The organism is Massilia sp. TS11 (genome assembly GCF_022012445.1).
GTDB lineage: Bacteria > Pseudomonadota > Gammaproteobacteria > Burkholderiales > Burkholderiaceae_D > Telluria.
The window spans coordinates 280,609-338,279 of sequence record NZ_JAKLTS010000006.1 but is presented as its reverse complement, the minus strand read 5'-3'; the positions used below and the strand labels follow the sequence as shown (position 1 = coordinate 338,279).

Annotated in this window: 42 protein-coding genes (1 of these 42 running past the window's edge); 21 read left to right on the top strand and 21 right to left on the bottom strand. The window is 68.8% G+C overall.

Going from position 1 to position 57,671, the window contains the following annotated elements:
- The first annotated feature begins 22 nt into the window (after positions 1 to 22).
- The 6 genes from LZ005_RS12020 to LZ005_RS11995 all read left to right on the top strand — a co-directional run bounded on the left by LZ005_RS12020 (position 23) and on the right by LZ005_RS11995 (position 11,002).
- On the top strand, positions 23 to 1,186 hold the full coding sequence (locus LZ005_RS12020; RefSeq protein WP_237808307.1) for a TIGR04552 family protein: 1,164 nt from the start codon (positions 23 to 25) through the stop codon (positions 1,184 to 1,186).
- A gap of 65 nt (positions 1,187 to 1,251) precedes the next feature.
- Positions 1,252 to 2,832 (top strand): GGDEF domain-containing protein, encoded by a 1,581-nt coding sequence (locus LZ005_RS12015; RefSeq protein ID WP_237808306.1) that lies wholly within the window; start codon positions 1,252 to 1,254, stop codon positions 2,830 to 2,832.
- Positions 2,833 to 2,988: 156 nt separating this feature from the next.
- A complete protein-coding gene (locus LZ005_RS12010) occupies positions 2,989 to 4,146 on the top strand; it encodes a two-component system response regulator (RefSeq protein WP_237808305.1) in 1,158 nt (385 codons plus the stop codon).
- The gene (locus tag LZ005_RS12005) at positions 4,143 to 4,754 is read left to right on the top strand and encodes a histidine phosphatase family protein (protein WP_237808304.1); all 612 of its coding nucleotides are present in this window, start codon (positions 4,143 to 4,145) and stop codon (positions 4,752 to 4,754) included. The genes LZ005_RS12010 and LZ005_RS12005 overlap by 4 nt, the downstream gene beginning before the upstream one ends.
- A 6-nt stretch (positions 4,755 to 4,760) precedes the next feature.
- Complete coding sequence (locus tag LZ005_RS12000; RefSeq protein WP_237808303.1) at positions 4,761 to 9,713, top strand: PAS domain S-box protein; 4,953 nt, start codon at positions 4,761 to 4,763, stop codon at positions 9,711 to 9,713.
- 32 nt (positions 9,714 to 9,745) lie between these two features.
- Positions 9,746 to 11,002: a sodium/glutamate symporter gene (locus LZ005_RS11995; protein ID WP_237808302.1), complete on the top strand. Its 1,257-nt coding sequence runs from the start codon at positions 9,746 to 9,748 to the stop codon at positions 11,000 to 11,002.
- Here the strand turns inward: LZ005_RS11995 and LZ005_RS11990 are convergent.
- On the bottom strand, positions 10,986 to 11,516 hold the full coding sequence (locus LZ005_RS11990; RefSeq protein ID WP_237808301.1) for a DUF3833 domain-containing protein: 531 nt from the start codon (positions 11,514 to 11,516) through the stop codon (positions 10,986 to 10,988). The two genes, LZ005_RS11995 and LZ005_RS11990, sit on opposite strands and share 17 nt — an antisense overlap.
- The gene (locus tag LZ005_RS11985) at positions 11,513 to 12,724 is read right to left on the bottom strand and encodes an MFS transporter (RefSeq protein WP_237808300.1); all 1,212 of its coding nucleotides are present in this window, start codon (positions 12,722 to 12,724) and stop codon (positions 11,513 to 11,515) included. Before LZ005_RS11985 ends, LZ005_RS11990 begins: the two co-directional genes overlap by 4 nt.
- A gap of 135 nt (positions 12,725 to 12,859) precedes the next feature.
- Between LZ005_RS11985 and LZ005_RS11980 the strand changes: the two genes are divergently transcribed.
- Positions 12,860 to 13,477, top strand: coding sequence for an FABP family protein (locus LZ005_RS11980; protein ID WP_237808299.1), 618 nt, complete (start codon positions 12,860 to 12,862; stop codon positions 13,475 to 13,477).
- Between the two features lie 173 nt (positions 13,478 to 13,650).
- Here the strand turns inward: LZ005_RS11980 and LZ005_RS11975 are convergent, their stop codons facing one another.
- The 7 genes from LZ005_RS11975 to LZ005_RS11945 form a co-directional block, all read right to left on the bottom strand.
- Complete coding sequence (locus tag LZ005_RS11975) at positions 13,651 to 14,079, bottom strand: BLUF domain-containing protein (protein ID WP_237808298.1); 429 nt, start codon at positions 14,077 to 14,079, stop codon at positions 13,651 to 13,653.
- 17 nt (positions 14,080 to 14,096) lie between these two features.
- A complete protein-coding gene (folE, locus tag LZ005_RS11970; protein WP_237808297.1) occupies positions 14,097 to 14,795 on the bottom strand; it encodes a GTP cyclohydrolase I in 699 nt (232 codons plus the stop codon).
- Between the two features lie 66 nt (positions 14,796 to 14,861).
- Positions 14,862 to 16,394, bottom strand: a complete 1,533-nt coding sequence (locus LZ005_RS11965) for a cryptochrome/photolyase family protein (RefSeq protein ID WP_237808296.1) — start codon at positions 16,392 to 16,394, stop codon at positions 14,862 to 14,864.
- Complete coding sequence (locus tag LZ005_RS11960) at positions 16,391 to 17,623, bottom strand: DASH family cryptochrome (protein WP_237808295.1); 1,233 nt, start codon at positions 17,621 to 17,623, stop codon at positions 16,391 to 16,393. The genes LZ005_RS11965 and LZ005_RS11960 overlap by 4 nt, the downstream gene beginning before the upstream one ends.
- Positions 17,620 to 17,760 (bottom strand): DUF2256 domain-containing protein, encoded by a 141-nt coding sequence (locus LZ005_RS11955; RefSeq protein WP_373889327.1) that lies wholly within the window; start codon positions 17,758 to 17,760, stop codon positions 17,620 to 17,622. Before LZ005_RS11955 ends, LZ005_RS11960 begins: the two co-directional genes overlap by 4 nt.
- Positions 17,761 to 17,836: 76 nt before the next feature.
- Entirely contained in the window at positions 17,837 to 18,580 is a 744-nt protein-coding gene (locus LZ005_RS11950; RefSeq protein WP_237808293.1) for an ABC transporter substrate-binding protein, read from the bottom strand.
- A 95-nt stretch (positions 18,581 to 18,675) separates the two neighbouring features.
- Positions 18,676 to 19,491, bottom strand: coding sequence for an alpha/beta hydrolase (locus LZ005_RS11945; protein ID WP_237808292.1), 816 nt, complete (start codon positions 19,489 to 19,491; stop codon positions 18,676 to 18,678).
- Between the two features lie 62 nt (positions 19,492 to 19,553).
- Here LZ005_RS11945 and LZ005_RS11940 point away from each other — a divergent pair, with 62 nt between their 5' ends.
- The 4 genes from LZ005_RS11940 (at position 19,554) to LZ005_RS11925 (ending at position 23,054) form a co-directional block, all read left to right on the top strand.
- On the top strand, positions 19,554 to 20,843 hold the full coding sequence (locus LZ005_RS11940) for a M20/M25/M40 family metallo-hydrolase (RefSeq protein WP_237808291.1): 1,290 nt from the start codon (positions 19,554 to 19,556) through the stop codon (positions 20,841 to 20,843).
- 78 nt (positions 20,844 to 20,921) lie between these two features.
- Entirely contained in the window at positions 20,922 to 21,503 is a 582-nt protein-coding gene (locus LZ005_RS11935) for an RNA polymerase sigma factor (RefSeq protein WP_237808290.1), read from the top strand.
- 9 nt (positions 21,504 to 21,512) lie between these two features.
- Complete coding sequence (locus LZ005_RS11930; protein ID WP_237808289.1) at positions 21,513 to 22,004, top strand: hypothetical protein; 492 nt, start codon at positions 21,513 to 21,515, stop codon at positions 22,002 to 22,004.
- Positions 22,005 to 22,028: 24 nt separating this feature from the next.
- The gene (locus LZ005_RS11925; protein ID WP_237808288.1) at positions 22,029 to 23,054 is read left to right on the top strand and encodes a hypothetical protein; all 1,026 of its coding nucleotides are present in this window, start codon (positions 22,029 to 22,031) and stop codon (positions 23,052 to 23,054) included.
- 169 nt (positions 23,055 to 23,223) lie between these two features.
- On the opposite strand, the gene LZ005_RS11920 is transcribed toward LZ005_RS11925, so the two are convergent.
- Positions 23,224 to 23,703 (bottom strand): DUF3016 domain-containing protein, encoded by a 480-nt coding sequence (locus LZ005_RS11920; protein WP_237808287.1) that lies wholly within the window; start codon positions 23,701 to 23,703, stop codon positions 23,224 to 23,226.
- A gap of 228 nt (positions 23,704 to 23,931) precedes the next feature.
- Here LZ005_RS11920 and LZ005_RS11915 point away from each other — a divergent pair, with 228 nt between their 5' ends.
- Entirely contained in the window at positions 23,932 to 25,431 is a 1,500-nt protein-coding gene (locus tag LZ005_RS11915; RefSeq protein WP_237808286.1) for an HD domain-containing phosphohydrolase, read from the top strand.
- A 12-nt stretch (positions 25,432 to 25,443) separates the two neighbouring features.
- Complete coding sequence (locus tag LZ005_RS11910) at positions 25,444 to 26,952, top strand: HD domain-containing phosphohydrolase (protein WP_237808285.1); 1,509 nt, start codon at positions 25,444 to 25,446, stop codon at positions 26,950 to 26,952.
- Here the strand turns inward: LZ005_RS11910 and LZ005_RS11905 are convergent, their stop codons facing one another.
- Positions 26,953 to 28,914, bottom strand: coding sequence for a GAF domain-containing sensor histidine kinase (locus LZ005_RS11905; RefSeq protein ID WP_237808284.1), 1,962 nt, complete (start codon positions 28,912 to 28,914; stop codon positions 26,953 to 26,955). It lies immediately after the preceding gene.
- A 141-nt stretch (positions 28,915 to 29,055) separates the two neighbouring features.
- Between LZ005_RS11905 and LZ005_RS11900 the strand changes: the two genes are divergently transcribed.
- The gene (locus LZ005_RS11900) at positions 29,056 to 29,910 is read left to right on the top strand and encodes a pyridoxamine 5'-phosphate oxidase family protein (protein WP_237808283.1); all 855 of its coding nucleotides are present in this window, start codon (positions 29,056 to 29,058) and stop codon (positions 29,908 to 29,910) included.
- A 537-nt stretch (positions 29,911 to 30,447) separates the two neighbouring features.
- On the top strand, positions 30,448 to 30,819 hold the full coding sequence (locus LZ005_RS11895; RefSeq protein WP_237808282.1) for a hypothetical protein: 372 nt from the start codon (positions 30,448 to 30,450) through the stop codon (positions 30,817 to 30,819).
- Positions 30,820 to 30,871: 52 nt separating this feature from the next.
- Here LZ005_RS11895 and LZ005_RS11890 read toward each other — a convergent pair whose 3' ends face one another.
- From LZ005_RS11890 to queC, 3 genes are all read right to left on the bottom strand, one after another.
- Positions 30,872 to 33,862 (bottom strand): CHASE domain-containing protein, encoded by a 2,991-nt coding sequence (locus LZ005_RS11890; RefSeq protein WP_237808281.1) that lies wholly within the window; start codon positions 33,860 to 33,862, stop codon positions 30,872 to 30,874.
- A 71-nt stretch (positions 33,863 to 33,933) separates the two neighbouring features.
- On the bottom strand, positions 33,934 to 34,680 hold the full coding sequence (locus tag LZ005_RS11885) for a metallophosphoesterase (RefSeq protein ID WP_237808280.1): 747 nt from the start codon (positions 34,678 to 34,680) through the stop codon (positions 33,934 to 33,936).
- 3 nt (positions 34,681 to 34,683) lie between these two features.
- On the bottom strand, positions 34,684 to 35,391 hold the full coding sequence (queC, locus tag LZ005_RS11880; protein ID WP_237808279.1) for a 7-cyano-7-deazaguanine synthase QueC: 708 nt from the start codon (positions 35,389 to 35,391) through the stop codon (positions 34,684 to 34,686).
- Positions 35,392 to 35,466: 75 nt separating this feature from the next.
- On the opposite strand from queC, the gene LZ005_RS11875 reads away from it, so the two are divergent.
- Together LZ005_RS11875 and LZ005_RS11870 are read left to right on the top strand one after the other, a co-directional pair.
- Positions 35,467 to 37,191, top strand: coding sequence for an autotransporter assembly complex family protein (locus tag LZ005_RS11875; RefSeq protein WP_237808278.1), 1,725 nt, complete (start codon positions 35,467 to 35,469; stop codon positions 37,189 to 37,191).
- The gene (locus LZ005_RS11870; protein ID WP_237808277.1) at positions 37,191 to 41,474 is read left to right on the top strand and encodes a translocation/assembly module TamB domain-containing protein; all 4,284 of its coding nucleotides are present in this window, start codon (positions 37,191 to 37,193) and stop codon (positions 41,472 to 41,474) included. Before LZ005_RS11875 ends, LZ005_RS11870 begins: the two co-directional genes overlap by 1 nt.
- A 189-nt stretch (positions 41,475 to 41,663) precedes the next feature.
- Here LZ005_RS11870 and LZ005_RS11865 read toward each other — a convergent pair whose 3' ends face one another.
- Positions 41,664 to 44,045, bottom strand: coding sequence for a prolyl oligopeptidase family serine peptidase (locus LZ005_RS11865; protein WP_237808276.1), 2,382 nt, complete (start codon positions 44,043 to 44,045; stop codon positions 41,664 to 41,666).
- Between the two features lie 135 nt (positions 44,046 to 44,180).
- Here LZ005_RS11865 and LZ005_RS11860 point away from each other — a divergent pair, with 135 nt between their 5' ends.
- Positions 44,181 to 44,693 (top strand): hypothetical protein, encoded by a 513-nt coding sequence (locus LZ005_RS11860; RefSeq protein ID WP_237808275.1) that lies wholly within the window; start codon positions 44,181 to 44,183, stop codon positions 44,691 to 44,693.
- A 1-nt stretch (position 44,694) separates the two neighbouring features.
- Here the strand turns inward: LZ005_RS11860 and LZ005_RS11855 are convergent, their stop codons facing one another.
- From LZ005_RS11855 to LZ005_RS11835, 5 genes are all read right to left on the bottom strand, one after another.
- Entirely contained in the window at positions 44,695 to 47,511 is a 2,817-nt protein-coding gene (locus LZ005_RS11855; RefSeq protein ID WP_237808274.1) for an ATP-binding protein, read from the bottom strand.
- Positions 47,498 to 48,187, bottom strand: coding sequence for a hypothetical protein (locus LZ005_RS11850; protein ID WP_237808273.1), 690 nt, complete (start codon positions 48,185 to 48,187; stop codon positions 47,498 to 47,500). Before LZ005_RS11850 ends, LZ005_RS11855 begins: the two co-directional genes overlap by 14 nt.
- Positions 48,180 to 49,487, bottom strand: a complete 1,308-nt coding sequence (locus LZ005_RS11845) for a hypothetical protein (protein WP_373889325.1) — start codon at positions 49,485 to 49,487, stop codon at positions 48,180 to 48,182. The genes LZ005_RS11850 and LZ005_RS11845 overlap by 8 nt, the downstream gene beginning before the upstream one ends.
- A 113-nt stretch (positions 49,488 to 49,600) precedes the next feature.
- Positions 49,601 to 50,332 (bottom strand): DUF3108 domain-containing protein, encoded by a 732-nt coding sequence (locus LZ005_RS11840; protein ID WP_237808271.1) that lies wholly within the window; start codon positions 50,330 to 50,332, stop codon positions 49,601 to 49,603.
- Complete coding sequence (locus LZ005_RS11835) at positions 50,329 to 51,429, bottom strand: DUF3108 domain-containing protein (protein ID WP_269106666.1); 1,101 nt, start codon at positions 51,427 to 51,429, stop codon at positions 50,329 to 50,331. The genes LZ005_RS11840 and LZ005_RS11835 overlap by 4 nt, the downstream gene beginning before the upstream one ends.
- An 81-nt stretch (positions 51,430 to 51,510) precedes the next feature.
- On the opposite strand from LZ005_RS11835, the gene LZ005_RS11830 reads away from it, so the two are divergent.
- Positions 51,511 to 52,281 (top strand): PhaM family polyhydroxyalkanoate granule multifunctional regulatory protein, encoded by a 771-nt coding sequence (locus LZ005_RS11830; RefSeq protein WP_237808270.1) that lies wholly within the window; start codon positions 51,511 to 51,513, stop codon positions 52,279 to 52,281.
- A 33-nt stretch (positions 52,282 to 52,314) separates the two neighbouring features.
- Here the strand turns inward: LZ005_RS11830 and LZ005_RS11825 are convergent, their stop codons facing one another.
- The gene (locus LZ005_RS11825; RefSeq protein WP_237808269.1) at positions 52,315 to 53,271 is read right to left on the bottom strand and encodes an AraC family transcriptional regulator; all 957 of its coding nucleotides are present in this window, start codon (positions 53,269 to 53,271) and stop codon (positions 52,315 to 52,317) included.
- Between the two features lie 324 nt (positions 53,272 to 53,595).
- Here LZ005_RS11825 and LZ005_RS11820 point away from each other — a divergent pair, with 324 nt between their 5' ends.
- Together LZ005_RS11820 and LZ005_RS11815 are read left to right on the top strand one after the other, a co-directional pair.
- On the top strand, positions 53,596 to 54,783 hold the full coding sequence (locus LZ005_RS11820; RefSeq protein WP_237808268.1) for an efflux RND transporter periplasmic adaptor subunit: 1,188 nt from the start codon (positions 53,596 to 53,598) through the stop codon (positions 54,781 to 54,783).
- Positions 54,784 to 54,797: 14 nt separating this feature from the next.
- Positions 54,798 to 57,671, top strand: partial view of an efflux RND transporter permease subunit gene (locus tag LZ005_RS11815; RefSeq protein WP_237808267.1) — the 5' portion only. 330 nt of this gene lie beyond the right edge of the window; the window shows 2,874 of its 3,204 coding nt (coding positions 1–2,874); the start codon lies at positions 54,798 to 54,800; its stop codon lies off the right edge, out of view.

Sequence of the window (57,671 nt, the reverse complement as noted above, 5' to 3'; positions counted from 1 at the left end):
ACCGCCCGACCCAGGCCCCGCCATGACGCACCTGCATGCCACGCTTGCCAGCAAGCGCAAGTTCTCGATCAACTGGACCTACCTGTCCGCGATCACGCAAGGCCGGTCGGCCATCGACCTCGAATCGCTGGCCCTGCGCAATCTGCACGACGCCCACCAATTCGTGCGCGAATACGGCTACGACCTGGCGCAGCCGGCCGGACGCGCGATCGTCGCCCGCGTGCACGCCGAGGCCGTGGCCTTCATCGGCGCCCATTTTCTGACGCCGCAACAGGCGGCGGCCATGCCGGCCGCGGTGGCGGCCGCGCCCGACCCGGCCCAGCTGCTCGTGTACGCCTCCCAGCACGGCCTGCACGGGGCCAGCCTGCGCGACTGGTCGTGCGCCGTGCTGAAGGTCATGCACGCGATCTTCTATCTCGAAAACAATCTGAAGCTGCGCCACTTCAACACCATCCGCGCCCAGGTGTTCGCCACCCTCGACAGCGTGATCCGGCATGAGGACGGGGCCAGCTATCTGAGCGATGGCGATCTGTGCCTGCCGCTGCTGCATTTCGACCGCAAGCACAACAAGGGGCGCGAGAGCATCCTGCTCAAGCTGCTGCACAAGGCCTCGTATGTGGCGGCGAATATCCACGACCACCTGGGCGTGCGCCTGATCTTCCACACGCGCTTCGAGTGCCTGCTCGCGCTCGAAGCTCTGCAGCGCGCGCACCTGCTGTCGATCACCAATCTGGATGCGGCGCGCACGCGCAACACCCTGCTCGACCTGGCCGCCGCCAAGCAGGTGTTCGTCCAGCACCGCGCCCAGCTCGAACGGGCGCACGGCTATCCGGCCGCCCTGCTGCGCCAGATGGACGCCGAGCTGGCCCGGATCGCGCACCCGCAGACCCAGGCCGACAATGCCCACAGCGGCGAAGGCTTCAACAGCCTGCAGGTCACGGTGCGCAAGATGATCCACCTGCCGCCCGAGCCGGGCCAGCCGGCCAGCTACGAACAGGGCTTCTACTTCGAATACGAGATCCAGCTGATGGACCAGGCGGCGTATGAGCGCAGCCAGCATGGGCCGGCCAGCCACGCGGCCTACAAGCAGCGCCAGCTGGCGGCGGCGCGCCGGCGCGTGCTCGGGGCGCGCCTGTGCGCGGCGCTCGAGCCGGCCGCGGCCGGCCTGACCGAGCATTCCTTCTAGGGAAAATCTGTTGTTCTTTTCACACATCCCGTAGAATGGGCTGTCCGCCCTGCCGGAGGAATACCGTGCTGCGCCTGCTTCTGCTGCTGTGCCTGAGCTGTCTGCTGCGCCCCGCCCTGGGGCAGGAGGCCGTGCGCCTGCAGCTCAAATGGCAGCACGCCTTCCAGTTCGCCGGCTACTACGCGGCGGCTCAGCTCGGCTATTACCGCGAGGCCGGCCTCGCGGTCGAGATCGTCCCGGGCGGCAGCGGCATCGACAGCGTGCGCGAAGTGGTCGAGGGGCGCGCCGAATATGGCGTGGGCAACAGCAGCCTGCTGCTGTCGCGCCAGGCCGGCCTGCCGGTGGTGGCGCTGGCCGTGATCTTCCAGCACTCGCCGGCCGTGCTCCTGACCACGCCGGCGGCGGTGGCCGGCGGCGTCGGCAGCCTGAGCGGCAAACGCATCATGGTCGAGCCGCACACCGAGGAACTGCTGGCCTATCTGCGCCAGGAGGGTCTGCATCCGGGCAGCTTCACCCAGGTGCCGCACAGCCTCAAGGTGGACGAGCTGATGAGCGGCAAGGTGGCCGCGATCACGGCCTACAGCACCAATGAGCCCTGGCTGCTGGAACAGGCCGGCTTTTCGTATGTGGCCCTGAGTCCGCTCAGCCGCGGCATCGACTTCTACGGCGACAACCTGTTCACCACCGAAGACGAGATCGCGCGCCATCCGGGCCGGGTGCGCGCCTTCCGCGCCGCCAGCCTGCGCGGCTGGCAGTATGCGATGGCCCATCCGGACGAAGTGGTGACGCTGATGCAGCGCCACTACCGGCTGCCGCACCCGCGCGCCTTCTACCTGCACGAAGCCCAGACCATGCGCGAACTGCTGCGCACCGACCTGATCGAAATCGGCTACATGAACCCGGTACGCTGGCTGCACATCGCCGACACCTATGCCGACCTGGGCCTGCTGCCGCGCGGCGTGGCCGTGCAGCCCCTGCTGTACCGGCCCGATCCCGTGCACGACTACAGCGGCGCGCTCGGCGCGCTGGCGGTGGCGGCCGGCGTCGCCGTGCTCAGCCTGTATGTGCTGCGCATCAACCGCCGCCTGCGGCGCGCGCTGGCGGCCAGCCAGGCGGCCGAGGACGCGCTGCGCCACCTGGCCCAGCACGACAATCTGACCGGCCTGCCGAACCGCGCCCTGTTCGCCGACCGGCTCGAACAGGCGCTGGCGGCGGCCGTGCGCGAGCAGCGCGGCCTGGCCCTGCTGTTTCTCGACCTCGATGGCTTCAAGCCCGTCAACGACGCGCTCGGCCATGCGGCCGGCGACCTGCTGCTGCAGGAAGTGGCGCGCCGCCTGCTCGACACGGTGCGCGGCTCGGACACGGTGGCGCGCCTGGGCGGCGACGAATTCGTGCTGCTGTTGCGCAGCGTCGACACGGCCGACAGCGCGCTGGCGGTCGCGGCCAAGATCGGCGACAGCCTGCGCCAGCCCTACCTGCTGGACGGCCAGCCGGCCGCCGTCTCGGCCTCGATCGGGATCGCCCTGCACCCGGCGCACGGGGCCACGGCCGCCGATCTGATGCGCCACGCCGACATCGCCATGTATGTGGCCAAGCAGCACGGGCGCGACCGCGTCGAGCTCTACCGCCCGGCCGCCCCTGTGTAAATCGGTGAGATTTGGGCGCGCCCGAAGGCTTATCATTTCGCTCACGGGAATAGTTATTCTGCAATTACCCTCGAACAACAATAAGTTCCAATCGGAAAGTAATTGAACTAGAATATGCATATGTGGCCGCCACCGGCGGCGGCCAGGAGAGTGCCCATGTCCGACCCTGCCAGCGCGCCCGCGCCCCGGCCGACGATCCTGATCGTCGACGATACTCCGCAAAATCTGGCGGTGCTGGGCGCGCTATTGGAGGAGCATTACCAGGTGCGCGCCGTGAATTCGGGCGAACGGGCGCTGCGCGCGGCGCGCAGTGCGCCGCGCCCCGACCTGATCCTGCTGGACGTGATGATGCCGCTGATGGACGGCTACGAAGTGCTGCAGCGCCTGCGCGCCGACGCCGGCACGCGCGATATCCCGGTGATCTTCGTGACCGCCATGGACAGCACCGAGAACGAGGAGCACGGCCTGCAGCTGGGCGCGGTCGACTACATCACCAAGCCGGTCAAGGCGCCGATCGTGCTGGCGCGCGTGGCCACCCACCTCGAACTGAAGCGCGCGCGCGACATCCTGCACGACCAGAACGCCTGGCTCGAGACCGAGGTCCAGCGCCGCATGCACGAAAACCTGCTGGTGCAGGACCTGTCGCTGCGCGCCCTGGCCTGTCTGGCCGAAGCGCGCGACAACGAGACCGGCCACCACATCGTGCGCACCCGCACCTATGTCGAACTGCTGGCCCACGCGCTGCGCGCCCACCCGCGCTTTAGCGCCGCCCTGGCCGGCGCCCGTCTCGAGATGGTGGTCAAGGCCGCCCCGCTGCACGACATCGGCAAGGTCGGCATCCCCGACGCCATCCTGCTCAAGCCGGGCCGCCTGAACGACGAGGAGATGCGCATCATGCGCCGCCATCCGCTGATCGGGGCGGAGGCGATCGACAAGGCCATCGCCCAGGCGCGCGCGGCCGACGCCGAATCGGGCGAGCTCGATGACGAGGCCTTCGCCTGCCTGCTGGTGGCGCGCGAGATCGCCCTCGGCCACCACGAGAAGTGGGACGGCAGCGGCTATCCGGCCGGCCTGGCCGGCGACGCGATTCCGGTGGCGGCGCGCCTGATGGCCCTGGCCGACGTGTTCGACGCCCTGATGAGCCGGCGCGTCTACAAGCCGGCCATGGGCCTGGACGAGACCTGCGCCATCATCGAACAGGGGCGCGGGCGCCATTTCGACCCGGCCGTGGTGGACGCCTTCCTGGCCTGCCGCGAACAATTCGCCGACATCGCCGTCCGTTTCGCCGATCCCCACCCGGAGCTGAGCGCATGAAGATCTGGTCCGCCCTGCTGCTGGCAGCCTGGCTGCTGCCGGCCCGCGCCGAGCCCCTGCAGGAACGCCTGGCCGGCCCCGAATTGCTGCAGCAGCTGCGCGCCGGCGGCCTGGTGCTGTACCTGCGCCACGGCCTGACCGACAACAGCCGCGCCGACCGCACCCCGCGCGTCGACCTCAACGACTGCGGCACCCAGCGCGTGCTGAATGCGGCCGGACGCCAGATGGCGGCCGAGATCGGCGCCGCCCTGCGCAGCGCGCGCGTGCCGGTCGGCGAGATCATCGCCGGCCCGCTGTGCCGCACGCGCGACACCGCCAACCTGGCCTTTCCCGGCGCCGCCGTGCGGGTCGAGCCGCTGCTGATGTACACGGCCAATCTGACGGCCGCCGAGAAGCAGCCGATCCTGCGCGCCACGCGCGCCCTGCTGACCCAGCCGGTGGCGCCCGGGACCAACCGCGTGCTGGTCGCCCACGGTCCGAACATGATGGACCTGACCGGCTACTTCCCGACCGAGGGCACGCTGGTCGTGTTCCAGCCCGATGGCGGCGCCGCCCTGCGCTATCTGGGCAGCGTGCCGCCGACCCTGTGGCCGCAGCTGCTGCGCTGAGCACCGATGCCACGCCGCGGCCTGCTGAAACTGGTCCTGATCCCGGTCGCCGGCGCCACCGTGCTGGCCGCCGCCCTGAACCTGGGCCTGTCCTACCGCATGCACCAGCAGCTGCAGCAGGCGCGCGCCCAGCAGGCCGCCGACATCGCCAATGTCCAGGCCAGCGCGCGCTTCAACGCCGACCTGGCCGACCTCCAGCAGCAGGTCATGCGCCGCCTCGAGGAGGCCGCCGCCGGCAAGCTGACCCAGGCCGACGTCTACCGCCAGCATAGCCGCGTGGTGGAGCGCCTGGCCGCGCTCGAGGCCCTGCTGCCGCGTATCGACAGCAGCCCCGAGATGCGCAAGCAGCTGGCTGAAGCGCGGCGCGACTTCGGCGCCTACCGCGACCTGCTGATGGCCCTGACCGACCGCGCCACCTTCGATCCGTCCGGCGCCATGGGCGACGCGGTGCGCGTGGTCGACGCCTACCTCGAACTGAGCGAGCACGCGCACGCGCTCTCACGCCTGACGGCGGCCGAGGCGGCGCGCCGCGGCGACGAGCAGCTGAATCTGATGGACTACCACGCCATCCGCATGAGCCTGATCGGCGGGGCCGTCGGCGCCCTGCTGCTGCTGCTGTGGGTGTTCACCACGCGCTGGCTGGCGCGCCGCCTCGATGTCCTGAGCGGCACCCTGACCGCCCTGGCCGGCGGGAACACAGCGCCGGCCCTGCTGGCGCGCGTCGAGACCCTGGCCGCCGATGCGCGCAGCGTGCTGCACGAAATGGCGCGCGCCACCCTGGCCTTCCGCGCCAGCCTGCTGGCGCGCCAGCGCGCCCAGTTCGATCTGGGCGAACGCATGAAGGAGCTGTCCTGCCTGTACGACGTGTTCCAGCTGACCGAGCAGGACGAGCGCGATGAAGCGGCCCTGCTGCAGGCCGTGGCGGCGCGGCTCGGCGCGGCCATGCAGTTCCCGGCCCAGGCCGCGGCCTGTCTGCAGCTCGATGAAGCCCTGTTCGGCGACGCCCGCGTGCTGGCCCAGTCGCGCCGCCTCGAGGCCAGCTTCGACGCGCCCGGGGTGGCGCTGCGCGTCAGCGTCGCCTACCTGGGCGCGCTGCCGCCCGACGCCGAGCACTTCCTGCTGCCCGAGGAGAACGACCTGGTGCAGGCGGTCACGCTGCGCCTGGGCTCGACCCTGCAGCGGCGCCAGGCCCAGGCCCAGGACGGCGAGCGCCAGCAGCTGCTGCGCCTGACGGTGGAGAACTCGCCGTATGCGATCGAACTGATCGACATCGACAGCCTGCGCTACATCGAAGTCAATGCGGCCGCCTGCCGCCTGCTCGGCTACGACCGCGCCGAGCTGATGGGGCTGACCCTGACCGAGGTCCAGGGCAGCATGACGCCCGAGCAGACCCGCGCGCGCGTCGAGCAGGTGGCGGCCGCCGGCAGCGCCAGCTTCGACAACCGGCGCCGCCGCCGCGACGGCAGCCTGATCGAGACCCACGCCTACGTCCAGTCGACCGAGCGCGCCGGGCGCCGCCTGCTGGTGGTGATCTGGATCGACATCACGGCCCAGAAGGCAGCCGAGGCCCAGGTGCGCATGCTGTCGATGGCGGTCGAACAGAGTCCGACCAGCGTGCACATCACCGACCTGGCCGGCAGCACCGTCTACGTCAACGAAGCCTTCGAGCGCGCCACCGGCTACACGCGCGCCGAGTTCATGGGCCAGAATCCGCGCCGCCTGAAGTCGGGCAAGACCGCGCGCGAGGTGTATCAGGCCATGTGGGCCGCGCTGACCAGCGGGCGCCACTGGTCGGGCGAACTGACCAACCGCACCAAGGACGGGCGCGAATGGATCGAGGCGGCCCTGATCGTGCCGCTGCGCGACGCCGACGGCATGGTGCGCCATTACGTCGCCCTCAAGGAGGACATCACCGAGCGCAAACGCATGACGGCCGAGCTGCAGGCGCACCGCGTCCACCTCGAGCAGCTGGTGGCCAGCCGCACGGCCGATCTGGCCCAGGCGATGGCCGAGCAGCAGGCCGTGTTCGACGCCGCCGGCGCCGGCATCGTGCTGCTGCAGGACACGCGCATCGTGCGCTGCAATCGCCGCATCGACGAGATGTTCGGCAGCGCGCCCGGGGCCCAGCTCGGCCAGTCGCCGCGCCACTGGTATGCCAGCGAGGCCGAGTACGCGGCCCAGCTGGGCGACGGGGCCAGCCAGCCGCGCGAGCAGCACATGGTGCGCGCCGACGGCAGCCGCTTCTGGGTGCGCCTGTCGGGCCGCCTGCTCGATCCCGGCGCGCCCGAGCGCGGCATGGTGCTGGTGCTGGAAGATATCAGCGACGAACACGAGGCGGCCCAGGCGCTGCGCCGCGCCACCCAGGAGCAGCAGGCCATCTTCGATACGGCCAGTTCCGGCATGGCCCTGATCATCGAGCGCGAACTGGTGCGCTGCAACCGCCGCCTGCACGATCTGATCGGCTGGCCCGAGGGCAGCCTGGTCGGCCAGCACACGCGCGTCTGGTATGCCGACGACGCCGCCGACGCCGAGGGCAATCTGCCCTACGCGGCGATCTGGCGCGGCGAGACCCATTGCCGCGAGCAGGAGCTGGTGCGGCGCGACGGCAGCCGCTTCTGGGCGCGCCTGACCGGACGCGCGGTCGATCCGGCCGACCGCGCCAAGGGCACGGTGTGGGTGATCGACGATATCAGCGAGGAGCGCGCCGCCGTCGACGCCCTGCGCCGCGCCCAGCAGCTGGCGGAAGAAGCGGCCCAGGCCAAGGCCGACTTCCTGGCCAATATGAGCCATGAGATCCGCACGCCGATGAACGCGATTCTCGGCATGACCCATCTGGTGCTGAAGACCGAGCTGACGGCGCGCCAGCGCGACTACCTGGGCAAGATCCAGGGCGCCGGCGCCCACCTGCTCGGGGTGATCAACGACATCCTCGATTTCTCCAAGATCGAGGCCGGCAAGCTCAATGTCGAGAGCATCGAATTCGAACTCGACAAGGTGCTCGACAACGTGACCGGCCTGATCGCCGAGCGCGCCGCCGCCAAGGGCCTCGAGCTGATCATCCAGATCGAGCCGGACGTGCCGCGCTATCTGGTCGGCGATCCGCTGCGCATCGGCCAGGTGCTGATCAACTACGCCAACAATGCGCTCAAGTTCACCGAGCGCGGCGAGATCAGCCTGCAGGTACGCGTGCAAAGCCGCGACGGCGGCGAGCTGCTGCTGCACTTCGCCGTCAGCGACAGCGGCATCGGCATCGCGCCCGAACATATCGGCCTGCTGTTCCACAGCTTCCAGCAGGCCGACAGTTCAACCACGCGGCGCTTCGGCGGCACCGGCCTGGGGCTGGCCATTTCCAAGCACCTGGCCGAGCTGATGGGCGGCGAGGTCGGGGTCGAGAGCACGCCCGGCGCCGGCTCGCGCTTCTGGTTCACGGCGCGCGTACGCGCGGCCGCCCAGCCGCCCGCGCACCGCCTGCTGGCGCCGGCCCTGCGCGGCCAGCGCGTGCTGGTGGTCGACGATAACGACAGCGCGCGTGAAGTCATCGGCGACATGCTGCGCGCGATGGGCTTCCAGGTGCAGGCCGTGGCCAGCGGCGCGGCCGCGCTCGAGGCCCTGCGCCAGGCCGAGGCCGACGGCCAGGCGTTCGCGCTCGCCCTGCTCGACTGGCAGATGCCGGCCATGGACGGCGTCGCCCTGGCCGAAGCGATCGGCCGGCTCGGCCTGGCGGCCAAGCCGCATCTGCTGATGATCACCGCGCACGGCCGCGAAGACCTGAGCCGCCCGGCCGCCGAAGCCGGCATCGAAGGGGTGCTGCTCAAGCCCCTGTCGCCCTCGATCCTGTTCGACAATGTGCTGCAGTGCCTGGGCGAAGGCGAAGCCGATGCCGCGCCCAGCGTCAGCGCGGCGCCGGCCAAGAGCGGCGCGGCCGGCGTGCTGCGCGGCGCGCGCGTGCTGCTGGTCGAGGACAATGACCTGAACCAGGAAGTGGCGCGCGCCCTGCTCGACGACCTGGGCATCGAAACGGCGCTGGCGAACAACGGCGCCGAAGCGCTCGAGCGCCTCGCCGCCGGCAGCTACGACTGCGTGCTGATGGACATGCAGATGCCGGTGATGGACGGCCTCGAAGCGACCCGCCGCCTGCGCGCCGACGGCCGCTGGAACGCGCTGCCGGTGATCGCGATGACGGCCAATGCCATGGCCAGCGACCGCGCGCGCTGCCTGGCGGCCGGCATGAACGACCATATCGCCAAGCCGATCGATCCCGACCTGCTGGCCAACACCCTGCTGCGCTGGGTCGCGCCGCGCGCGGGCAGCGCCAGCGAGGGTGCCGGCGCCGGCAGCGCCGAGGCTGCGCCCGATCTGCGCGCCCTAGCCGCCGTGCCCGGCCTCGATCCTGCCCTCGGCCTGCGCCAGGCGCTCGGCCGCCCGGCCCTGTATCTGACCCTGCTGCGCAAATTCGTGGCCGGCCAAAGCCCGGTGGTGGCGCAGCTGCCGCAGGCCGTGGCCGCCGCCGACAGCGCCAGCGCGCGCCTGCTGGCGCACACGCTCAAGGGCGTGGCCGCCCAGATCGGCGCCAGCGCCCTTAGCGCGCAGGCGGCCGCGCTCCAGCATGCGCTCGACGCCGGCACGGTCACGCCACAGGCCGCGGCCGAACTGGCCGGCGCGCTGGCCACGCTGCTGGAGGCGCTGCGCGCGGCGCTGCCGGCCGCCACCCAGAGCGCCAGCGCCAGCGCCGATCCGGCCCAGGTGCAAGCCGTGTGCCGCCGGCTGGCCGAGCAGCTGGGCGCGGACGACTTCCACAGCGGCCAGCTGCTGGCCGAGCAGCAGGGACTGCTGCAGGGCGCCCTCGGGCCCGACTACCGCGCGCTGGCCCAGGCCATCGAAGACTTCGACTTCCCCGGCGCCCTGGCCGCCCTGAGAAGCGGCTGCGCGCGCGCCGGGGTGGCGCTGGACCCGGTTTGACAAGCGGCGCGGGGGCCGGAATACTGGCGCCCATGCCTACCACTGCCCTCTCCCCCTGGTTCCTGCTCGCGCTGGCCGTCCCCCTGCTGCTGCTCGGCCAGGCCGTGCTGCGCCGCCTGCCCCTGCTGGCCCGCTACAGCATCCCCGTGCCGGTCGTCGGCGGCCTGCTGTTTGCTTTGCTCTGCCTGCTGCTGAAGCTGGGCGGGCTGCCGCTGGCCTTCGCCACCAAGGTCGACGCGCCGCTCTGGACCTGGCTGGTCACGCCCCAGGCCGAATGGCAGCAGCACCCGGCCAAGAACCTCAATCTGCCGCTGCTGATCGGCTTCTTCACCTGCGTCGGCCTGGGCGCGCCCTTGCGCCTGCTGGCGCGCGGCGGGCGCATGCTCCTGATCCTGCTGCTGGCCACCACGCTGCTGGCGGTGCTGCAGAACGCGGCCGGGGTGGCCGTGGCGCGCCTGCTCGGCGTGTCCGACCTGCTCGGCCTGGCCTGCGGTTCGCTGACCCTGGTCGGCGGGCATGGCACGGCGCTCGGTTTCGCCGGCCGTTTCGAACAGGCCGGCCTGGCTGCCGCCGCCACCATCGGCGCCTCGGCCGCCACCTTCGGCCTGGTGGCCGGCGCCCTGCTGTCCGGTCCCCTCGGGGCCTGGCTGCTGCGCGGGCGCAGCGCGGCCGCCGCCGGACCGGCGCGCGTGCCCGACTTCCTCAGCGACCTGGGCGCCCTGCTCGGCGACGGCCGCCGCGCCCTGCTGCATCTGCTGCTAGTGGCCGTCTGCATCAAGCTCGGGGCCGAAGTCAGCGCCCTGCTCGACCGCGCCGGCGCCGCCCTGCCAGCCTATATGGGCGCGCTGGTGCTGGGGTTCACGCTGCGCGCCGTGCACGACGCGCTCGGCCTGCGCTGGCTCGACGGCGCCGTGATCGGCCGCCTGGCCGCCGTGCTGCTGCCGCTGTTCCTGGTGGTGACCCTGGCCGCGCTGAATCTGGCCGACCTGGCCAGCGTGGCCGGCCCGATGCTGCTGATCCTGGCGGCGAATACCGTGCTGACGCTGGCCTTCGTGGTGCTGCTGGTCTGGCCGCTGCTCGGACGCGACCACGAGGCCGGAGTCGCCAGCGCCGGCTTCTGCGGCTACGCGATCGGCTCCACCGCCACCGCGGTGGCGGCGATGGACGCGCTGACGCGCGAGAACGGCCCGGCCCCGCAGGCCAGCACCATCGTGCCGCCGACCGGCGGCTTCCTGATCGACCTGACCAATGCGCCGGTGATCAGCGCCTTCCTCAAGGCCCTCGTTTGACGAAGGCGAGGGTCACCTCGCCGACGTCCAGGCCCCACTTGCGCAGGGTCGAGCGGTTCAGCATGACCTTCTCGTCCATCTGAAACATCCAGTCGTCGACGTCGAGGTTCCAGACCTTGCCGTCGACCGGCACCGCCAGCACATAGCGCCAGTGGAAGGCATTCCCGGCCACCTCGCCGATGGCCTCGCCGACCACATCCTCGGCGCGCCCGCTGACGCGCCCATCGGGCAGCATCTGCAGGGTCCAGGTGCGCTGCGAGCGGCTGCCATCGGCCCATTCGAAGCTCTCCTCGAGCACCCCGCGCGGGCCGTCCCAGCGCGCCGCAATCACCGCATGAAAGCGCTTGGTGACCAGGCCCGAACGGTCCTGCACCATGCCCCAGGCATCGAGCGTGCCGTTCAGATAGCGGGCCGGCGAAAACAGCGGGGTCTCGGCGCGGTAGCGCTCGACGCTGACGGCGCTGCAGCCGCCCAGCAGAACGGCCAGGGCGGCCGTGACGAGAATCCGTTTCATGCTTGCTCCTCCAATTCATGGCGCCAGCGGCCCAGCAGCCACCAGGCACCGGCTTTCAGACAGACCGGCAGCAGGCCATAGGCCAGCGCCAGCGGCAGACGCCCGCCGCCAGCGCCAGGCGTGTAGCCGAGCAGCGCCAGCAAGGGCAGACCGAGGCCGGCGGCCACGGCCAGATTCAGTTTGACCAGGCATTGCCACAGACCGCTGCAGGCGCCCGGCTGGCCCAGACGCACCCCGAGCCCGGCCACCAGGCTGGCCGGCAAGGCCAGATCGGCGCCCAGCGCCAGGCCGCTGAGCAAGCACAGGGCGGCGAAGGCCAGCACCTGGCCCGGCCCCAGCGCGGCGGCGCCGGCAAAGCCGCAGAAGGCCAGCAGCATGGCGGCGCGCCAGGCGCGCACCCGGCCCCAGCGCGCGGCCAGGCGCAGCCACAACGGCAGACCGAGCGCACCGGCCAGAAAGTAGGCGAGCAGCAGCGCGCCCGACCAGCGCGCGGCCTGCAGCACATCGGCCACGAAAAACAGAAACAGCGTGGCCGGCAGCGCCCCCGCCACCCCATTGAGCAGGCCGACCAGCAGCAGGCGGCGCAGGGCGCGCGCGCCCCACACGGCGCGCAGACCCGGCCACAGCGGCGCGGCGCAAGGCGGCGCCGGCGCCACCGCGCGCAGGCTCAGCGGCGCAGTCAGCAGCAGCAGCACGGGCAGCAGCCAGGCCATGCGCGCCAGTCCCTGCGCCAGGTCGGCCGCCAGCACACTGGGCAAGGCCGCGGCCAGCAGCACGCCGATCAGGCCCAGCCCCTCGCGCGCGCCGGCCAGGCGGTTCAACAGCGCCGCGTCCTGCGCGGGCGCGGCCAGCGACAGGTAGGCGATATTCGCCGCCGCCAGGCCCCCATAGCACAGCAAGAGCGCGCCGATCAGCCAGGCCAGAGCGCCCGCGGCGGGCGGATGGAACAGCGCCACGTAGCCGGCCGCCAGCGGCACCAGGGCCAGCGCCGCCATGCGCGCGCGCGGCACGCGGTCGGCCAGGGCGCCGAGCAGCGGGTCGAGCAGCACATCGCCGATACGGGTGGCGAACAGCACCGCGCCCAGCGTCGCCAGCGACAGGCCCTGGGCCGCATACAGCGGCGGCACATGCACGTAGACCGGCAGCGCGGCGAAGGCCAGCGGCAGGGCGAGCAGGCCATAGGCCAGAGGGCGGGCTTGTTTTGTCATGGACAAATTGGCAAATTGAGCCGCATTGTGCCACGAATTTTCATTTTGTTCAGGACAAACGAGAAAACACGCCTGAGTTTGGGCAAATGCCAGCAATCCCGCTATGATGTTCGCTCCAAAGCAAGAGGCGCGACCATGCACGACTACCCCGACGATATTTACACCGAACCGGCGGCCGATACCAACACCCTGGCCCAGCTGGGACCATTGGCGCCGCTGGCCGGCGTGTGGGAAGGCCAGCGCGGCCTGGATGTGAAACCCAAGGCCGACGGCCCGCGCAAGCAGGCCTATGTCGAGCGCATCGAGATGCAGCCGATCGACCCCGTCACCAACGGCCCCCAACTGTTCTACGGACTGCGCTACACGATCTTCATCACCAAGCCGAACCAGACCAAGACCTACCACGAGCAGAACGGCTACTTCCTGTGGGAGCCGCTGGCCGGGGTGGTGATCCAGACCCTGTCGATCCCGCGCGGGATGACGGCCATGGCCAGCGGCGAGGTGGCGCCCGACGCGCGCCAGTTCACGCTGGTGGCGCGCGGGCCGGCGATCGCCTCCAACCCCTTCCTGCAGCAGAATTTCAACACCACCGAATACCGCATCACGATCAGCATCCACGAGGACGGCAGCTGGAGCTACGAGAGCGACACCGTGATGGACATCCGCGGCCAGGCGGAGCCCTTCCACCACACCGACCGCAACACCCTGAGCCGGGTCGGCGCCGCCGAGCCGAACCCGCTCGCCCGTTCCTGAACGCGCCCGCCCAAGAATTCCCGCCAAACACACCTTTTGCCAGCCAAACAAATCGGGGTCAGGCCCCATTTATCCGTGCGGATAAATGGGGTCTGACCCCGATTTGTTTGGCTGGAAAGGATGGCGGTAAAAAAAGGCGGGCACGCGGCCCGCCTGGATGCGCTCGGCTTGCGTCAGGAACGGCCGATGATGGCTGCGGTGGCCATCAGCTCGTCCATCAGGGCCAGCGAATTTTTGCCCGACATCGCGTGCGGGTTCAGCACCGGCAGGTCGGAGTAGCGCAGCAGCGTGGCCACATTCAGCTTGGCCAGATTGGCCTGGCCCATGGTCCAGCCGGAGTAGCGGCGTTCGTTGATTTCTTCGTAGTGCAGCAGCACCACGTCGGTGTGGCGCGTGTCGCGCAGGATTTTGGCGTACAGGGCGTTGACGGCCTCGCGCCCGCCCTCGAGCACCTGCATGAACACATGGTCGCTATGGCACAGGATACCCGTGATGCCATGCGAGGGATTGTGCGCATGCGATTGCTGCAGGATGGAGGCGACGACACTGGCCGGATTGGCTTCGGCGGCCAGACGGCTGGCATACAGGAGGCGGACGAGCATGGCGGTTTCCTTCGGGCTTAGCGTTTAATCAGGGACAGGAATTCACGGCGCAGCGACGGGTCCTTGAGGAAGGAGCCGTGCATCACACTATTGATCATCTTCGAATCCATGTCCTTGACGCCGCGCCATTGCATGCAGAAGTGGTCGGCCTCCATCACCACGGCCAGGCCGTCCGGCTGCATGCGCTCCTGCAGATAGTCGGCCAGCTGCACCACCGCCTCCTCCTGGATCTGCGGGCGGCTCATCACCCAGCTGGCGATGCGCGCATACTTCGACAGGCCGATCAGGTTCGAGTGCTCATTCGGCATGACCCCGATCCAGACCTTGCCGATCACCGGGCACAGATGGTGGGAACAGGCCGAGCGCACGGTGATCGGGCCGATGATCATCAGCTCATTCAAGCCGGAGACATTCGGGAACTCGGTCACCGGCGGCGCCGGCGCATAGCGGCCGTTGAAGACTTCGTTGATGAACATTTTGGCCACGCGGCGGCCGGTGTCGATGCTGTTATGGTCGTTCTGGGTGTCGATCACCAGGCTTTCGAGCACGCCCTGCATCTTGACCGTGACTTCATCGAGCAGCTGTTCGAGCTCGCCCGGCTCGATGTAGGCGGCGATATTGTCGTTCGCGTGGAAGCGCACCTTGGCGGCCATCAGCCGCTCACGAATGCGCTGCGAGACCGGCACGGGGGCGATCGGCTTGAGTTCAGTGGGCATGGGCAGGTCCAGGTTCTTTCGGTAAAGCCGGATCATATCGGAGTTTTCCCAAGCCTGCCGAAGGCCCTACAAGTCGTCCAGTTTTTCGCGCCACAGGGCGGCCTGCTGGCGCAGCGCGGCCAGGGCCTCCGGGTCCATCTTGCGCAGCTGCGGATAGACCATGCCGATGCGCGGGTTGTCGCCCAGCTGGTCCTGATGGCGCGCGAAGAAGTCCCAGTACAGGGCATTGAAGGGACAGGCCCCGTGCCCGGTCTTGCGCTTTTTGTCATAGCGGCAGCCCTGGCAGTAGTCGCTCATGCGGTCGATATAGGCGGCGCTCGAGACATACGGCTTGGTGGCCAGCAGGCCGCCATCGGCGAACTGGCTCATGCCCAGCGTATTGGGCAGCTCGACCCACTCGAAGGCGTCGATGTACACGCCCAGGTACCAGCGGTGCACGGCCTGCGGATCGAGGCCGGCCAGCAGCGCGAAATTCCCGATCACCATCAGGCGCTGGATATGGTGGGCGTGCGCCTCCTCGAGCGAATCGCCGATCGCCTGGGCCAGACAGCGCATCCCGGTCTGGCCGGTCCAGAACCAGCGCGGCAGCGGCAGCGCATGGCGCAGCACATTGTGTTCGGCGTAGGCCGGCATGCGCGCCCAGTACACGCCGCGCACATACTCGCGCCAGCCGAGGATCTGGCGGATGAAGCCCTCCACCGCCGCCACCGGCGCCTGGCCGGCCTCCCAGGCCGCCTGCGCCGCCTGCACCACTTCGCGTGGGTCGAGCAGCTTGACGTTGAGGGCGAACGAGAGCTGGGAATGGAACAGACGCCGCGCGCGGCTGCTCATCGCATCCTGAAAATCGCCGAAGTGCGGCAGCGCGCGGGCGATGAAATGCGCGAGCTGCTGCAGGGCCTCGGCGCGGCTGGCCGGCCAGCGCAGCGCGCCCGCCTGCGGATTGCCGAAGCTTTGCACGCCGGCCGCCGTGATCTCCTCCCACAGGGCGCCGCGGTCATGGCAGGGGCGCCGGTCGGGCGGTTCGGGCGGATCGCCCTTCCACGGCTTGCGGTTGTCGTGGTCGTAGTTCCACTTGCCGCCCACCGGCTGGCCGTCGGCTTCCATCAGCACCTGGTGGCGCACCCGCAGCGTGCGGTAGAAGTGCTCCATCAGCCAGCGCTGACGCCCGGCGAAGATGCCTGCCGCCTCGTCCGGCGCGGTGTAGAAATGCTCGCTGCCCACCATGCGCACGCGCACGCCGGGCGGGCGCCAAGCGGCCAGTTGCTGCTCCAGGCGCCATTCATCGGGCATCTGGTATTCGCATTCGCTGGCGCCAAAGCGGGCCAGGGCCGCTTCCAGATTGGCCGTCAGGCTCTGGGTATTGTCGGCGTCGCCGATGCGCAGGTAGTGCACGCGGTGGCCGGTCGCTTCCAGTTCGGCGGCGAACTGGCGCATGGCGGCGAAGATCGCCAGGATCTTCTGGGCATGGTGCAGCACATAGTCGGTCTCCTGGCGCACTTCCATCATCAGGTAGACGACGTCCGCGTGGCGGTGCTGGAACCAGCTGTGGCGCAGCGACAGCTGGTCGCCCAGGATCAGACGCAGGGTGCGCGCGCTCATGCCCGCCCCCAGTTGCGCCGGTAGGCGCCGTCGCGGTCGTATTCGCGCGCCTGCTTGTCGGGATCGAAGCGGCGGCCGCCGCGCGGGTCGGTGCCGCGCCCGGCGATGTACAGCCAGTTGCCCTGATTGCTGTAGACGTCGTAATCGACGAGCTGGCGCTCGAACCAGGCCGCGCCCTGGCGCCAGTCGCCGCCAAGTTCGTAGATCAGATAGCTGGCCACGATCTGGCGCATGCGGTTCGACAGAAAGCCGGTGGCGGCCAGCTCGCGCATGCCGGCGTCGACCAGGTCCTGCCCGGTCTCGCCGGCGCACCAGCGCGCAAAGCCCGCTGCATCGTGGGCCGGTGGCGGCGCCGCGCCCAGCCCGCGCCCGCGGTACAGGGCGCGCCCGTGCTGCAGATGCAGAAAGCGGAAGTAGTCGCGCCACAGCAGCTCGAACCACAGCCAATAGCTGCTGTCGCTGGCGCCGTGCGCGGCTTCGAAGCGACGCAGTTCGGCCAGCACCCGGCGCGCCGAGATGGCGCCGAGCGCCAGCCAGGGCGAGAGCTTGCTCGACATGTCGATCCCGCTCAATGCATTGCGCGTGGCCTTGTAGGTGTGCGGCAGGCCGCGCGCCAGGTAGTGCGCCCAGTGCGCCAGCGCCGCCTGTTCACTGCCCTGCCAGGCCGGTAGCGCATACGGGAACGCGGCGCGCCCATCGTGCAGCGCGCGCACGTGCGGCGCCACGCTGGTCGGCAGCGGCGCCGGCAGCGGCGGCAGGCGCACTGGCGCGGGCAAGGGCGCGGGCGGTTGCAGCCCGCATCCTTCGACCTGCTGGCGAAAGGCGGTAAACACCTTGGGCAGCTCGGCCACGGCAAACGGCAGGCTGGCCGGATCGAGCAGCGAGGACTGCCAGCAGGTCTCGACGGCGCAGCCGGCCGCGCGCAGGGCCGCCACCTCGTCCTGTTCTTCGGGCGCGGCGATCTCCTCGCAGACGATGGCATCGGCGTCCAGCGCCAGCAGGGCCGCCGGCGCGGGCCCCTGCAGTTCGATCAGATCACTGCCGAGCGCGCGCAAGGCGGCACGCAGGCCATCGAGGGCGCTGCGCTCGAAAGCGGCGCGGTGCGGGCCGACGCCCGGCGCATGGCAGTAGACGGGCAGCAGGCGGCTGGCGCGCTGCGCCGCCAGCTGCAGCGCCGGATTATCGTGCAGGCGCAGATCGCGCCGGAACCAGTAGACCAGGGTGCTCATACGCGTTTCCCCTGGCGCCGGCAGCGCTCGGAACAATATTGGACTTCATGCCAGCAGCGCTCCCACTTCTTGCGCCAGCTGAAAGGCAGGCCGCAACTGGCGCAGATCTTCTGAGGCAGCTCGGATTTCTTACGCATCTTCATGACCGTCTCCGTCGCGGCGGGAGGCGCGACCGAAAGCGGGCATCTTAGCCGAACTGCGCGCAGTCTGCTGTCAGTAGTAGCTGCGCAGGATTTTCTGCCACTGCGGATCGTGCAGAATGGGGCCGAGGGCGGCATTCAGGTCCTGCATGACGAAGCCGTACTCCTTCGGCACCAGGATCAGGCGGTCGAATTCGTCATGCGGCTTCTTCGACACGAAGAACTCCTTGCGCCACTCGGGCCGGTGGCGCAGCAGATAGTCGTAGGTGCGGCGCGTGACGACGGTGGCGTCGATGCGCTTCAGGCGCAGCTTGTCGAGACTGACCTCCTCGCTGATCGCCTCATCGCGCTTGATGCGCCCGGCGCGTACCAGTTCATCGATGCCGAAGTAGTAGTAGCCCATCGACAGGCCGACGCTCTTGCCGACCAGGGACTCCGGCCCCGCATACGGCAGCGGGCTGCCGCTGTTCGACACCACCACGTCCTCGTCGTGCACGAATGGCGGCGACCACAGATAGCGCGTGCGGCTCTCGTCCTTGAACCAGGCCGGATGCACGCCCACCACCAGGCCATTCAGGCGCCCCGTTTCAAGGTCGTGCTCGAGACGGCGGCGCGGCAGATAGACGGTCTTGAAGCTGTGCGCGCTGACGCGCTCATTCAGATAGGCGGCCAGATCGAAATACAAGCCGGTCTGCTTGTCGCGGTCGACGATGTAGGGCGGCTTGAGATGGTAGGCGTAGAGGATGATTTCATCGGCCGCGGCCAGTCCCGGCCAGGCCAGCAGGCCACACAGCAGAAGGGAGAACAGGCGTGCCATTTCAGCCTCACGGGTCAGCGTCTTGACAGCCAGACTAGCACCATCGGCAGGCCCGGACAAGCCGCGCCGGCGCCTGCACCAGCGCGGTGCACGGTTCAGGGTTTGAGGCTGGCGATAAAGGCGTCGACGGCGGCCGTGTAATCGCCGGGCGTGCCCAGCTTGTCATTGATCTGGCCGTGGTTCAGCGGCTGCGGCAGCACCTCGGCGCGCCCGCCCAGAGCCTGGGCGCGGGCCGCGAAGGCGCGCGCCGCCGGACAGCTGTCGGCGCGCTCGCTCGAACACACCAGCAGCAGCGGATGGGTGGGCGCCTTGAGCTGGGCCTGCGGCGACAGCGCCTGCCACTGGGCCGGGTCGGTCCCGAAGGCCGGGTCGTACAGCGGCAGGTGGCGGCGCTTCATGATCTCCTCGACGTCGTAGGCGGCCGAATCGAGCGCAATCGTGGCCTGCCAGGGCTGCACGCCGAAGCGCGCGCCGATCCCCGGTGCGCTGGCCAGCAGGGCCGCCAGATGGGCGCCAGCCGAATGCCCGACCAGCAGCACGCGCGCCGGATTGACGCCCCAGCCGGCCGCCTTGGCCTGCACCGCAGCCAGCACGCGGGCGATGTCTTCGGCCTGGGTGGCCACATCGGCCTGCGGCAGCATGCGGTAATTGGTGGAGACGAAGACGTCGCCGCGCGCCGTAAAGTGGGCCGACTTGTTATCGAGCGTGCGGCCCATGCGCTTGTCGCCGATACGCCAGGCGCCGCCGTGCACCATCAGGATGATGTGCGCATCCTTGGCCGGCGCCGCCGGCAGGTAGACGTCATACCGCTGGCGCGCATCCGGCCCATAGGCCTGGTCGCGCAGCACCTGCAGTTCCGCACCTTGCGCCAGAGCGGCCAGGAACAGACTCGCCACGATCAGCATCCGCATCGCACATCCTCCTTTACAGCGGATGATACACACAGGCGCGATTCGGTGTACATTAAGCGGCTATGAAAAAGACCCTTCTCGCCCTGCTGGCGGCCACCTGCCTCCAGCCGGCCTTCGCGGCCGACCTTTCGCCCACCGAGCAGGCCATCGTGGCCGCTGTCAAAGCCAACAACGCCCAGGGTCTGGCGCTGCTGGAAAAATCGGTGAACATCAATAGCGGCACCATGAACCACGCCGGCGTACGCGCCGTGGGCGCCCTGTTCCGCCAGGAGTTCGACGCCCTCGGCTTCCAGACCCGCTGGTCCGAGATGCCGGCGGCGATGCAGCGCGCCGGCCACCTGATCGCCGAGCGCGAAGGCAAGCAGGGCAAGCGCCTGCTGCTGATCGGCCACCTCGACACCGTGTTCGAGAAGGACAGCCCGGTGCAGCTGTGGGAGCGCCACGGCGACCGCGTGCGCGGCCAGGGTGTATCCGACATGAAGGGCGGCGACGTCATCATCATCCAGGCCCTGAAGGCGCTCAAGCAGGCCGGGGCCCTGGACAACACCACCATCCGCGTCGTGTTTACCGGCGACGAAGAAGACGCCGGCTCGCCCAAGGAGATCGCCCGCAAGGACCTGATCGACGCGGCCCGCCGCAGCGATCTGGCGCTGGCCTTCGAAGGCACCTCGCGCAATGCCGACGGCAAGGACACGGCCACCATCGGGCGCCGCTCGTCCTCGTCCTGGGTGCTCGAAGTGAAGGGCAAGCAGGGCCACTCCTCGGCGATTTTCCGCGGCGGCTATGGCGCCATCTATGAAGCGGCGCGCATCCTCGACGCCTTCCGGCGCGAAGTGCCCGAGCCGGACCTGACCTTCAGCCCCGGCCTGATCCTGGGCGGCACCGAGGTCACCGAACAGCCGGAGCTGGCCAAGGGCAGCGCCTTCGGCAAGACCAATGTCATCCCCAACAGCGTGGTCGTACATGGCGACATGCGCTATCTCGACTACGCCCAGCGCGACCGCGCGCGTGCCAAAATGAGCGCGATCGCGGCCCAGAACCTGGCCGGCACCTCGGCCACGATCCGCTTCCACGACTCCTACCCGCCGATGTCGCCGACCGAAGGCAACCGCAAGCTGCTGGCCCAGTATTCGCAGGCCAGCATCGACGCCGGCCTGGGCGAAATCGTGGCCGTGCCGCCCGGCCTGCGCGGCGCCGGCGACGTCGCCTTCGTGGCGCCGCTGATCGACAGCCTCGATGGCATGGGGGCGGCCGGCAATGGCGCCCACTCGCCCAACGAAGACCTGGACATCCCCTCGATCGAACGCTCGACCATCCGCACCGCCCTGATGATCTACCGCCTGACCCGCTAGGGCCGGCCGTCAGCGTCGTAAAAAAAGCTGGAACTTTTCGCGCCCGGCGCGGGAATAGCTGCAAACACGACGCTGACGATGCCCGATTTGACCGACACCCCCGACCACGAGCTGGTGCGCCAGATGCGCGCCGGGACAGCGGCCGCCTTTCAGGCCCTGTACCGGCGCCACCAGGGGCCGCTGTTCCGCTTCGCCCTGCTGCGCTGCGGGGCCGAGGCCACGGCCGCCGACGTGGTGCAGGACACCTTCATGGCCCTGCTCACGGGGAGCATCCAGTTCGATCCGCTCAAAGGCGCGCTCGGCCCCTTCCTGTTCGGGGTGGCGCGCAACCTGATCCTCAAGCACGAGGCGGCGCGCCAGCGCTATGCCCGACTGCCGGGCGAGGATGAGGACGACGAGCCGGACCTCGCCAGCGACGCCGCTGAGCCGCTCGACCAGCTGCTCGGCCAGGAGACCGCCGACGCCGTGCGCCGGGCGCTGGGCCAACTGGCCCCGCACTACCGCGACGTCCTGATCTTGTACGAATTGCACGAACTGTCCTACCTGGAGATTGCGCAGATCTGCCAGGTAGACCTAGGCACCGTGCGGTCGCGCCTGTCGCGGGCACGCAGCCAGCTGGCCAAACGCCTGCTGGCCCACCGCAGCGGCGCGCCCGCCTGAGGAGGAAACATGGAACACGACACCGACGATGCACTGCGCAGTGCCCTCGCCCCGGCACTGGGGCGCCTGCGCGGCGAACTGGCCACGCGCCAGACCCCGCCCGGGGTGGAGAAGGAGCTGCTGCAGGCCTTCGCCCGCCTGCAGCCGGCGCGCCCCTGGTATCAGCGCCTGTCGCCGCTGCAGTGGGGGCTGGCCGGCGGCGCCTCCAGCCTGGTGGCGATGGCGGCCGTGCTGGTGGTGGCGCTGCAGGTGCCGAGCGCACCGCGCGCCCCGGGCCACGGCGCCAGCGTGGTGCGCGATGGCGGCAGCGTCTTCATCGCCCTCGATTCGCTCGAGCGCATCGAGCAGGAAAGCGCCACCCATACGGTGCAGGCCGAACTGACCGGCGCCGATCTGGCCTCGATGGGTGTGCCCGTCAATCCGGAAGCGGCCGGCGACACCGTGCGCGCCGAACTGCTGGTCGGCAGTGAAGGCCAGCCGCTGGCCCTGCGATTTTTGTAATCCCCTTTCAATATGAGGACAAGCATGAACACCCGAAGCATTCTGCTGGCCGCCCTGACGGCTGCCTGTGCCGCCCCCGCCCTGGCCGACGAGGCCAACGAGCCGGTGCGCGTCGAAAAACGCGAATTCGCCTTCGCCGTCAACGGCGCGGCGCCGATGCGCTTCAATCTGGACGGCGCCGAGATCGGCCTGATGCGCAGCGCCAAGTCGATCAAGAACGCGCCCTACACGGCCGAGATCATCACGGAAAACGTGCAGGTGCTGGCCGACGGCAATCAGATCGTCAACAAGAACAGCCAGCTCAGCTACCGCGACAGCCAGGGCCGTCTGCGCCAGGAAGTGCGCGACGCCAAGGGCGAAGTCAGCGTCATCACCATCCACGATGCCGACGGCGTGATCTGGACCCTGAACCCGCGCAGCAAGACCGCCACCAAGCTGGCCGTGCGCGAATTCGGGCGCGGTGTGGCCGAGATGGCCAAGGCGCGCGTCGAGGCCCTGCGCAAGGACGGCAAGACCATCACGGTCGAAAGCGGCAATGGCGGCGAGCAGGTGATCGTCAAGCGGGTCGAGCGCGCCGACGGCGACAATGCCCAGAAGATCCAGGAAAACGTACAGATCCGCGTGGCCCAGCAATTCCGCGACGGCAAAGCGCCGACCGGCGAAGACTGGGGCAGCCACATCGCCACCATCATGGGCAGCGCGTTCGGCGACGCCAAATGGTCGCGCAAGACCAGCAGCAAGGACCTGGGCAGCAAGGAGATCGACGGCGTGAAGGCCGAGGGCAAGCTGCGCAGCTACGAGATTCCGGCCGGCGAAGTCGGCAACAAGAACGCCATCGTGGTCAGCGACGAAACCTGGTTCAGCCCGGAACTGCAGATCACCGTCTACAGCAAGCACAGCGATCCGCGTTCGGGCGACCGCATCTACCGCGTGGCCAGCCTCAAGCGTGAAGAGCCCAAGGCCGAGCTGTTCAACGTGCCGGCCGACTACAAAGTGAGCGACGCGCTGGCGCGCGTGCGCCAGATCGAGAAAGTGGAAAAGAAGAACTGAAGCACCGAACCAGTTAAGCGACGCGGGCTGAACAGCTCGTTGGACCCGGCCCGCCACACGGCGCCGGGTCTTTTTTTCACCCGCGCCACCACCAGCTTGCCCAGCAGATAAATCGGGGTCAGACCCCATTTATCCGCCGAGAAAAATGGGGTCTGACCCCATTTTTCGTTTATTTCAGCTGGGGCAGGATTTCGTGCTTGAACCAGTCGTCGAGCATTTGCTTCTCGTAACGCATGGCGTCGTCGCGCGGGTAGGTGTTCAGGTGGTCCATGTAGGTCATGTCGACCGCCGTGCTGGCTTTCTCGGCCAGCACGGTGGCGCCGCGCGTCAGCTTGTATTTGAGCTCGATGCGCGGCCAGTCGGCCATGCCGCGCATGATGCGCAGGTCGCGCCCGGCACGCATATTCGGCTCCAGGCGCCCGGCCAGATCGACGTCGGTGACCTCGATCGCCAGGTCAACCCCGGCCGGCAGGCGCGCGCCCAGCTTTTCGAAATGGCGCTGCAGGTCCTTGAGCGTGTCGGCACGCTCGTCCTCGGCGCGCGGCACGTCCAGATATTTATCGGGAGCCGTGAAACTCACGCTCACGGCGGCCTGGGCGGCGGCGGCCATGGCCAGCAGGCTGGCCGCCAAGATGGCTTGGGCTTTCATTCCGGACTCCTGATGCTGTCGATTGCATCATCATACGCCCGCCTTGGCGGCGAATTCGTGTTGAATGTTTATCGAATTGTTACCAAGTGTTTAGCATGAGACAGGCAGATGTTTAACACTGTTGTGATCGGCAACGGCTCAGTCTACAATCAAAACGTTCTGCGCCAAAACTTCGCGCACAGTCTGTAGTCTTGTTCCTCGGGAACCCATCCAACACGGAAGCCATCCATGTCCTTTTTGTCCGCAGCCCAACCGAAGCTGCCCCCCTGGCGGGTGCTACTGGTCGATGATGAACCCGATATCCACGACATCACCAAGCTCACGCTCTCGCGTTTTCGTCTCGACGGCCGTCCGCTGAGCTTTCTGCACGCCTATAGCGGCGACGAGGCCAAGGCCGTGCTCGCGCGCGAGAAGGACATCGCCCTGGTGTTCCTCGACGTGGTGATGGAACGCGAAGACAGCGGCCTGGAAGTGGCGCGCTGGATGCGCCAGGACCTGGACAACCAGTTCACCCGCATCGTGCTGCGCACCGGCCAGCCCGGCCAGGCGCCGGAGGAACGCGTGATCGTCGATTACGACATCAACGATTACAAGGAAAAGACCGAGCTCGACCGCACGAAGCTGTTCACCACCACCTTCGCCGCCCTGCGCGCCTACCGCGACATCATGAAGGTCGAGGAAGCGCGCAAAGTGCAGGCCAGCTACCGCGAAGGCCTGGAGCGCGTGATCGCCGCCTCGACCCATATCTTCCAGCAGCGCAATCTGAAGGATTTCGCCAATGGCCTGCTGCAGCAGGTCGTGGCCCTGCTGCGCCTGGAACAGTCGATCCTGCTGCGCCTGCGCGGCGCCTCCGTCATTACGGGCGAGCAGGACTATGAAGTGCTGGCCCAGATCGGCGAAGCCTTCGATTTCGATCCCGGCCTGATGGCCCAGCTCGACGAAGCGCGCAGCAACCGCATCTCGCAGCTGCACGGCGACACCTTTGTCGGCTACTTCCCGAATAACAGCGGCAAATCGACGCTGCTGGTGCTCAAGGGCGTGGAGGCGATTTCCGAGCTCGATTCCCAGCTGCTGGAAATCTTCTGCTCGGGCGTGGCCGTGGCCTTCGACAATATCCTGCTCAACCAGGAGATCACGGACACCCAGGCCGAACTGATCATGCGTCTGGGCGACGTGGTCGAATCGCGCTCGAACGAGGCCGGCAACCACGTGCGCCGCATGGCCGAAATCTGCCACATGCTGGGCGTGGCCGCCGGCATGCCGGACGAGGAAACGGCCGTGCTGCGCCATGCGGCCCCGATGCACGACATCGGCAAGATCGCCACGCCGGACGCGGTGCTGCTCAAGCCGGGCAAGCTCGACGCGGCCGAATGGGAGATCATGAAGCGCCACCCCGAGGTCGGCCTGTCGATCCTAGATGGCTCGCAGCGTCCGATCCTCAAGGCGGCCGCCGCCATCGCCCACCAGCACCACGAAAAATTCGACGGCAGCGGCTATCCGCAGGGCCTCAAGGGCGAACAGATCCATCCGTTCGCGCGCATCGTCGCCGTGGCCGATGTGTTCGACGCCCTCATGCACAAGCGCTGCTACAAGGAAGCCTGGCCGCTCGAGGAAGTCATCACCCATCTGCGCGAAGTGGCAGGCAAGCATCTCGATCCGCGCTATGTCGAGCTGCTGATCGCCAACGTCGACAAGGCGGTCGATATCGACCGCCGTTTCCCGGACTAAGACAGGAGGGGCATGCAGCCAGAACCACGCCCCAATACCCTGCTCGAGGCGTTTCACGACAGCCATGTCGGCATGGGCCTGCTCGGCCTCGACGGCCGCTGGCTGCACACCAATCCGACCTTGTGCGCGATGCTCGGCCGTCGCGTGGAAGAACTGATCGGCCAGCCCTTCCACGGCATCATCCTCCCCGACGAACTGCCCGAGGTGCAGGCCCACCTGGCCGACCTGGTCAGCGGCGCGCGCGCCTACTATCACATGGAACGGCGCTACCGGCGCCGCGACGCCAGCATCGGCTGGGCCCAGCTGACCACGTCCGTGGTGCGCGACGAGCAGGGCCAGCCCGCTTCGCTGCTGGTGCAGGCGCTCGACATCAGCGAACAGAAACGCAGCCAGCGCGCGCTGCGCACGCTCAGCGCCGTCAACAGCGTGCTGGTGCACGCCAGCGACGAAGCCCAGCTGCTGCAGGCCGTCTGCCGCACCGTGGTGGAGGACGGCGGCTACCTGATGGCCTGGGTCGGCCACCCGCTCGAGGACACCGAGCAGCGCGTGGTGCCGCTCGCCCATTACGGCGACGCCGACGGCTACTTGGGCAGCGTGCGCGTGTCCTGGGGCGACAATCCGTTCGGGAATGGCCCGACCGGGCGCGCCGTCCGCCTCGGCCGGGTCGAGATCAACCAGGACTATCTGCGCAACCCGAATATGGCGCCCTGGCGCGAGCAGGCCGAAAAGCACGGCTACCGCGCCAGCGTGGCCCTGCCGCTACCGGTCGGCGCCGCCCTGCCCGACACCCTGACCCTGTACGCGGCCGAAGCGGACGCCTTCGACAGCGAGGAGGTCAAGCTGCTGCAGATGCTGACCGAAGACCTGGGCTTCGGGCTGGCGGCGCTGCGCACGCGCGCCGAACGCGACCGCATGATCGAGGAAGAGCAGCGCCACGGTGAGGCCCTGCGCGCCAGCCTGGTTGACTCGCTGCGCGCGATTGCGGCCATGGTCGAAATGCGCGACCCCTACACGGCCGGGCACGAAGCGCGCGTGGCCCAGCTGGCGGTGGCGATCGGGCGCGAACTCGGGCTGGACGCCCAGCGCCTGCAGGGCCTGGAGCTGGCCGCCATCGTGCACGACGTCGGCAAGATCCGGGTGCCGGCCGAAATTCTGAATAAACCGGGCCGGCTCGATCCGATCGAATACGAGATGCTCAAGCGCCACCCCGAGAGCGGCTACGCGATCCTGAAGGACATCGCCTATCCGTGGCCGATCGCACGCATGGTGCACGAACACCACGAGCGCCTCGATGGCAGCGGCTATCCGCAGGGGCTGCGCGGCGAGGCGATCCTGCTCGAATCGAGAATCCTGGCCGTGGCCGACGTGGTCGAGGCGATGTGTTCGCACCGGCCCTACCGCGCCGGTCTGGGCAGCGCCGCCGCGCTCGATGAAATCCGCCGCCACCGCGGCCAGTGGTTCGACGCCGACGTGGTCGACGCCTGCCTGCGCCTGTTCGCGTCGGGCCGCTACAGCCTGTAATCAGGCCGCTTCGGGTTCGCTGCTGCGCAGGCTGGCGGGAAAGCGCAGCTGATAGTGCAGGCCGGCGCCCGGCGCGCTGTTGACCTTGACCGAACCGCCCAGGGCGCCGGTCGCCAGGTTATACAGAATGTGGGCGCCCAGCCCGCTGCCGCCGGTGCCGCGCTTGGTGGTGAAGAAGGGATCGAACAGCTTGGACAGGGTATCGGCGTCCATGCCCACGCCGTCGTCGCGGTAGCTGAAGTCCACCATGCCGTCGTCGCCGCGCGCCACCTCGATCACGATATTCCCCGCGCGCTCGTTCTCGAAACCGTGCACCAGCGAGTTCATGACCATATTGGTGACGATCTGCGAGACGGCGCCCGCATACGACTCCATCTTGATATCGGCCGGGCAGCTGACGCTGACCTTGACCGGACGGCCCTTGAGTTTGGGCTGGAGCGAGAGCAGCACCTCGTCCAGATAGCTTTTCAGATTGAAGTGGCGGATGTCGCCCGAGGACTGGTCGACCGCCACCTGCTTGAACGAGCGCACCAGGGCCGCCGCACGCTGGGTATTGGTGGTCATGATGCGCAGCGACTGGTCGATCACATCGAAGAAGCCCTGCAGGCTGTCCTCCGTCATGGCGCCATTGGCCAGGTCCTCGCGCGCCAGCTTCAGTTCCTGCACCAGATGGCTGGTGGCCGTGACGCAGATGCCGAGCGGCGTATTGATTTCGTGCGCGACCCCGGCCACCAGACGCCCGAGCGAAGCGAGCTTCTCCTGGCGCACCAGTTCCGACTGCGCTTCCTGCAGCGCCGTCAGGGCCGAATTCAGGGCCGCATTCTGCTTCTCCAGCCGGTCCTTGGCCTTGCGGATGGCGCGGTCGGCCTGCATGCGCGCGATCGCCACCGCCACGTGGCTGGCCATGAAGGCCAGCAGATCGAGGTCGGCCTGGGTAAACAGCGTCGACGGGTCATAGCTCTGGACGATGATCACCCCATACGGCTGGTCGTGCACCAGCATCGGCGCGCCCATCCAGCTGGCGATGTCGGTGTTCCCGAGCGGCTCCGTGATCTGGCCCGATTCGACCAGCGCGCGGTAGCTGGGGCCATCGTGCAGGCAGGCCTGCTTGCGCGCCAGGACGTAGGAGCTCATGCCGATCCCGTAGCGGAAGCGCTTGACCGGGGCCTCGGCATCCTTCTCGTCGACGAAGTAGGGGATGCTGATCTCCTTGGTCTCCGGGTGGTACAGGGCGATCAGGAAGTTACGCGCGACGATCAGCTCCGAGATGATCTTGTGCAGACTGGCCGACAGGGCCTCCGCCTCGACCGCGCTGGCCGACAGGTTGGCGATTTCATACAGCGCGTGCTGGATGGTTTCGGCGCGGCGCCGCTCGGCCACCTCGACTTCGAGCGCGCGCGTGCGCTCGTGCACGGCCTGCTCCAGCCGCTCGACCGACTGCAGGCCCTGGATCGCATTGGCCACATCGACCGCGATCAGCTTGAACAGCTCCTGGTCTTCCTGGCTGTAGGTGTGGTCGGCGTCATAGCTCTGAATGACCATCGCCCCCATCACATAGCCGGTGTGATCGAGCAGCGGGCAGCCCATCCAGTGTTCGGCCGTGGTGCCGATGCCCCAGCCTTTGCCATCGGCGCTGTGGGCGACCGATTCATCGGCCGTCATCACCAGGGTCTGGCCATGCGCCAGCACCCAGGCCGTGGGCGACTCCTCGGGCGAGGCCAGTTTGACCAGCACGTCCGGGTCCGGGGCCGGGTCGACCTCATCGACGAAGTAGACGAAGCGCACCTTGCGGTCCTCCTTGTCGCGCAGGGCGACGAAGAAGTTGGCCGTGTACATGATCTTGCCGAGGGCCAGATGGACCGCCTGCACAAACTCGCGGATGTCGCGGCAGCTGGCCGACTGCTGACCGATTTCGATCAGCATCGACTGCACGGCTTCCAAACGCTCCAGGCGGCTTCCCATGAGGACCTCACATCAGACAGAGTGGGCAAAGTGTACCAGCGGCGCCGCGCCGGTCCAAGCCCGATTATTGCGCCAGCCGAAAGATTTATTTACGGCCCGCATGGCTTCCGCCGGCGGCCGCGGCGTCCCAGAATGGCCACCATGGACAAGCTCAACCCCCACCCCTTCCACCCCGGCGAGCAAGCGATGCAGGCGCGCGCCGGCGTGGCCGCGCGCATGCAGGAAGTCGGCCAGCGCGTGATCCGCGACCACATGCCCGAGCAGCACCAGGCCTTCTACGCCCAGCTGCCGTGGCTGGTGGCGGCCAGCGTCGACGCCCACGGCCGCCCCTGGGCCGGCCTGCTGAGCGGGGCACCCGGCTTCGCCCAGGCAATCGACGCACGCCATCTGCGCATCGCCGCCCTGCCCGCGCCCGCCGATCCGTTCGCCGCCGGCCTGTACGAAGGCGCCGCCCTCGGTCTGCTTGGCATTGCGCTGCCGACGCGGCGGCGCAACCGCGTCAACGGCCGGATCGACAGCCTGGACCGCGAAGGCATCACGCTCGCGGTCGAACAAACGACGGGCAACTGCCCCCAATACATCACCGTGCGCAGCTGGCCCGGCCCGCCGGCCGGCCGCGCTCCGGCGCAGGCCCTGAGCGCGCTCGACGCCGACGCCCGCGCCCTGCTGGCCCGGGCCGACACCCTGTTCGTGGCCAGTGCCGCGCCCGGTCACGGCGCCGACGCCTCGCACCGCGGCGGCGCGCCCGGCTTCGTGCGCCAGGAGGCCGACGGCAGCCTGCTGCTGCCCGACTACCGCGGCAATTTCTTCTTCATGAGCCTGGGGAACTTCCTGCTCCACCCGCGCGCCGGCCTCCTGATCCCCGACTTCGCGAGCGGAGGCCTGCTCGAGCTGAGCGGCAGCGTCAGCCAAGTCGACGATCCCGCTGTGATCGCCAGCCTGCCCCATGCCGAGCGCGCCTGGCGCTTCCACCCCGAAGCCGCCTGGCGATCCTGAACGGTGTCAGGTCCGGCAATCGGACATTTGAGAACTTTCGGTCCGCCTTGCGGTCGCACAGCGATGACGACAAGGCTGTGCCGGTAAAGTTTCGCGATGTCCGATTGCCGGACCTGACACCGTTCAGGATGTGACACCGTTCAGGATGGGCGCGGGAGGGGCCGGTGGGATGACCGGCGGCCCGAGCGGGGTCACGCGCGGGTCGAGCGTCGGCTGGGGCGTGTGGTACACGAATGGCGTGATGATGATGGGCGGGATGCTCGGCGGCGCCGAGGGCGGGCCCTTGGGGCCGTCGTGCTTGTGCATGGCCAGCGGCCTCGCCCTGCGGCCGCGGCGGTAGTCCGGGTCCTGCATGTTCACGTCCCTCATCTTTCCGGACCTTCAGTATAGGCCGCGATCGGGCCTTTTCAAGCGCCGTTTGGTGCGCCCTGGCCACCACTCGCCCCCCGTTTTTTGCAGTTTGTCGCATACGTATGGCCGCTCGGGCGGCTCAGGCATACAGTGAGTCCATCGCAACTCACAACGAGAGAGGACATCATGAAAAAGTTTGCCGCCGCCGCCGTGCTGATCGTACTGGCCTGTGTGATCTGGAGCGCCATGACCGGCGATATGACCGTCAATATCGATGGCGATGAAATCGGCGGCCCGCTCGGCGCCCTGATCGCCCTGTGCGCGGGCGGCGCTGGTATCGTGATCGCCGGGGTGGTCCTCGTGGGTGTCGGCCTGATGCTGGCCTTCCTGTTCGCCGGCCTCGGTCTGCTGGCCATGTTCGGCCTGGCCGTCGGCGCCCTCGCCCTGGCCGCCGCCCTCTCGCCGCTGCTGTTGCCGGCCCTGATCCCGGCCGCCATCGTCTACTTCATCATGCGCAAGAACCGCAAAGACAAGGAAGTGGCCGCCGCCGCCATCTGATCCGATTTCCCCCAGAAGCAGTTCAGGCAGACTTCGGTCTGCCTGTTTTTTTTCAGGCCGGGTCGATCTGGCCGACCCGGTTGCGGCCCTGTTCCTTGGCCAGATACAGGCCTTTGTCGGCGCGTACCAGGCCGATGTCGGACGTGGCGTCGCCGGCCATCAGCGCGCCCAGGCCGATCGAGATGGTGATGTGGATGCTGCGTCCGTCGGGCAGGGTCATGGGGGTGTCGGCGACGCTCTGGCGCAGGCGCTCGGCGTAGGCCAGCGCGGCCCCGTGGTCGGCCCCGGGCAGCAGGATCGCGAATTCTTCGCCGCCCACGCGGCCGAGCGAATCGACGCGGCGTGCGCCGGCGCGCATCACGCCGGCCAGCTGGCGCAGCACGGCGTCGCCGGCCGGATGGCCGTATTCGTCGTTGACGCGCTTGAAGTGGTCGATATCGAGCATCAGCACGGCCGCATGCTCGTCCAGATTGCGCTTGACGCGCTGCAGCTCGTCCTCCAGGCGCGACATGAACTCGCGCCGGTTCGGCAGCCCGGTCAGGAAGTCGGTGGTGGCCAGCGCCAGCAGCTCGGCGTCCATGCGTTTGCGCTCGGTGATGTCGAGCGTGGAGACGATCACGAAATCGAGCAGGTGGGCGTGGCCGGGCATGACCAGCAGCGTCACTTCGTTCGAGCGCTGCACGCCGTCCAGGCGCACGAAACTGCTCTCGCAGTGGAAGGTCTGGGAGCCCTCGGTCAGCGCCGCCACGGCCGCCGCGAAGGCGCCTGCGGCACTGTCGTCGAACACCTGGGACATGCCGAGCAGGGCCACTTCCTTGGTGCCGGCACCGACCTGATTCAGCGCGGCCGCGTTCACGTCGACGATGCGCACCAGGCCGGCCAGGCGGCGCACTTCCGCGGGCCGCTCGCGCAGATAGGCGCCGATGTCGTCGACGTCCTGGTGCATCAGCAGGCCGATGGCCTCGCGCACGGCCGACCAGTCCTGCTCCCACAGGGCCACCGGGGCATTGTCGTACAGGCTGCGGAAGCGCTCTTCGCCGGCGCGCACGGCCTGCGCGGCCTGGGCCTGTTCGATGGCGATGCCGGCCAGCTGGGCCGACTGCTCGAGCAGCACCACATTGGCCGGACTCGGATAGGTCGGCTGGCGGTGATAGATGGCGAAGGCGCCGAGGATCTTGCCGGCCGCCCCGCGGATCGGCTCGGACCAGCAGGCGCCCAGACGCGCGCGCGCCACCAGATCGCGGTAGTCCTTCCAGTAGGGGTGCTGCTGCAGGTCTTCGGCGATCACCCGGGCGCCGGTGGCGATCGCGGTGCCGCAGCTGCCCACGCCATGCCCGATTTCGAGGTGGTTGACGGCTTCCATGTAGAAGGCGGGCAGGCTCGGGGCGACCGCGTTGACCATGCGCCGCCCGTCCTCGGACACCAGGGTGATCGAACACAGCATGCCGGGATTGGTCGCCTCGACGCCGAGCACCACCGCCTCCAGAATGCCGCGCAGCGGCGCCCCGCGCGCCAGCAGCTCGAGCACGTGGCGGTGCGAGCGCTCGCGCTGCTCGATCTGTTTGCGCTCGGTGATATCGCGGAAGGACCACAGGCGCGCCGTGTCCTGCCCGAGGCGCACGCTGCGCGTGAACTGTTCGAAGAAGCGGCCGTCCTTCAGGCGCAGCAGGTCGCGGTGGGTTTCGCTGTCGTCGAAGGACAGCGAGCGCGAATACAGGAAGGGCGCGGGATGGGTGAGCTGGGCCACCATGTGTTCAAGCAGGGCGGCGTCGTCATGCTCGATATCGAGTTCGGGCGGCACGCTCCACAACTCGCGGAAGCGGCTGTTCGAGGCCAGGATGTGGCGGTCGCCATTGTCGACCAGGATGCCGTCGATGGTCGAATCGAGGATCGAGCGCAGCATGGCCTGGGTGCGGGTGGCAGCATCGGCCATGCCGGCCAGGCGCTTCTGGCCGGCGTCCAGTTCGCGCGTCAGGCTGCGGCTTTGTTCGAGCAGGCCGGCGGTGCGGGCGCGCGAGCGTGACAGCAGCAGGGTGATCAGGGTCAGCACGGCCGTGAACAGCAGGCCGACGCCGAGGATCAGGCGCGGGCGCTCGGTCGCCAGACGTGCTTCAAACGCGGGCAGCGCGCCGATCAGCACCGTCCAGCGGCGCCCGGCGATGCTGATCCGCTGTTCGGTCACGCGGCTCAGCACCGGCCGCTGGATCTCGCTACCGGTCAGCAGGCGATTGGCGGGCAGCACGGCGTCGCCGTCGTAGAACTCGACATATAGCTCGTTGGCGCGCTCGCCGCCCAGGCCCTCGACCAGCGCGCCGACGCGGAACGGCGCGTACACCCAGCCTTCGATCGCATGGCGGCGCTGATCGAGGCTGACATGCAGCTCGCTATTGCGGTAGATCGGCAGCAGCACCAGGAAGCCCGACTGCGGATGTTCGCGCCCCTGCTCCTGCACCAGATTCAGCTTGCCCGACATGGCCGGCGCGCCCGAGTCGCGCGCCTGTTCGAGCACGGCGCGGCGCACCGGATCATAGGTCGGATCGAAGCCCAGCACGTGGATATTCAGGCCGGTGTAGGGCTCGAGGAAGTGCACCGGCGCGTAGAACGCGCGCTCGCCGGCCGGATGCACGCTGTAGTCGGGGAAGCCGCTGCGGCGCATCAGCGCCTCGTGGCGCGCGCGCTGGGCGGCCGGCACATAGGCCATGAAGCCGACCCCGTACACGCCCGGATAATTGACATCCAGCGCGAGCGCGGTCGCATAGGCTTCGAAGTCCTGGCGCGTGACTTCGCCGGAACCGGCGAACAGGCCCTGCAGGCCGCGCAGCATCTGCACATAGCTGTTCATGCGCGAATCGAGATGGGTCATCAGCTCGCGCACGCGGTAATCGAAATCGGCCTGCACGTCCTGCTCGGCATTGCGCATCGCGCCGCGCCACTGCACCAGGGTCAGCCCCAGACACAGGGCGAACACCAGCCCGGACAGCACCACAGGGCTGAACCAGCGCGTCCGGCTCAGCGGGCCGGAAGGAGTGTTCGATGCTTCCATCAGATGCAAGATCGCTAACAGGACTTAACAAATAGTACGGTACGGGCCTGCACCGCGCAATGCATGGGTGTTCAGATACCCTCAATCAGTCGCATGGCGAACACAATCGGCAGGCCGACCGCGATCACGCGCCGCGCGGCCGCCCCATTGTCGTAGGGGACGCGGTAAAAACTCAGGCTGCGCTGCTGGTCGTCGTAGAGTGCGTAGCAGGCGGCCGGATTGCCATCGCGCGGCTGGCCGCAGGAGCCGGGAATCACCAGATACTGGTGCTGGGGCGCCAGCGCCACCGTGGTGTCGGCGCCCGGCGTATGCACGCCCATGCGGCCGTCGTCGGCGCGGCGGAACAGGCTGGGGCCGTGCACATGGCCGGAGCAGACCAGACGGCTGCCGGCGGCGGCCTTCAGGCTGCGCTCGGCCTCGTCCATGCCTTTCACGTATTCCCATTGGCCCGGCTGCTCGGCACTGGCATGCACGAACAGCTGGCGGTCGTGGCGCGCCGTCAGCGGCAGCTCGGCCAGGAAGGCGCGCTGGCGGGGACTGAGCTGGGTGCGCGTCCACAAAATCACTTCGCGCGCCTCGGCATGCATGCGCGGCGGCGCATCGCTGGCGGCCGCTTCGTCGTGGTTGCCCTGGACCACGATGGCGCCGTCGCGCGCATAGTCCATCACGATGTCGACCACGGCGCAGGGATCGCCGCCGTAGCCGACCAGGTCGCCGGTGAAGGCGAACTGCTCGGCCCCGTGCAGGGCGGCGTGCTGCAGGCAGGCTTCGAGCGCTTCGCGGTTGGCGTGCACGTCGGTCAGCAACGCCAGCCGCATGGCTTACTCCGCGCTGCCCGTGTACTGGGCGTAGCCGCGCGCGCGCAGCACGCAGGCCGGGCAGCTGCCGCAGCCATGGCCCCAGGGATGCAGGGCGCCGCGCTCGCCCAGATAGCAGGTGTGGGTGTCGCTGCGGATCAGATCGACGAGGGCGGCGCCGCCCAGACTGTCGGCCAGGCGCCAGGTGTCGGCCTTGTCCAGCCACATCAGCGGGGTTTCGAGGCGGGTGCGCGTGCCCATGCCCAGGTTGAGGGCGACCTGCAGGGCCTTGAGGGTATCGTCGCGGCAGTCGGGATAGCCCGAGTAGTCGGTCTCGCACATGCCGCCCACCAGCACAGTCAGGCCGCGCCGGTAGGCCACGGTGGCGGCCACGGTCAGAAACAACAGATTGCGGCCCGGTACAAAAGTGTTCGGCAGGCCATTGTCCTGCATGCGGATTTCGACCTCGCTGGTCAGGGCCGTATCGGAAATCTTGCCCAGCAGCGAGAGGTCGATCAGGTGGTCCTCGCCCAGGCGCTCGGCCCAGGCCGGCTTGAGCGCACGCATGCGCTCCAGCAAGGCCGGCCGCACCTGCAATTCGATCGCATGGCGCTGGCCGTAGTCGAAGCCGATCGTCTCCACCCGCGCGAAGCGTTCCAGCGCCCAGGCCAGGCAAGTGGCGGAGTCCTGGCCGCCGCTGAAGAGAACGAGTGCGTGAGCGTCTGGGAGCATGGTGAGAATCCGGTCGTGCAAAGCCCACATGATAGTCGCTCGCCATCCAATTTGCCATTCCGGTAAGATGCGCCTATGGACATGCGCCGTTTGATTGCTCCCTGCCTGCTGCTCTGCGCCGCCGCCCTCAGCGCCCCGCTGCGGGCCCAGGGCCTGCCCTACCGGGTGCAGGTGGAGGCCCCGCGTCCGCTGGCCGATCTGCTCGAAGCCAATCTCGACCTGATGCGCTGGCGCGGCAATCCGCGCCTCGACCGCGATCAGCTCGCGCGCCTGGTGCGCCTGGCGCCCGAGCAGGTGCGCACCCTGGTCGCCACCGAGGGCTATTACGCGCCCGAGGTCAGTGCCAGTGTCGACATCGAGGCGGCCGAACCGCTGGTGACGCTGCGCGTGCAGCCGGGCGAACCGGTGCGCGTGAGCGAGGTCGCCCTGCATGTCGAAGGCGTGGCGCCCGACCTGGAGGCCGACCTGCGCGCCCAATGGGCCCTGCACAGCGGCCAGGTGTTCCGCCAGGCCGACTGGGAGGCCGCCAAGCGCAAGCTGCTGCGCCAGGCCATGCAGCGCCGCTATCCGCGCGCCCAGCTGGGCGACACCAGCGCCACCGTCGATCCGGCCGCGCACACGGCGCGCCTGCAGGTCACCCTGGTGGCCGGCGCGCCCGTGCGTCTGGGCGAGCTGCGCATCGAAGGCCTGCAGCGCTACCCGGCCAGCGTGATCAGTAATCTCAGTCCCCTGCATGTGGGCGACGAATACAGCGAGGCCGCGCTCCAGACCTTTCAGGCGCGCCTGCAGGACGCCGGCTATTTCAATGGCGTCGAGGTCAGCGCCGATCTGGCGTCCGAGGGCGACATCGTGCCGGTCTTGGTGCGGGTCAGTGAAAACAAGGTGAAGAACGTGGCCGTCGGTCTCGGTTATTCGACCAATACCGGCAACCGCGCGACCGCCAATTTCGACGATCTGAACGTGCGCGGCCTGCGCCTGAAAAGCGCGGTCACGCTCGAAACACGGCGCCAGGCCACGCACGCCGACTTCTTTCTGCCCACTTCGCCGGACGGCTACAACGATTCGTTTGGCGCCTCGTTCGAGCGCAATGACCTCAATGGCGAGATCACCAGCGTCTCCAACTTCGCCGTCAAGCGCGGCTGGGGTTCGCCCGCGCTCGAACGCAGCCTGAGTTTCGAATACCTCAATGAACGCAAGACCATCGACGGCAAGCCGCGCGCCATCAGCCAGAGCCTGCCCCTGACCTGGACCCTGACCAAGCGCCAGCTCGACAGCCTGTTGTTCCCGACCGAGGGCTATGTGCTGCAGCTGATGCTGGGCGGCGCCCTGCTGCCGATCCTGACCGAGCGCCCGTTCGTGCGCGGCGCGGCCAAGGGCATCTGGTACCGGCCGCTGTCGCCGGCGGCCACGCTGATCCTGCGCGGCGAGGCCGCGGCCCTGGCCTCGCGCCAGAAGGCCGGCGTGCCCGCCACCTACCTGTTCCGCGCCGGCGGCGATGGCTCGGTGCGCGGCTACGGCTACCAGCAGCTCGGTGTGCGCGACGGCACGGCCATCGTCGGCGGCCGCTATCTGCTGGTCGGCAGCGCCGAATACCAGTACTGGTTCGACCCGCCCTGGGGCATGGCCGTGTTCTACGACGCCGGCAATGCGGGCGACGTCTACAAGGAGCTCAAGCCGCGCGCCGGCTACGGCGTCGGCCTGCGCTGGAAAAGCCCGGTCGGTCCGATCAATGTGGACGCCGCCTACGGCCAGGCGATCCACAAGTACCGCTTCCACTTCTCGCTCGGGTTCACGTTCTGATGAAGACCCCACTGCCTCCCTGGATCCGGCGTAGCGCCATCGCGGCGGGCGCGCTGGCCGTGCTGGCCGGCGGCGCCTGGTGGTATCTGGGGCGCGAATCCACCTTGCAGGCACTGGTGCAGAAGCTGGCCGACGCCAGCGGCGGCCAGGTGGCGGCGGAAGGCGTCAGCGGTTCCCTGTTTGGCCGCATGCAGGTCGAGAAGCTGGTCTTCCGCGACGAATTCCACGACGTGAGCGTGCGCGGCATCGAGCTGCGCTGGTCGCCCTGGCAGCTGTTCACCAGCGGGATCGCGATCAGCCAGCTGCAGGCGCGCAGCCTGCGCATCGCCACCCTGAAGGACAGCGGGCCGGCCAAGCTGCCGCTGTCGCTGGCGCCGCCGTTTTCGCTGTCGATCGGCGCGGCCAGCATCGAGACGCTCGAGGTCCAGGGCCAGCGCCTGCAGCGGCTGCGCTTTGGCCTGAGCGGCGACAGCGCCAACTGGACGCTGCGCGGCGCCAGCGTGCAGACCCCGTATGGCGAGCTGCGCGCGAGCGGACAGATCGGCGCGCAGGCGCCGTTCAGCGTCGACGCCCGCGCCGATCTGGCGGCCGCGCCGCTGGCCGTGCAGCTGCAGGCCAAGGGGCCGCTCGCCACGCTCGACGTCCAGGCCACGGCGCGCGCGGGCAGCAGCAGCGCACAGGGCGCGGCCCGGGTCACCCCGTTTGCGCCGCAGCCGCTGGCCAGCCTGACCCTCACAGCCAAGGGCTTCGACCTGCAGCAGCTGGCCGCCAACCTGCCCGCCACGCGGCTCGACCTGAACCTGCAGCTGGCCGGCACAAGCGCCGTCAGCGGCCAGCTGCAGCTTGCCAACGCCGATCCGGCGCGCGCCATCGATCAGCGCGGCCTGCCGTTCAAGCGCCTTGCGGCCGCCCTGCAGGGCAACTGGCAGACCCTGGCCCTGCAGGACCTGCAGCTCGATCTGGGCAGCGCCGGCCGTGCCAGCGGCAGCGGCACCCTGAGCCTGCAGCCCGCGCCGGCGGCCGATCTCAGCGTGCAGACCGAAGGCCTGAACCTGGCCGCCATCCACACGCGCCTGCACGCCACCAGCATCGGCGGACGCATCGCCCTGCGCGCCAACGCCCAGGAGCAGGCGCTGACGGCGCGCCTGGCCCAGAGCGGCCTGCTGCTCGACGCCAGCCTGCGCCACGCGGCCGGCGCACTCCACCTGGACAGCCTGCAGCTGAAGGCCGGCGGCGGCAGCCTGACGGCCAGCGGCAGCGCCGACCTGCAAGGGACCACGCCCTTCCGCCTGCAGGCCAGCAGCAGCCATTTCAATCCGGCGGCGCTGGGCCGCTATCCACAGGCCGACCTGAACCTGAGCGCGGAAGCCAAGGGGCAGCTGGGCGCCGACCCGAACGCCCAGGCGGCGCTGCGCATCGGCCCCAGCAAGCTGCTGGGCCAGAACCTCAGTGGCGAGGCCAGCTTCAGCGTGCAGGCCGGCCGCCTGTCGAATGCCGCCGCCGCGATCGCGCTTGGCCCGAACAGCCTGAAGCTGCAGGGTGCGCTCGGCGGCCGCGGCGACGAGCTGCGCTGGCAGCTCGACGGCCGTCAGCTCGGCGCGCTGCAGCCCGGCCTGGGCGGCAGCGTGCAAATCAGCGGCGTGGCCAGCGGCGAACTGCGCGCGCCGCGCACCAGCTTCACGCTCGAGGCCAGCGGCCTGGCCTGGGGCAGCGGCGCCCAGGCCACCAATAGCCGCGTGCAGGCCAGCGGCGAAGCCTGGGTCGAGCAGGCCGCGCTGGCCTTCAATCTGAAGGGCAGCAGCAGCCATCTGAGTCCGGCCGCCTTCGGACCCTGGCTGGCGGGCGATATCAATGCCGGCTTCGATGCGCGCGGCCGGCTCGGGGCCAGCTGGCAGACCAGCGCCAGCCTGCGCCTGGAGCCGTCCACCCTGCTCAATACGCCACTGGCCGGTACGGCCAATCTCAGCGCCAGCGCCCAGCATCTGGAGCAGGCCGACCTCGATCTGCGCCTGGGCACGGCGCGCCTCAATCTGCGCGGCGCCTTCGGCCGCGCGGGCGAACAGCTGGCGCTCAAGCTCGACGCGCCGGCCCTGGCCATGCTGGGCCCGAATTTCGCTGGCGCCCTGCATGCCGACGCCACGCTGGGCGGCAGCATCGATGCGCCGGCCCTGCAGGCCACCGTGCAGGGCGAGCGTCTGAAGCTGTTTGGCCAGCACCAGCTGCGCCAGCTGAAAGCCAGCACCAGCCTGGCCAGCGGCCGCGGCGCCGACGACCCGCTCAGCACCGACGTGGAGCTGGCCGACTATGTGGGACCGGCCCTGAGTCTGAGCAGCGCGCGCCTGAGCACGCGCGGCACGCGCGGCGCCCACACGGTGCAGCTGCGTGCGCGCGGCGAGGCCCTGGACGCCAGCGCCGAACTGCGCGGCGCGCTCGCCCAGAACCGTTGGGACGGCCAGCTGGCCGCGCTCGAGAACAGCGGCCGCTTTGCGCTGCGCCTGCGCCAGCCGGCGCCGCTGCAGCTCGCCTGGAGCAGCGGCCTGCAGCTGGAGCAGCTGGCCATCCGCGAGGCCGTGCTGGCCCTGCCGACCGGCAGCCTGACGCTGAACAGCTTCGACAAAAGCGGCCACCGCTGGCGCAGCAGCGGCCACGCCGATGGCGTCAGCCTGAACTACCTGGGCCAGCTGGTCCCGGCCATCCACGAGACTCTGAGCGGCGACCTGCAGCTGGGCGCGCGCTGGCAGCTCGACGTCCAGGCCGAGCCGGGCGCGGCGCCCGCCATCGATGGCAGCGTGGCCGTGCTGCGCGAACGCGGCGACGCCACCGTCGGCGCCGACGTGCCGGTGGTGCTCGGCCTGCGCCAGCTGGAAGCGCGCGCCGAGGTGCGCGACGGCGTGCTGCGTCTGGTGGCCGATGCCGACAGCGCGCGCGGCGGCCGCCTGCACTTTGACGGCGGCGCCGAACTTCAGCAGGGCCGCCTGAGCAATGCCAGTCCGCTGACCCTGAACGCCAGCGGCGATCTGCGCTCGATCGCCTGGCTGGCCCCGGCCAGCGGCGAGCCGGGGCTGGAGCTCGATGGCACGCTGCAGTTTGCCTTCAGCGGCGGCGGCACCCTCGGCACTCCGGCCCTGAATGGCAATCTGCGCGGCGACAAGCTGGCCGTGCGCTGGACCGACCAGGGCCTGAAGCTGCGCGACGGTGTGTTGGCGGCGCGCATCAACGGCGACGAACTGCTGCTCGAACGCCTGCAGTTCCAGGGGCCGCAAGGCAGCCTGGCCGTGGACGGCAAGGCGCGCCTGCTCGATGGCGACCTGCAGCTCAATCTGCGCGCCAGCGCGCAGCAGCTGGAACTGCTGTCGCGGCCCGACCGCACGGTGGTCGTCAGCGGTCAGGCCAATCTGCTGCGCGACGCCCACCGCTACCAGCTCGAAGGCAAGCTGCGCGCCGACCGCGCCCTGGTGGAACTGGCGCCGCAGGACCGCCCCACCCTGTCCGACGACGTGATCGTGCTGGGCGCGCGCGGTCCGGTCAGCAAACCGGCGCCGAGCGGGCGCGCGCTCGGGGTCGAACTCGATCTGAGTCTGGGCGACGAATTCCGCCTCAAGGGCATGGGTCTGGATGCGCAGCTGGCCGGCAGCGTCCACCTGCACATGGCCGAGCGCCAGCGCCCGCGCCTGAACGGCAGCATCCGGGTCGCCAGCGGCACCTATTTCGCCTACGGCCAGAAGCTGCAGATCGAACGCGGTGTGCTCAATTTCAGCGGCGCCTACGACAATCCGGCGCTGTCGATTCTGGCCGTGCGCAAGCGGCCCGAGGGCGAGCAGCTGTCCGAGACGAATGTCGAAGCCGGGGTCGAAGTACGCGGCAGCGCGCTGGCGCCCTCGGCCAAGCTGGTGTCCACCCCGAACGTGTCGGACTCGGACAAGCTGTCCTGGCTGGTGCTGGGCCATGGCATCGATGTCGCCGCCGGCCAGGAATACGGGGTGCTCAGCGCCGCCGCCGGCGCCCTGCTCGGGGGCGCCAACGGCATGGGCCTGCAGGGCAAGCTGGCCGGGGCGATCGGCGTCGATGAAGTCGGCCTGTCCCAGGCCAAGGGGCTGGAAACGACCGTCGTCACGGTCGGCAAGCGCCTGTCGCAGCGCGCCTATCTGAGTTTCGAGCAGGGGGCGAGCGCCGCCTCCAGCCTGGTCAAGCTGCGCTACAAGCTCAATCCGCGCGTGACGGTGCAGCTGCAGACGGGCGCCAACAGCGCGCTCGACGTGCTCTACTCCTGGGCCTTTGACTGAGGGCGCTCAGGCGCTTGGATGGTGGTCGGGGACGGGATCGTCCTGCGGCGTGGGCGCAGGCTGGTGCGGCGGGGCGGGAACCGGCGCTTCGGCCGGTTCCGGGTCGGGGGCACGGTGGGCAAACAGGGTCATGGACGGCTCCTTACGGCGTTAGCGTAAGCGTAGCACCAAAGGGCCGTCGCGCCATGTTCACTTCGCGTTCTTCACGTATTTTTCCAGCCAGTCGTTGGTTTCGGCCAGCATGTGCAGGATCGACTCGCGCGCCCGGTAGGCGTGCGCCTCGTTGGGCAGCATGACCAGGCGCGCGGTGCCGCCCAGGCCCTTCACGGCCGCGAACATGCGCTCGCTCTGGATCGGGAAGGTGCCGGGGTTGTTGTCGTCGGCTCCGTGGATCATCAGCAGCGCATCCTTGATCTGGTCGGCATAGTTAAACGGCGCCATCGCGTTGTAGACGTCCTTGGCCTTCCAGTAGTTGCGCTCTTCCGACTGGAAGCCGAACGGCGTCAGCGTGCGGTTGTAGGCGCCGCTGCGCGCGATGCCGGCCTTGAACAGGCGCGTATGGGCGAGCAGATTGGCCGTCATGAAGGCGCCGTACGAATGCCCGCCGATAGCGATGCGCTTCGGGTCGGCCACGCCGCGCTTGACCACTTCATCGACAGCCGCCTGGGCGTCCATGATCAGCTGCGGCAGATAGGTGTCGTTCGGTTCCTTGCCCTTGGCGCCGACGATCGGCATGGCCGGATTATCGAGCACCGCATAGCCCATCGCCAGGAAGGCCGCCGGGCCCCAGTAGCTGATGGCGTTGAACTTGTAGGGCGAACCGGTGGTCTGGCTGGCCGCTTCCTCCGAATTGAATTCGCGCGGATAGGCCCACATCAGCATCGGCAGCGGGCCGTCCTTGTCGGGCGCGTAGTTCGGCGGCAGCATCAGGGTGGCCGACAGGGCCACGCCGTCGGCGCGCTTGTAGCGGATCAGCTCCTTCTTCACATCCTTCAGCTGCGGGGTCGGATGCGGATTGTGCGTCAGCGCCGTGACCTGATCGCCCTGGCGCACGAAGTAGTTGGGCGCTTCGGTCGGCGATTCGCGCGTGGTCAGCAGACGCTTGCCATCGTCGCTGAGCAGCGCGACCACGTTTTCAAACACCGGGGCGCTGCTCTGGAACAGACGTTCGGCCTTTTTGGTGGCCGGATCGTAGCGGTCGACGAAGGGGCGGTCGCCCTCGTCCGAAGCGCCAGCACCGATCAGCAGCAGGCTGTCGCCGGCGCCGAACACCAGGCGCATGCGCCCGGCCTTGTCCGGCATGGAGACCGGCGTACCCGGATGGTGGTAGCGGTCCTCGTTGTTGAAGCTGAACAGTTCTTCGGGCGCCGTCTCCGGCTGGTCCGGGCGGATGCGCCACATGCGCGTCTGCTTGGTCTTCTGCGCGTACTCGCTGACGATAGCGAAGTCGCCGCGGCCCCAGCGCATGCCCGCATAGCGCGAGCCCAGATTGGCCAGCACCACCGGCTTGCCCTCGAACGGGGCGGCCTGCATGTAGACGCGGTCGCGGGTGGCGTTCTTGCCGCCTTCGGACTCGGTCCAGACCAGGGTGGCCGGCGCGTCGGCGCGCCACGAGAAGTCGCGCTTGCCGGCCGCCACCGAACCCGAAGGCAGGCCTTCGAGCAGCGGGCGCTCGGCCAGCAGCTGCACCAGTTTTCCGCTCATGTCGCGCACTTCCACCTTGTGCGGGAAGCTCGAATACGGCACCAGATAGGAGAACGGACGCGCCAGCGTCTGGGTCAGCACCAGCTGGCCGTTGGGCGCGACGGCGAAGCTCGACACCATGGCCGGTGCGCCGAGCGGCTTGATCGCGCCGCTCAGGTTGACGCTGGCCAGCTGCGCGGTCGCGTAGAAGCTAAACACGCGCGCGTCGTCCTCGTTGCGCAGCATGTCGGGGTAGGTGCGCAGCTGGCGCACGGCGCCGCCGCTGGTCTCCTGCATCACGGGACCATCGGGCACGCCGCTGGTGCGCGGCGCCTTGTCCGCCTGCGCCGTGCGCAGCGTGACGATCAGGCCCGAGCCATCGGGCAGCCATTCGAAGCCGCGGTTGAACACGGCCGCCAGCGGTGCGCTCATCAGCTTGTGGGCGCTGCGCTTGGCCACGTCGACCACCCACAGCTGCACGCCATCGGCGCCGACGTGGGTAAAGGCGATGTGGCGCTGGGTCGGCGACCAGGCGCTGTCGGCCAGGCGCAGCGGCTGCGGCAGGCCGCTGACCGGCGCCGTCTTCTGGCTGGCCAGATCGAGCAGGCTCAGATTGCTGCCGAACGAGAAACGGCTGGCGGCCGCCGTGCGCGGGTTGATGCGCGCGCCGGCCAGCTTCAGCTCGGGCGCGGCGACATCCGCGATCGAGGGCAGCTCGGGCGTCTGCACGAGGAAGGCGGCGTCGCGCTGCGGCGACAGGTGCAGGCTGGGGGCACGCGGCGCATCGACCAGGGCCTGGAGCGGGGCCGGCGGCAGCTTGTATTGCGCGTGGACGGGCGCGGCCACCAGGACCACGCTGACAGAAAGGGCAAGCAGGGACAATCGCATGAAGGGCTCCTATAGAACTGCGACATGGTGCCACAGTGAGCCCGCGCTGAATAGCCAGCATTACGCAAGCGCGCAACGGCGTGATTGGGATGGCGTCGGCTACAATCTGGCTTTCGATTCCGGATTGTTCGCCGCATGCTGACCATCGCCCTGCTGTTGTTGACGCCCCTGCTCGTGTGGCGCGTCTACGCCCGTCTGAAGACCCTGATGCAGCGCCAGCCATCGACCACGGCCAAGCACCTGATGGGCATGGTCGGCTTCCTCGGCGTGGATCTGCTGGTCGGCCTGAGCGTGCCGCCCTCGCTCGATAATCTGAGCACCCTGGCCGGCGGCAGCGCGCTCGGCCTGGCCTATGCCTGGTATGCGCTGCGCTCGACGCGGCGCGAATCGACCCCGCAGGGCTACTTCTTCACGCCCAACCGCCGCTTCGGCATCGCCGTGCCGATGCTGCTGTTCGCGCGCCTGCTGTATGTGGGGATCGACGGCTACGTGGCGCAGCAGTCGAATGCGGCCATGCTGGCGCGGATCACCGACCATCCGCTGTCGCTGGCCCTGATCGGCCTGGCCTGCGGCTACTTCGGCGGCTATTCGGCCGGTCTGTTCCAGTGGCGCCGCAAGGCCGGCGCCGACTGGAACCTGGACGAGTGAATCAGGCGGCGGCCTGGCGCCGCTGCAGCACGAAGATCGGCTGCGCCCACGGCTGATCCTTTTTCTTCTTGCTGGTGATGAGGGTCAGCTCGGACGGATCGTAGACGTCGGTGTTGTGGGTCAGCGGCGTCGTCATCAGATACTGGGCTTCGGTATTCTTCAGGAACTCGCCGACCAGCTGGATGTTGCGGATGTCCAGGTGGGCGAAGGGTTCGTCGATGAACACGAAACCGCCCGAGCCATCCTCCGACTTCAGCAGACCAATCAGCAGCACCAGCGATTTCATCACCTGCTGGCCGCCCGAGGCCTCGCCGTCGTTCATCCCGATCTGGTCCTTGCCGTCGAACTTGAAGCGCACGTGCAGGCCGGCCTGGGCCAGCTGCACATCGTCGTTCTCCAGGCGCACCGGATCGACGTGGACGTCGATGCCGGCCAGTTCGCCCAGCTCCTTGATGTTCTTCGAGTAGGTCTTGATCGTGTAGCGCAGCCGCTCGATATAGGCCGCGCGCGCATTCGCGGTGGCCTCGATCGCGCGGTTGTTCTGGTAGCGCCGCTCGTCGGTCTCGTTCTGGCGCGCATGCAGCTGATCGTTCAGCCGGTGGAACTGATCGAGCACGGTGCTGTCCTGCTCCCAGTCGTCGCGCGCCAGCGCGTGGTCGAGCGTCTGCACGCGCAGGTCGACCTGGTGCGCGTTCTGGTGTTCGGCCACCAGGGCCTGGCGGCGCGCCAGACGGCGCCAGCTCCAAGGCAGGTGGCGCCAGTCGCGCCGCAGCTGGCGCAGATCGGCCGCGTGTTCGGCGCGCTGCTCAAGCTGACGCTTGACGTTCAGGCGCATGCCGGCTTCCGCTTCGGACAGGGCCATGCGGGCGTTCTGCCAGACGGTGTCGGCGCGGGTGCGCGCCACCGTCGCATTTTTGGTCAGCGCCTGCAGTTCGCCCAGCCGGGCGCCGACTTCCATGCGCTCCGCCTTGAGCGGGGCGATGGCCAGCGCGGCTTCCTCGAATTCGGCCTGGCGGGCCGACAGCTCCTTGGCTGCGTCGACGCCGGCGATGCGCGCCTTCAGGCCGCCGACTTCCTGCGCCAGCTTGCTGATGGCGAGGGTCAGCTGGTCTTCCTGGGCTTCCAGCGCCGGCAGGGCCTTGGCGATGGCTTCCAGACGCTGCTGCTTGCCGGCCGAGCCGAAGCGGTAGCGCGCGGCCTCGACGAACAGCGAGCGGCCGCCGCGCCGTTCGCGGTGGTAGGCCTCGGGCGTGATCCACTCGATGTCCTTCCCGAGGCGGAAGCCCTCGTCGACCGACTCGACACGCTCGATGCGCGCCAGCTGGTCGATCAGCCATTCCGGGGCCGGGGCCGAGAAGCGCACCACCGACAGCAGGCTGTCGTCCTTGCGGCTGGGCGCCTTCACGCAGTCCGGCACGATGAAGTGGCGGTAGCGCTCCTTCTCGGCCAGCTTGTAGGCGGCGCTGGCGTCGCGCGCGCGCTCGAGCAGCACCACCGAGGCATAGCCGCCGAGGACACCCTCGACCGCGCCCTGCCATTTCGGGTCGGTCACTTCGACGATATCCGACAGCATCGCATGGGCGATGCCGGCCTCGTTCAAGGCGCGCCGCATGGCGCGCACCGGTTCCGGCTCCGGCATCGCGCTCTTGCCCTGCAGGGCGGCGATGGTGGCGCGTTCGCCGGCGATGCGGTCGGCCAGGGCCTGGCGCTTGACGCGCAGCTGATTGAGTTCGCCCTCCTTGGCTTCCAGCTGGGCGCTGACATCGGCGATATCGGCGCCCGCATCGGCGGCCAGCTTCTGCAGGCGCTCCTTCTGTTCGAGCAGATTCTCCAGCGGTTTGAGCTTGGCGTTGAGCGCCGCCAGGCGCGTGCCGAGACTGGCGGCTTCCTGCTCGAGCGCGGCCTCCTGGGCCTGGGCTTCGCTCAGGGCCTTGGCCTGGGCGGCCAGCGCGGCGCGCTTGTCGGCCAGCTGGGCGTCGGCCTGGGCCAGCGGCTTGCGCGCTTCGCGCAGCTGGCGGCTCAGGGCCGCGGCCTTTTCGCGCGCCTCGTGGTACTGCAGCGTGGGCAGCACTTCCTCGAGCAGATTGCGCTTTTCCTTGTGCAGGTCTTCCCACTGGTGGTAGTTGGCCACGCGCAGACGCAGGCCTTCCAGATTGGTGCGCGAAGCATCCAGCTCGGACTCGAAGCGTTTGAGCTCCTCCTCGGTGTCGCGCTGGTGGCGCTTGGCTTCGTCGTAGGCGTCCAGCACTTCCTTGTCGCCGAACACCTGGAACACCAGATCGAGCAGCTGGCGCGGCGCGTACTCGCACAGCTTGTCGGTTTCGCCCTGCTCCAGCGCCAGCACCTTGGCCATGGCCGGGGACAGGCCCGCCATCGCCAGGCGCTTGCGGTAGTTCTCGACGCCGAGCCAGTCGGTCGCCTCCATCACTTCCTCGACCTCGACGCAGCCGGGGCGCATCAGATACTGTCGCTTCCAGTCGCCGCCGTTCTTCTGGATCTGGCAGAACAGCGTCACTTCGTCGTCGCTGAAGAAGCCGGAGCCGCGGAACGGCCGGTTCGACAGCTGGCGCCCGCTGGCGCGGTTGTCGACCACGGCGCGCAGCCAGGCGGTCTGCTGGCCGCTGTGGCGCGCATAGTGCTTGTAGGTGCGGCCCATCGAGCAATCGAGGCCGAACAGGGTGCGCAGCGCGTCGAGCAGCGTGGTCTTGCCGGAGCCGTTCTGGCCGGCGATGGTGATGATCTTGGCGTCGAGCGGGATGTTCTTGATGCGCTGCCAGTAATCCCAGTGCACCATCTCGAGCGATTTAATGTGAAACATGCGGTTCCTCGTCGGTCGGGGCTTCCGGGCTGGGCTTGGGCACCGCCACCACCGGCGTGCGGCCGAACACGTCGGCCAGGGCGCCATTGATGATGCGGTCTTTGAGGGCGTCGGTATCCATCATCAGATCGAGCAGCGGCCCTTCGACGATCAGGTCGGCGCGGCGCTCGATGAAACCGAGTTTGGCCAGCATGCCCAGGTTCATGTCCATGCGCGTCTTCTTGCCCAGCTTTTCGCCAAAGTCGGCCAGCAGGGCCTTGTAGGAGATGCCGACCGAGGTGTCCTCGGCGCGCGGCAGCGGCTTCTCCTTGTCGAAGAAATCGGTCTGGTTGTCGTCGGCGTGCTCGTGGTTCTCCTGGCGCTCGCGCTTGGGCAGGATGATCAGCGCCCACAGCACCACCAGCAGGGCCACGCCGTCGCGCGCCAGGCCGAAGTTATTGTTCTGCCAGACGTCGCGCGCGCCGAAAATCTTCGGCTCCACCGAGCGGTGCAGGGCCAGGGTCACATGGTCGGCATACACGTTATCGAGCAGCTTCATGCCCGTTTCGAGCAGGCGCTTGTCGACTTCGGCGCGGAACAATTCGTCCGACAGCACGCGCTTGACCATCTTGTCGTCACGGCGCAGGTACTGGTGCGTGAGCAGGCGCGCGATCAGGATTTGGGCGTCGTCATTCATCGCTGGGTGGGGGGTCAGGAAGTCGGGTCAGCATCGCGGCCGAGACGGCGGCGATTTCGGGGTCGTTCACGGCGATCATGCGATCGCCCGGTTCAAAGCGCACCGGCAGGCGCGCCAGTTCGGCGGTTGCGCCCTGCAGGCTGGCCTCGGCCGCGTCGCCCAGCAGGGGCAGCAGCGAGGCGCGGTAGGAGGCCAGCGCGAACGAGGCCGGCAGCAGGGCCTCGTGCACCGGCACCGAGGGCGGCGTGTCCTGCTCCAGGCTGGGGAAATTGCCGATATTGGCAAAGTCGGACAGGCGCGCCAGCCAGTCGTTCAGTTCGAGCTGGATCGGCGGCGTGTCATTGACCGTCAGCGGCGCATCCTGGCCGGCCGGCAGCCCGGCCGACTGGACCCCGCGCGCGCGGTCGGACAGCAGTTCGTTCTCGGCCACGTCGAGCATTTCGGCCGGTGTGATGAACAGCGGGACCACGGGCCGGTCGATCGCCTCGTCGGCCAGGCTGGCCAGGTCGGCGTGATTGAGCAGCCAGCGCTTGATGTCGGTGGTCGACAGGCCGGACTGGCCGAGGTGCACGCGCTGGCGTTCGATCTGGTTCAGCGCGCGCGAGAACATGCCCTGCATATTCAGCAGGGCCGACTGGGCGCGGCCGATGGCCTGGGCGGCGCGGTGGGTGGCGCTGTCGGCCTTTTCGTCGCTGGTGATCGCACGCAGGATCTGCGAGCCCTTCTCCACCCAGTCGCAGGCCATATGCCACTTGGCCTGGCTGGCGCGCAGACGGAATTCGGAGCCGGAGGCGATCGCGTCGCGGAATTCTTCGGTCAGTTCATTCAGGCGCCCGAGCAGATGGCGCAGCTGGTCGACCGTCACGCCGCCGACGGCCTGGGCGCCGGCCACCTGGGACAGCAGGAAGCCCATTTCAGCTTCGTCGTCGGCCTGGCCCATCGACAGCAGGGTATCGAGGGCCGACAGCACATTGCGCGCCAGCGGCGTGACCCGGTAGACGGCGGCCTGGGCGTCCCAGGCCAGCAGGCCGTGGGCGCGCAGGCGCTGCAGCACGGTCTCGAGCGACTCCGGTTGCAGATAGGCGAGCTTCTGATTGACGTCGGCGCGCGAGAAGGCCGAGGCATGGGCGTCGCCGGCCAGTTCGCGCAGCACCAGCAGACGCACGGTCACCGCGTCCTGGCCGCCGTGGAACAGGGCCGTGAAGGCCGTCAGGATCGGGGCCGCGCGCTTGAGGTGGTAGACCTGTTCAATCTCGTCAGGCGAGACGCCGGGATGGAAATGCGCCTGCAGCGGATCCACATCCAGATGCTCATTTGTCAACGGCTGAAAGTCCATGGGTCAAGGTCGAAGAAGGGGCGACAGTATAGCACCCGACCCTTGTCCCGACGGAAAATCGGGGTCTGACCCCATTTTTACTTTTTGGTAATTTTTTCCAGGACCTGGTCGACGTAGTCGCCGTCGGCGTCGGAAAAACGCAGGCGCACGGGCAGCCAGTCCTGGGCCGGGGCCAGCCAGATGTCGAGCTGCTGGTCCTTCGAGTCGGGCGGCGGCGCCTTGACCAGGTGGACCGCCTGCAGCTCGCCCAGGCGGGTCTGGATGGCCTCGGTGCCGGCGACCTTGAAGCTCCAGCGTTCGGCGTCGCGCCGGCCGGCCACGAAATACGCCCACTCGCTGCCGGCGACGAATTTCTCGGGCGCCGCGCGCGCCGCCCCGACCAGGGCCCAGGTGATGCTGGTGCGGTCCTGCTCGCCGCCCTTGATCGGGTAGCTGAGCTTGCCTTCGCTGAAACTGATGGTCCTGGTCTCCTGATTGAAACTGGTCGTCACCGGCGGGCGCCGGAAGCGCTCCTCGTAGAAACGCACGGGGATCAGGCCATTGGCGTCGACATTGCCCTCGCTGTCGTTGACGAGGATTTTGCCCAGCAGGCTGGCGCGCGTTTCGGCATGGATGCTGTATTTGTCGCCGCTCAGGCGCCACTGGATATCGGCCCGCCCGCCCAGCGGTATGCCCTTCTGTTTGGCGCTGATCGTGTAGGCCAGGTCCATCGAGGACGGCAGATTGGCCGGGCGTTTGACGGCGCTGTGCTCGCCGGCCTGGGCGCTCAGGGCCAGGACGGCGGCGGCAAGGAGAACGGTGGCTTTCATGGCTGGCCGGCTTCGCTGGTGGTGACTTTGGTGACGGTTTGGGTGGTCACGGCCCCATTGGCTTCGGTGTTGCGGATCTGGACGGGGTAGCCGTCGCGGTCCGGCGCCAGCCAGATATCGAGCCGTGCATTGTAAGCGCCCGGGCGCGGCAGGCGCACCAGGTGCCAGGTACGCAATTTGCCGAGCGCGGTATCGAGTTCTTCCTCCCCCACAAAACTAAAACGGAACACCGTGGCCTCGCGCTCCTCGCCGACCTGGATGTCGATCTCGCGCGCCAGCTGCTGCGGATCGGCGCGGGCGATGCCGGCCAGCTGCATCAGCAGGCTGAGCTTGTCCTGCGCGCCTTCGACCAGGGCTTCGCTGCGCTCGGCCGCGGAAAACGTGATGCGCTTGCCCGCGTAGTCGAAATGGGTGGCCGTGCGGGCCCGCCCGCGCCGTTTTTCCGTGCTCGACTCGGGCGCCAGGCCAGCCTCGTCGATGCGGCCCGCGCTGGTCAGCTCCAGCAGGTTCAGGCGCACGATGATGCGCACGCTCGCCTCCAGCACCATGCGGTAGCGCGGCCCTTCGAGCCGCCAGGCCAGGGCCCCGGCGCCGTGCCAGAGCGCGCCATCGGCGTCCTTGCGGGTGACTTCGAGCACGATGTCGGCCGAGGGCGGCAGGCTGACCTTGAACCGCTGGGCGCTGCCCGTGCTGCCCTGGGCCGCGGCCACTTCGGCCAACGCAGACGATGCTAACGCGGACGCGGCGGCGAGCGCGCTCGTTTGCTCGGGAGCAGCAGACGCGGGCGCTTCGGGCGGCGGCGCCTCGGGCATGAGCGTGGCGCCGACGCTGGGGGCGGGCTCGGGCGCTGCGGCCGGCGGCACCGGTGGCAGCGGGCGCGGCTTGGGTGGCGGCGGCGCTTTGGGCGGGACCAGCGGCTTGGGCGGCGGGGCGGCGCGCAACTGCGCCACGATCGGACTCGGGGCGGCCAGTTCGGGCGCGGCGGGCGGACCAATGGCGGCCGTGACCCAATCCAGGGCCAGCAGATGCAGCAGCACGCTCAGGCCGGCAAGCAGCAGCCAGCGGCGCTGCCGGGACAGGAAAGACACAGCACGCATATTGCTAGTGTAACGTGCCACCCCGCCGTTCCGCTGACCGCCCAATTCTGCTACGCTAAGCCACCACTTGCCGGAGGCCCTATGATCAAACCCTCGCTGCCGAATCTTCCTGGTGTCGGCGTCATGACGGACACGCTCGACTTCGTCAAAACCCTGTGGGGCAGCATGAATGTGCCCGGCATGAGCATGAGTAATATGGCCACGCCCACGCTGTCGGTCGAAGAGCTCGACAAGAAGATCGCCGAACTGCAGACGGTGGAAGCCTGGCTGAACGTCAATGCCAGCATGCTGCGCTCGACCATTCAGGCGCTCGAAGTCCAGCGCGGCACCATCGCCACCCTGAAGTCGATGGGCGCCAGCCTCGCCAATGCCGTCAAGCAGCCGGGCGCCAGCGACAAGTCGATCCTGGCGGCCGCGCCCTTCGTCTCGGCCCTGTTCCCGCAGGGCGAGGCCAAGGCTGAGGCCGCGCCGAGCACAGCCGCGCCCGCACCGGCGCCCGACGAGCCCGAGGAAACCGAGGACGCCGACGCCCCGGCCGGGGCCGCCGCGGCCGCCGCCGCGATGGGCAATCCTTCGGTCTGGTGGAATATGCTGCAGGATCAGTTCAAGCAGGCGGTCAGCTCGGCCATGAGCGCCGACGCCATCGCCGGCGCGGCCGCCATGGCCCAGGATGCGGCCACCAAGTTTGCGGCCAATGCCAGCAAGGCCGTCAGCCAGCCGATCCGCAAGCGCGCCGCCAAGCCGACCGCCAGCAGCGCCGCCACGGCCAAGCCCAAGCCGGCCGCCAAGGCGAAGGCCAAACCCAAGGCCAGCAGCGCCAAGCCGCGCCGCAGCACCAAGCCGGCGGCCTGAGCCGCCAACTCGGCGGCCAACTCAGCGGCCGCCTCAGGCCAGCTGCTCTTCGCGCAGGCGTTTGATGTCGCGTGCCGGCGGCGCGCCGAACAGGCGGCTGTACTCGCGGTTGAACTGGGACTGGCTCTCGTAGCCGACGCGGTGGCCGGCCAGACCGGCATCGACGGCCTCGGTCAGCATGATGCGGCGCGCCTCCTGCAGGCGCAGCAGCTTCTGGAATTGCAGCGGGCTCATCGCCGTCACAGCCTTGAAATGGCTGTGCAGCGAGGACACGCTCATATGCACTTCCCTGGCCAGCTCGGCCACGTGCAGCGGCTCGCGGTAATGCGTCTGCAGCCAGCTGATCGCCTGGGTGATGCGGTTGCTGTGCGTGTCCTTCATGGCCATCTGGGCCAGCGCCCAGCCATCGTTCGAGCGCAGCAGACGGTACAGAATTTCGCGCGTGATCAGGGCCGCCAGGGTCGGAATGTCCTCGGGCGTGTCGAGCAGGTTCACCAGGCGCAGCGTGGCGTCGAGCAGGGTGGTGGTGACGTCGCCCGTGTACAGGCCGCGCGGGCATTTCGGGCCGCGCCCGTATTCCACCTGTTTCAGCTCCAGCACCAGGCTGGCGATCTCGCGCGCGTCGAATTCGAGCTTCAGGCCCAGATACGGCATATCCGAACTGGCATTGACCACCTGCCCCGTCAGCGGCAGGTTCTGCGACACCACCAGATAGCGCGTCGGGTCGTAGATATACACCTCGTCGCACAGCATCAGGCGCTTGCTGCCGCGCGCCAGCATGCAGAAGGCCGGCTGGAACAGGCCGCAGGACGGATGCGTGCTCTGCGAGGCGCGCACCAGCGTCAGCGCGGGGATGGCGGTCGGGTAGACGCCGTCGGCCCCGCCGGTATGGCGCTCGAGCTGATTGGCCAGTTCGGCGCGCATGACCGTCAACCGCACCTGTTCGGCGGAACGGTCGTCGGGATCGGCACGGGTAAATGAAGTCAGCATGCTGCCACCTTAATCCGGAAAGCCGCGCTTGTCCTGCGCCCGGCGGCGCGTTTGGACTATCGTGCAAAGAAACGCGACAAATACGCAAGCGCTGCGGGTCGATTCTAAAATGAAAATAGAAATGGGCAAAAAGCCGCGAGGATCGGACTAGCTGTCCGGCATAATCATTTCTACACTTTGCCTCAGATCCTGACACACCGGGCAGCCGCCCGAATTCATCCTTGACCTTCCCATCGTGGGGAGGTCTAGCCTGTTTGATGTTCCCTCTTGAAATCTGCGCATGCACGCGGATGGGGGCTTTTTTTCTCAAAAAAAGGAAGAGTCATGAAGAAGATCCCTCTGCAATCCTGGTCGCCGCTGCGGAAAGCCGGCATCGCCGCAGCCGTCGGCCTCAGCCTCGCCACCGGCGCCCTGCTGCTGCACCATGGCGTGTCGGCGGCGCCGCCGGCCCAGGCCGGCCCGGTCGCGATTCCGGTCTCGGTGGCCCAGGTAGCGGCCGAGCCGGTCGCCGTGTGGGAAGAATTCTCGGGCCGCCTGGAAGCGGTCGAGCATGTGGAACTGCGGCCGCGCGTGGCCGGTCTGGTGCAGGCCGTGCACTTTCGCGAAGGGGCCCTCGTCAAGCAGGGCGAGCTGCTGCTCACGCTCGATCCGGCGCCCTACGCGGCCGAGGCCGAACGGGCCCAGGCCCAGGTGACGGCTGCCCAGGCGCGCCTGCAGCTGGCCCAGACCGAACAGGCGCGCGCCCAGCGCCTGCTGGCCGACCGCGCCATCGCCCAGCGCGAATTCGACGAGCGCACCAACGCCCTGCACGAGGCCCAGGCCAATCTGCAGGCGGCCCAGGCGGCGCTGCAGTCGGCCCGCCTGAACCTGGGCTACACCCAGGTGCGCGCGCCGATCAGCGGGCGCGTGGGCAAGCTCGAAATCACGGTCGGCAACCAGGTGGCGGCCGGCCCGGCCGCGCCGGTGCTGACCACCATCGTCTCGATCAGCCCGATCTACGCCAGCTTCGATGGCGACGAGGCCGTGGTCGGCAAGCTGCTGGGCGCACGCGGCCAGCTGCACAAGGTGCCGGTCCAGCTGGGCACGGCGACGCAGAGCGGCACGCCGCTGCAGGGCCATCTGCAGCTGGTCGACAACCATGTCGACGCGCGCAGCGGCACGGTGCGCCTGCGCGCCGTGTTCGACAACCCCGAGGGCCAGCTGGTGCCGGGCCAGTTCGCCCGCCTGCGCCTGGGCGACGTGCAGAAGATCGCGGCCGTGCGCGTGGCCGAACGGGCGCTCGGCACCGATCAGGGCAAGCGCTTCGTGATGGTGGTCGGCGCCGACAACAAGGCCGAGTACCGCCAGGTCGAACTGGGCCCGATGGCCGATGGCCTGCGCATCGTCAAGTCGGGGCTGAAGCCGGGTGAACGCATCGTGGTCAATGGCCTGCAGCGCGTCATCCCGGGCGCCCTGCTGGCGCCAAGCGTGGTCGGGATGCAGGCCGCCGCCCCGGGCGCCGCCCGCAGCTGAACGAAAGGACACGCATGAACCTCTCCAAATTCTTTATTGACCGCCCCATCTTCGCCGGCGTGATTTCGGCGCTGATGGTGGTGGCCGGGCTGATCGCGCTGTTCGGCCTGCCCATCTCCGAGTACCCGGAAGTGGTGCCGCCGCAGATCGTGGTGCGCGCCAACTACCCGGGCGCCAATCCCAAGGTCATCGCCGAAACGGTGGCCACGCCGCTCGAGGAATCGATCAATGGCGTCGACGGGATGCTGTACATGGGAAGTCAGGCCACCACCGACGGCCTGATGACCCTGACCGTCACCTTCAAGCTGGGCACCGATCCGGACAAGGCCCAGCAGCTGGTGCAAAACCGCGTGGCCCAGGCGATTCCGCGTCTGCCGCAGGAAGTCCAGCGGCTCGGCGTGGCGACGGTGAAAAGCTCGCCCGACCTGACCATGGTCGTGCACCTGCTGTCGCGTAATGGCCGCTACGACATGACCTATCTGCGCAACTACGCGCTGCTGAACGTCAAGGACCGGCTGGCGCGCCTGCCGGGCGTGGGCGACGTCCAGCTGTTCGGCTCGGGCGACTACGCGATGCGGGTCTGGCTCGATCCGCACAAGGTGGCCCAGCACGGCCTGGCCGCGAGCGACGTGGTCGGCGCGATCCGCGCCCAGAACGTGCAGGCCGCCGCCGGTGTGGTCGGCGCCTCGCCCGGCCTGGCCGGCGTCGATCTGCAGCTGTCGATCAATGCGGCCGGCCGCCTGCAGAGCGAGGAGGAATTCGGCGACATCATCGTCAAGACCGAGGCCAATGGCGCCGTCGTGCGCCTGCGCGACCTGGGCCGCCTGGAACTGGGCGCGTCCAGCTATGCGCTGCGTTCGCTGCTCGACAATAAGGATGCGGTGGCGATTCCCGTGTTTGCCGCACCGGGCTCGAACGCAATCGAGATTTCGGACCAGGTGCGCGCCACCATGGCCGAGCTCAAGCAGCGCATGCCCGAAGGCGTCGACTTCGAAATCGTGTACGACCCGACCCAGTTCGTGCGCGCCTCGATCGCCTCGGTCGTGCACACCCTGCTCGAAGCCATCACCCTGGTGGTGATCGTGGTGATCCTGTTCCTGCAGACCTGGCGCGCCTCGATCATTCCGCTGCTGGCTGTGCCGGTGTCGGTGATCGGCACCTTCGCCGTCATGCATGTGTTCGGCTTTTCGATCAATGCCCTCAGCCTGTTCGGCCTGGTGCTGGCGATCGGCATCGTGGTCGACGACGCCATCGTCGTGGTCGAGAACGTCGAGCGCAATATCGAGGCCGGCCTGTCGCCGCGCGACGCCACCTACCGCGCCATGCGCGAAGTGTCCGGCCCGATCATCGCGATCGCCCTGGTGCTGGTGGCGGTGTTCGTGCCGCTGGCCTTTATCTCGGGCCTGACCGGCCAGTTCTACCGCCAGTTCGCGCTGACCATCGCCATCTCGACAGTGATCTCGGCGATCAATTCGCTGACCCTGTCGCCGGCCCTGGCCGCCCTGCTGCTGCGCGGCCACGATGCCCCCAAGGATGGGCTGACGCGCGCCATGGACAAAGTATTCGGCCGCTTCTTCGCCGCCTTCAATGCCTGGTTCCAGCGCGGCTCGGAGCGCTATGGGCGCGGGGTGCAGGGCGCGATCCGGCGCAAGGCGCCCGCCCTGATCCTGTACGCCGGCCTGGTGCTGCTGACGCTCGGCCTGTTCAAGGCGGTGCCGGGCGGCTTTGTGCCGGCCCAGGACAAGGAATACCTGATCGGCTTTGCCCAGCTGCCCGATGGCGCCAGCCTCGACCGTACCGAAGACGTGATCCGGCGCATGACCGACATCACCCTGAAGACCCCCGGCGTCGACCACGCCGTGGCCTTCCCCGGCCTGTCGATCAATGGCTTCACGAATAGCGCCAACTCGGGCATCGTGTTCGTCACGCTCAAGCCATTTGAACAGCGCAAGGGCCTGGCGGCGGGGGCCATCGCCGGCCAGCTCAACGGCGCGTATGCGCAGATTCAGGATGCCTTCATCGTCATGTTCCCACCCCCGCCGGTGCAGGGCCTGGGCACGACGGGCGGCTTCAAGCTGCAGCTCGAAGACCGCGCCGGCCTCGGCTACGAGGCCCTGGACGAGGCGCTCAAGGCCTTCATGGCCAAGGCCAGCCAGGCGCCCGAGCTGGCCGGTCTGTTCACCAGCTACAAGGTGAATGTGCCCCAGCTGTATGCCAATCTCGACCGCACCAAGGCCCAGCAGCTGGGGGTGGCCGTCACCGATGTGTTCGACACGATGCAGACCTATTTGGGGAGCATGTATGTGAATGACTTCAACAAGTTCGGCCGCACCTACTCGGTCCGCGTCCAGGCCGACGCGCCCTACCGCGCGCGCGCCGAGGACATCGGCCAGCTCAAGGTGCGCGCGGCCAATGGCAGCATGGTGCCGCTGTCGGCCCTGATGCAGGTCGAGAACACGGTCGGCCCGGAACGGGCGATGCGCTACAACGGCTTCCTCGCGGCCGACATCAATGGTGGCCCGGCGCCCGGCTACAGCTCGGGCCAGGCGCAGGACGCGGTCAAGCGCATCGCGGCCGAGACCCTGCCCAAGGGCATCAGCTTCGAATGGACCGAGCTCACCTATCAGGAAATCCTGGCCGGCAATTCGGCGCTGTGGATCTTCCCGCTCGCGATCTTGCTGGTGTTCATGGTGCTGGCCGCCCAGTATGAAAGCCTGAGCCTGCCGCTGGCGATTCTGCTGATCGTGCCGATGGCCCTGTTCGCCGCCATGACCGGCGTCTGGCTGACGCGCGGCGACAATAATGTGTTCACCCAGATCGGCCTGATGGTGCTGGTCGGCCTGTCGGCCAAGAACGCGATTCTGATCGTGGAGTTTGCGCGCGAGCTC

Bases quoted from the DNA above. Each gene is read 5' to 3' on its own strand.
- LZ005_RS11840 (WP_237808271.1), bottom strand. From the start codon at position 50,332: ATGAAAGCCACCGTTCTCCTTGCCGCCGCCGTCCTGGCCCTGAGCGCC.
- LZ005_RS11945 (WP_237808292.1), bottom strand. From the start codon at position 19,491: ATGCGGATGCTGATCGTGGCGAGTCTGTTCCTGGCCGCTCTGGCGCAA.
- LZ005_RS11860 (WP_237808275.1), top strand. From the start codon at position 44,181: ATGCTGACCATCGCCCTGCTGTTGTTGACGCCCCTGCTCGTGTGGCGC.
- LZ005_RS11960 (WP_237808295.1), bottom strand. From the start codon at position 17,623: ATGAGCACCCTGGTCTACTGGTTCCGGCGCGATCTGCGCCTGCACGAT.
- LZ005_RS11895 (WP_237808282.1), top strand. From the start codon at position 30,448: ATGAAAAAGTTTGCCGCCGCCGCCGTGCTGATCGTACTGGCCTGTGTG.
- LZ005_RS11865 (WP_237808276.1), bottom strand. From the start codon at position 44,045: ATGCGATTGTCCCTGCTTGCCCTTTCTGTCAGCGTGGTCCTGGTGGCC.
- LZ005_RS11905 (WP_237808284.1), bottom strand. From the start codon at position 28,914: ATGGGAAGCCGCCTGGAGCGTTTGGAAGCCGTGCAGTCGATGCTGATC.
- LZ005_RS11915 (WP_237808286.1), top strand. From the start codon at position 23,932: ATGTCCTTTTTGTCCGCAGCCCAACCGAAGCTGCCCCCCTGGCGGGTG.
- LZ005_RS11885 (WP_237808280.1), bottom strand. From the start codon at position 34,680: ATGCGGCTGGCGTTGCTGACCGACGTGCACGCCAACCGCGAAGCGCTC.
- LZ005_RS11830 (WP_237808270.1), top strand. From the start codon at position 51,511: ATGATCAAACCCTCGCTGCCGAATCTTCCTGGTGTCGGCGTCATGACG.
- LZ005_RS11890 (WP_237808281.1), bottom strand. From the start codon at position 33,862: ATGGAAGCATCGAACACTCCTTCCGGCCCGCTGAGCCGGACGCGCTGG.
- LZ005_RS11820 (WP_237808268.1), top strand. From the start codon at position 53,596: ATGAAGAAGATCCCTCTGCAATCCTGGTCGCCGCTGCGGAAAGCCGGC.
- LZ005_RS12005 (WP_237808304.1), top strand. From the start codon at position 4,143: ATGAAGATCTGGTCCGCCCTGCTGCTGGCAGCCTGGCTGCTGCCGGCC.
- LZ005_RS12020 (WP_237808307.1), top strand. From the start codon at position 23: ATGACGCACCTGCATGCCACGCTTGCCAGCAAGCGCAAGTTCTCGATC.
- LZ005_RS12010 (WP_237808305.1), top strand. From the start codon at position 2,989: ATGTCCGACCCTGCCAGCGCGCCCGCGCCCCGGCCGACGATCCTGATC.
- LZ005_RS11955 (WP_373889327.1), bottom strand. From the start codon at position 17,760: ATGCGTAAGAAATCCGAGCTGCCTCAGAAGATCTGCGCCAGTTGCGGC.
- LZ005_RS11930 (WP_237808289.1), top strand. From the start codon at position 21,513: ATGGAACACGACACCGACGATGCACTGCGCAGTGCCCTCGCCCCGGCA.
- LZ005_RS11850 (WP_237808273.1), bottom strand. From the start codon at position 48,187: ATGAATGACGACGCCCAAATCCTGATCGCGCGCCTGCTCACGCACCAG.
- LZ005_RS11870 (WP_237808277.1), top strand. From the start codon at position 37,191: ATGAAGACCCCACTGCCTCCCTGGATCCGGCGTAGCGCCATCGCGGCG.
- LZ005_RS11975 (WP_237808298.1), bottom strand. From the start codon at position 14,079: ATGCTCGTCCGCCTCCTGTATGCCAGCCGTCTGGCCGCCGAAGCCAAT.
- queC (WP_237808279.1), bottom strand. From the start codon at position 35,391: ATGCTCCCAGACGCTCACGCACTCGTTCTCTTCAGCGGCGGCCAGGAC.
- LZ005_RS11940 (WP_237808291.1), top strand. From the start codon at position 19,554: ATGAAAAAGACCCTTCTCGCCCTGCTGGCGGCCACCTGCCTCCAGCCG.
- LZ005_RS11900 (WP_237808283.1), top strand. From the start codon at position 29,056: ATGGACAAGCTCAACCCCCACCCCTTCCACCCCGGCGAGCAAGCGATG.
- LZ005_RS11965 (WP_237808296.1), bottom strand. From the start codon at position 16,394: ATGAGCGCGCGCACCCTGCGTCTGATCCTGGGCGACCAGCTGTCGCTG.
- LZ005_RS11950 (WP_237808293.1), bottom strand. From the start codon at position 18,580: ATGGCACGCCTGTTCTCCCTTCTGCTGTGTGGCCTGCTGGCCTGGCCG.
- LZ005_RS11825 (WP_237808269.1), bottom strand. From the start codon at position 53,271: ATGCTGACTTCATTTACCCGTGCCGATCCCGACGACCGTTCCGCCGAA.
- folE (WP_237808297.1), bottom strand. From the start codon at position 14,795: ATGCCCACTGAACTCAAGCCGATCGCCCCCGTGCCGGTCTCGCAGCGC.
- LZ005_RS11925 (WP_237808288.1), top strand. From the start codon at position 22,029: ATGAACACCCGAAGCATTCTGCTGGCCGCCCTGACGGCTGCCTGTGCC.
- LZ005_RS11935 (WP_237808290.1), top strand. From the start codon at position 20,922: ATGCCCGATTTGACCGACACCCCCGACCACGAGCTGGTGCGCCAGATG.
- LZ005_RS11875 (WP_237808278.1), top strand. From the start codon at position 35,467: ATGGACATGCGCCGTTTGATTGCTCCCTGCCTGCTGCTCTGCGCCGCC.
- LZ005_RS11855 (WP_237808274.1), bottom strand. From the start codon at position 47,511: ATGTTTCACATTAAATCGCTCGAGATGGTGCACTGGGATTACTGGCAG.
- LZ005_RS11920 (WP_237808287.1), bottom strand. From the start codon at position 23,703: ATGAAAGCCCAAGCCATCTTGGCGGCCAGCCTGCTGGCCATGGCCGCC.
- LZ005_RS11910 (WP_237808285.1), top strand. From the start codon at position 25,444: ATGCAGCCAGAACCACGCCCCAATACCCTGCTCGAGGCGTTTCACGAC.
- LZ005_RS11995 (WP_237808302.1), top strand. From the start codon at position 9,746: ATGCCTACCACTGCCCTCTCCCCCTGGTTCCTGCTCGCGCTGGCCGTC.
- LZ005_RS12000 (WP_237808303.1), top strand. From the start codon at position 4,761: ATGCCACGCCGCGGCCTGCTGAAACTGGTCCTGATCCCGGTCGCCGGC.
- LZ005_RS11990 (WP_237808301.1), bottom strand. From the start codon at position 11,516: ATGAAACGGATTCTCGTCACGGCCGCCCTGGCCGTTCTGCTGGGCGGC.
- LZ005_RS11985 (WP_237808300.1), bottom strand. From the start codon at position 12,724: ATGACAAAACAAGCCCGCCCTCTGGCCTATGGCCTGCTCGCCCTGCCG.
- LZ005_RS11980 (WP_237808299.1), top strand. From the start codon at position 12,860: ATGCACGACTACCCCGACGATATTTACACCGAACCGGCGGCCGATACC.
- LZ005_RS11835 (WP_269106666.1), bottom strand. From the start codon at position 51,429: ATGCGTGCTGTGTCTTTCCTGTCCCGGCAGCGCCGCTGGCTGCTGCTT.